Origin of the sequence: Streptomyces sp. NPDC059695 (assembly GCF_042733785.1) — a bacterium.
GTDB lineage: Bacteria > Actinomycetota > Actinomycetes > Streptomycetales > Streptomycetaceae > Streptomyces.
In genome coordinates, this window is record NZ_JBHWFF010000023.1 from 1 (window position 1) to 56,561 (window position 56,561).

Annotated in this window: 49 protein-coding genes, 1 tRNA gene and 1 pseudogene (1 of these 51 running past the window's edge); 28 read left to right on the top strand and 23 right to left on the bottom strand. The window is 72.5% G+C overall.

The genetic code is table 11. From position 1 onward, the window contains the following. Both ACFV2S_RS26230 and ACFV2S_RS26235 read left to right on the top strand, forming a co-directional pair. Positions 1–78 (top strand): annotated as a pseudogene (locus ACFV2S_RS26230) (class E sortase); the annotation flags it as partial. Between the two features lie 37 nt (positions 79–115). Beyond that, complete coding sequence (locus ACFV2S_RS26235; protein WP_385563795.1) at positions 116–793, top strand: class E sortase; 678 nt, start codon at positions 116–118, stop codon at positions 791–793. Between the two features lie 114 nt (positions 794–907). Here the strand turns inward: ACFV2S_RS26235 and pknB are convergent, their stop codons facing one another. The 6 genes from pknB to ACFV2S_RS26265 all read right to left on the bottom strand — a co-directional run bounded on the left by pknB (position 908) and on the right by ACFV2S_RS26265 (position 9,080). After that, the gene (pknB, locus tag ACFV2S_RS26240) at positions 908–2,926 is read right to left on the bottom strand and encodes a Stk1 family PASTA domain-containing Ser/Thr kinase (protein ID WP_385563798.1); all 2,019 of its coding nucleotides are present in this window, start codon (positions 2,924–2,926) and stop codon (positions 908–910) included. 156 nt (positions 2,927–3,082) lie between these two features. Further along, positions 3,083–4,549, bottom strand: a complete 1,467-nt coding sequence (locus ACFV2S_RS26245; protein WP_383785394.1) for a peptidoglycan D,D-transpeptidase FtsI family protein — start codon at positions 4,547–4,549, stop codon at positions 3,083–3,085. Then, entirely contained in the window at positions 4,546–5,985 is a 1,440-nt protein-coding gene (locus ACFV2S_RS26250) for an FtsW/RodA/SpoVE family cell cycle protein (RefSeq protein WP_383785396.1), read from the bottom strand. The genes ACFV2S_RS26245 and ACFV2S_RS26250 overlap by 4 nt, the downstream gene beginning before the upstream one ends. 26 nt (positions 5,986–6,011) lie before the next feature. After that, entirely contained in the window at positions 6,012–7,505 is a 1,494-nt protein-coding gene (locus ACFV2S_RS26255) for a Stp1/IreP family PP2C-type Ser/Thr phosphatase (protein ID WP_385563803.1), read from the bottom strand. A 179-nt stretch (positions 7,506–7,684) separates the two neighbouring features. Beyond that, positions 7,685–8,203: an FHA domain-containing protein gene (locus ACFV2S_RS26260; RefSeq protein ID WP_385563806.1), complete on the bottom strand. Its 519-nt coding sequence runs from the start codon at positions 8,201–8,203 to the stop codon at positions 7,685–7,687. 10 nt (positions 8,204–8,213) lie between these two features. Then, complete coding sequence (locus tag ACFV2S_RS26265) at positions 8,214–9,080, bottom strand: FhaA domain-containing protein (RefSeq protein ID WP_385563809.1); 867 nt, start codon at positions 9,078–9,080, stop codon at positions 8,214–8,216. A 498-nt stretch (positions 9,081–9,578) separates the two neighbouring features. Here ACFV2S_RS26265 and ACFV2S_RS26270 point away from each other — a divergent pair. The 3 genes from ACFV2S_RS26270 to ACFV2S_RS26280 all read left to right on the top strand — a co-directional run bounded on the left by ACFV2S_RS26270 (position 9,579) and on the right by ACFV2S_RS26280 (position 12,314). Further along, positions 9,579–9,665, top strand: a tRNA-Leu gene (locus tag ACFV2S_RS26270). A gap of 169 nt (positions 9,666–9,834) precedes the next feature. Further along, a complete protein-coding gene (locus tag ACFV2S_RS26275) occupies positions 9,835–11,616 on the top strand; it encodes a sensor histidine kinase (protein ID WP_385564070.1) in 1,782 nt (593 codons plus the stop codon). 38 nt (positions 11,617–11,654) lie between these two features. Continuing rightward, on the top strand, positions 11,655–12,314 hold the full coding sequence (locus ACFV2S_RS26280; RefSeq protein WP_383785408.1) for a response regulator: 660 nt from the start codon (positions 11,655–11,657) through the stop codon (positions 12,312–12,314). Positions 12,315–12,399: 85 nt separating this feature from the next. On the opposite strand, the gene ACFV2S_RS26285 is transcribed toward ACFV2S_RS26280, so the two are convergent. Continuing rightward, a complete protein-coding gene (locus ACFV2S_RS26285; protein ID WP_385563812.1) occupies positions 12,400–12,867 on the bottom strand; it encodes a MarR family winged helix-turn-helix transcriptional regulator in 468 nt (155 codons plus the stop codon). Positions 12,868–12,994: 127 nt separating this feature from the next. Between ACFV2S_RS26285 and ACFV2S_RS26290 the strand changes: the two genes are divergently transcribed. From ACFV2S_RS26290 to ACFV2S_RS26305, 4 genes are all read left to right on the top strand, one after another. After that, positions 12,995–14,173, top strand: coding sequence for a hypothetical protein (locus ACFV2S_RS26290; RefSeq protein WP_385563815.1), 1,179 nt, complete (start codon positions 12,995–12,997; stop codon positions 14,171–14,173). 140 nt (positions 14,174–14,313) lie between these two features. Beyond that, positions 14,314–15,774 (top strand): DUF2252 domain-containing protein, encoded by a 1,461-nt coding sequence (locus ACFV2S_RS26295; RefSeq protein ID WP_385563818.1) that lies wholly within the window; start codon positions 14,314–14,316, stop codon positions 15,772–15,774. A 419-nt stretch (positions 15,775–16,193) separates the two neighbouring features. Next, complete coding sequence (locus tag ACFV2S_RS26300; RefSeq protein WP_383785419.1) at positions 16,194–16,949, top strand: hypothetical protein; 756 nt, start codon at positions 16,194–16,196, stop codon at positions 16,947–16,949. A 54-nt stretch (positions 16,950–17,003) separates the two neighbouring features. Further along, the gene (locus ACFV2S_RS26305) at positions 17,004–17,348 is read left to right on the top strand and encodes a rhodanese-like domain-containing protein (RefSeq protein ID WP_385563823.1); all 345 of its coding nucleotides are present in this window, start codon (positions 17,004–17,006) and stop codon (positions 17,346–17,348) included. Positions 17,349–17,363: 15 nt separating this feature from the next. Here the strand turns inward: ACFV2S_RS26305 and ACFV2S_RS26310 are convergent, their stop codons facing one another. From ACFV2S_RS26310 to paaA, 6 genes are all read right to left on the bottom strand, one after another. Then, positions 17,364–18,497, bottom strand: a complete 1,134-nt coding sequence (locus ACFV2S_RS26310; protein ID WP_385563826.1) for an acyl-CoA dehydrogenase family protein — start codon at positions 18,495–18,497, stop codon at positions 17,364–17,366. Between the two features lie 160 nt (positions 18,498–18,657). Next, positions 18,658–19,746 carry a 2Fe-2S iron-sulfur cluster-binding protein gene (locus ACFV2S_RS26315; protein ID WP_385563828.1) on the bottom strand — a complete coding sequence of 363 codons (1,089 nt, stop codon included), beginning with the start codon at positions 19,744–19,746 and terminating at the stop codon, positions 18,658–18,660. Further along, positions 19,747–20,244 carry a 1,2-phenylacetyl-CoA epoxidase subunit PaaD gene (gene paaD, locus ACFV2S_RS26320; RefSeq protein ID WP_383785432.1) on the bottom strand — a complete coding sequence of 166 codons (498 nt, stop codon included), beginning with the start codon at positions 20,242–20,244 and terminating at the stop codon, positions 19,747–19,749. It lies immediately after the preceding gene. Continuing rightward, positions 20,238–20,966 carry a 1,2-phenylacetyl-CoA epoxidase subunit PaaC gene (paaC, locus tag ACFV2S_RS26325; RefSeq protein ID WP_385563833.1) on the bottom strand — a complete coding sequence of 243 codons (729 nt, stop codon included), beginning with the start codon at positions 20,964–20,966 and terminating at the stop codon, positions 20,238–20,240. The genes paaD and paaC overlap by 7 nt, the downstream gene beginning before the upstream one ends. After that, entirely contained in the window at positions 20,963–21,250 is a 288-nt protein-coding gene (paaB, locus tag ACFV2S_RS26330; protein WP_030692422.1) for a 1,2-phenylacetyl-CoA epoxidase subunit PaaB, read from the bottom strand. Before paaB ends, paaC begins: the two co-directional genes overlap by 4 nt. Continuing rightward, positions 21,247–22,263 carry a 1,2-phenylacetyl-CoA epoxidase subunit PaaA gene (gene paaA / locus ACFV2S_RS26335; protein ID WP_385563836.1) on the bottom strand — a complete coding sequence of 339 codons (1,017 nt, stop codon included), beginning with the start codon at positions 22,261–22,263 and terminating at the stop codon, positions 21,247–21,249. Before paaA ends, paaB begins: the two co-directional genes overlap by 4 nt. A 112-nt stretch (positions 22,264–22,375) precedes the next feature. Here paaA and ACFV2S_RS26340 point away from each other — a divergent pair, with 112 nt between their 5' ends. The 3 genes from ACFV2S_RS26340 to ACFV2S_RS26350 are packed head-to-tail and all read left to right on the top strand — an operon-like array spanning position 22,376 to position 25,139. Beyond that, entirely contained in the window at positions 22,376–23,242 is an 867-nt protein-coding gene (locus ACFV2S_RS26340) for a DUF5819 family protein (RefSeq protein ID WP_385563839.1), read from the top strand. After that, positions 23,239–24,480, top strand: coding sequence for an HTTM domain-containing protein (locus ACFV2S_RS26345; RefSeq protein WP_385563841.1), 1,242 nt, complete (start codon positions 23,239–23,241; stop codon positions 24,478–24,480). The genes ACFV2S_RS26340 and ACFV2S_RS26345 overlap by 4 nt, the downstream gene beginning before the upstream one ends. Continuing rightward, positions 24,477–25,139: a TrmH family RNA methyltransferase gene (locus tag ACFV2S_RS26350; protein WP_267259177.1), complete on the top strand. Its 663-nt coding sequence runs from the start codon at positions 24,477–24,479 to the stop codon at positions 25,137–25,139. The genes ACFV2S_RS26345 and ACFV2S_RS26350 overlap by 4 nt, the downstream gene beginning before the upstream one ends. 105 nt (positions 25,140–25,244) lie before the next feature. Here the strand turns inward: ACFV2S_RS26350 and paaN are convergent, their stop codons facing one another. Next, the gene (gene paaN, locus ACFV2S_RS26355) at positions 25,245–26,942 is read right to left on the bottom strand and encodes a phenylacetic acid degradation protein PaaN (protein WP_385563844.1); all 1,698 of its coding nucleotides are present in this window, start codon (positions 26,940–26,942) and stop codon (positions 25,245–25,247) included. A gap of 124 nt (positions 26,943–27,066) precedes the next feature. Between paaN and ACFV2S_RS26360 the strand changes: the two genes are divergently transcribed. Both ACFV2S_RS26360 and ACFV2S_RS26365 read left to right on the top strand, forming a co-directional pair. Next, entirely contained in the window at positions 27,067–28,650 is a 1,584-nt protein-coding gene (locus ACFV2S_RS26360; protein ID WP_385563847.1) for a 3-hydroxyacyl-CoA dehydrogenase, read from the top strand. Then, positions 28,650–29,243, top strand: coding sequence for a TetR/AcrR family transcriptional regulator (locus ACFV2S_RS26365; protein ID WP_385563850.1), 594 nt, complete (start codon positions 28,650–28,652; stop codon positions 29,241–29,243). Before ACFV2S_RS26360 ends, ACFV2S_RS26365 begins: the two co-directional genes overlap by 1 nt. A 198-nt stretch (positions 29,244–29,441) precedes the next feature. Here ACFV2S_RS26365 and ACFV2S_RS26370 read toward each other — a convergent pair whose 3' ends face one another. Next, positions 29,442–29,966 carry an Lrp/AsnC family transcriptional regulator gene (locus tag ACFV2S_RS26370; RefSeq protein WP_385564073.1) on the bottom strand — a complete coding sequence of 175 codons (525 nt, stop codon included), beginning with the start codon at positions 29,964–29,966 and terminating at the stop codon, positions 29,442–29,444. Between the two features lie 192 nt (positions 29,967–30,158). Here ACFV2S_RS26370 and pdhA (ACFV2S_RS26375) point away from each other — a divergent pair, with 192 nt between their 5' ends. The 7 genes from pdhA (ACFV2S_RS26375) to ACFV2S_RS26405 all read left to right on the top strand — a co-directional run bounded on the left by pdhA (ACFV2S_RS26375) (position 30,159) and on the right by ACFV2S_RS26405 (position 38,175). Beyond that, positions 30,159–31,319 (top strand): pyruvate dehydrogenase (acetyl-transferring) E1 component subunit alpha, encoded by a 1,161-nt coding sequence (gene pdhA / locus ACFV2S_RS26375; protein ID WP_385564075.1) that lies wholly within the window; start codon positions 30,159–30,161, stop codon positions 31,317–31,319. After that, entirely contained in the window at positions 31,319–32,365 is a 1,047-nt protein-coding gene (locus tag ACFV2S_RS26380; RefSeq protein WP_385563853.1) for an alpha-ketoacid dehydrogenase subunit beta, read from the top strand. Before pdhA (ACFV2S_RS26375) ends, ACFV2S_RS26380 begins: the two co-directional genes overlap by 1 nt. Further along, positions 32,365–33,750 (top strand): dihydrolipoamide acetyltransferase family protein, encoded by a 1,386-nt coding sequence (locus tag ACFV2S_RS26385; protein ID WP_385563856.1) that lies wholly within the window; start codon positions 32,365–32,367, stop codon positions 33,748–33,750. The genes ACFV2S_RS26380 and ACFV2S_RS26385 overlap by 1 nt, the downstream gene beginning before the upstream one ends. A 159-nt stretch (positions 33,751–33,909) precedes the next feature. Next, positions 33,910–34,761 (top strand): NTP transferase domain-containing protein, encoded by an 852-nt coding sequence (locus ACFV2S_RS26390; RefSeq protein WP_385564078.1) that lies wholly within the window; start codon positions 33,910–33,912, stop codon positions 34,759–34,761. Next, the gene (locus ACFV2S_RS26395; RefSeq protein ID WP_385563859.1) at positions 34,758–36,080 is read left to right on the top strand and encodes a molybdopterin molybdotransferase MoeA; all 1,323 of its coding nucleotides are present in this window, start codon (positions 34,758–34,760) and stop codon (positions 36,078–36,080) included. Before ACFV2S_RS26390 ends, ACFV2S_RS26395 begins: the two co-directional genes overlap by 4 nt. Then, positions 36,077–37,162 carry a potassium channel family protein gene (locus ACFV2S_RS26400; RefSeq protein WP_383791074.1) on the top strand — a complete coding sequence of 362 codons (1,086 nt, stop codon included), beginning with the start codon at positions 36,077–36,079 and terminating at the stop codon, positions 37,160–37,162. Before ACFV2S_RS26395 ends, ACFV2S_RS26400 begins: the two co-directional genes overlap by 4 nt. Positions 37,163–37,188: 26 nt before the next feature. Then, positions 37,189–38,175, top strand: a complete 987-nt coding sequence (locus ACFV2S_RS26405; RefSeq protein ID WP_385563863.1) for an NAD(P)H-quinone oxidoreductase — start codon at positions 37,189–37,191, stop codon at positions 38,173–38,175. A 185-nt stretch (positions 38,176–38,360) separates the two neighbouring features. Here ACFV2S_RS26405 and ACFV2S_RS26410 read toward each other — a convergent pair whose 3' ends face one another. The 5 genes from ACFV2S_RS26410 to ACFV2S_RS26430 all read right to left on the bottom strand — a co-directional run bounded on the left by ACFV2S_RS26410 (position 38,361) and on the right by ACFV2S_RS26430 (position 46,081). Further along, entirely contained in the window at positions 38,361–38,906 is a 546-nt protein-coding gene (locus ACFV2S_RS26410) for a bacterial proteasome activator family protein (RefSeq protein ID WP_383791080.1), read from the bottom strand. A 97-nt stretch (positions 38,907–39,003) separates the two neighbouring features. After that, positions 39,004–41,868 (bottom strand): FtsX-like permease family protein, encoded by a 2,865-nt coding sequence (locus tag ACFV2S_RS26415; protein ID WP_385563866.1) that lies wholly within the window; start codon positions 41,866–41,868, stop codon positions 39,004–39,006. Then, positions 41,865–42,599, bottom strand: a complete 735-nt coding sequence (locus ACFV2S_RS26420) for an ABC transporter ATP-binding protein (RefSeq protein ID WP_382861885.1) — start codon at positions 42,597–42,599, stop codon at positions 41,865–41,867. The genes ACFV2S_RS26415 and ACFV2S_RS26420 overlap by 4 nt, the downstream gene beginning before the upstream one ends. 139 nt (positions 42,600–42,738) lie before the next feature. Continuing rightward, a complete protein-coding gene (locus tag ACFV2S_RS26425) occupies positions 42,739–43,419 on the bottom strand; it encodes a PadR family transcriptional regulator (RefSeq protein ID WP_385563869.1) in 681 nt (226 codons plus the stop codon). Between the two features lie 1,015 nt (positions 43,420–44,434). Further along, complete coding sequence (locus ACFV2S_RS26430) at positions 44,435–46,081, bottom strand: protein kinase (RefSeq protein WP_385563872.1); 1,647 nt, start codon at positions 46,079–46,081, stop codon at positions 44,435–44,437. A gap of 287 nt (positions 46,082–46,368) precedes the next feature. Between ACFV2S_RS26430 and ACFV2S_RS26435 the strand changes: the two genes are divergently transcribed. After that, on the top strand, positions 46,369–47,970 hold the full coding sequence (locus ACFV2S_RS26435) for a protein kinase (protein ID WP_385563875.1): 1,602 nt from the start codon (positions 46,369–46,371) through the stop codon (positions 47,968–47,970). Between the two features lie 28 nt (positions 47,971–47,998). Here the strand turns inward: ACFV2S_RS26435 and ACFV2S_RS26440 are convergent, their stop codons facing one another. From ACFV2S_RS26440 to ACFV2S_RS26450, 3 genes are all read right to left on the bottom strand, one after another. Further along, positions 47,999–49,015, bottom strand: coding sequence for a phosphotransferase (locus ACFV2S_RS26440; RefSeq protein WP_385563878.1), 1,017 nt, complete (start codon positions 49,013–49,015; stop codon positions 47,999–48,001). A gap of 15 nt (positions 49,016–49,030) precedes the next feature. Further along, on the bottom strand, positions 49,031–49,531 hold the full coding sequence (locus ACFV2S_RS26445) for a pyridoxamine 5'-phosphate oxidase family protein (protein WP_385563880.1): 501 nt from the start codon (positions 49,529–49,531) through the stop codon (positions 49,031–49,033). 196 nt (positions 49,532–49,727) lie between these two features. Continuing rightward, positions 49,728–50,387 carry a response regulator gene (locus ACFV2S_RS26450; protein ID WP_383791100.1) on the bottom strand — a complete coding sequence of 220 codons (660 nt, stop codon included), beginning with the start codon at positions 50,385–50,387 and terminating at the stop codon, positions 49,728–49,730. 338 nt (positions 50,388–50,725) lie between these two features. Here ACFV2S_RS26450 and pdhA (ACFV2S_RS26455) point away from each other — a divergent pair, with 338 nt between their 5' ends. From pdhA (ACFV2S_RS26455) to ACFV2S_RS26480, 6 genes are all read left to right on the top strand, one after another. Next, positions 50,726–51,916: a pyruvate dehydrogenase (acetyl-transferring) E1 component subunit alpha gene (gene pdhA / locus ACFV2S_RS26455; protein WP_385563883.1), complete on the top strand. Its 1,191-nt coding sequence runs from the start codon at positions 50,726–50,728 to the stop codon at positions 51,914–51,916. 2 nt (positions 51,917–51,918) lie between these two features. Next, positions 51,919–52,899: an alpha-ketoacid dehydrogenase subunit beta gene (locus tag ACFV2S_RS26460; protein ID WP_383791105.1), complete on the top strand. Its 981-nt coding sequence runs from the start codon at positions 51,919–51,921 to the stop codon at positions 52,897–52,899. 31 nt (positions 52,900–52,930) lie between these two features. Next, entirely contained in the window at positions 52,931–54,310 is a 1,380-nt protein-coding gene (locus ACFV2S_RS26465; protein ID WP_385564081.1) for a dihydrolipoamide acetyltransferase family protein, read from the top strand. Positions 54,311–54,416: 106 nt separating this feature from the next. After that, a complete protein-coding gene (locus ACFV2S_RS26470) occupies positions 54,417–54,911 on the top strand; it encodes a hypothetical protein (protein WP_385563887.1) in 495 nt (164 codons plus the stop codon). A gap of 115 nt (positions 54,912–55,026) precedes the next feature. Further along, positions 55,027–55,701: a GntR family transcriptional regulator gene (locus ACFV2S_RS26475; RefSeq protein ID WP_385563890.1), complete on the top strand. Its 675-nt coding sequence runs from the start codon at positions 55,027–55,029 to the stop codon at positions 55,699–55,701. Further along, on the top strand, positions 55,698–56,561 hold the 5' portion of the coding sequence (locus ACFV2S_RS26480; RefSeq protein ID WP_385563893.1) for a nitrate/nitrite transporter. It continues 447 nt past the right edge of the window; only the first 864 of its 1,311 coding nucleotides appear in the window; the start codon lies at positions 55,698–55,700; its stop codon lies beyond the right edge, outside the window. Before ACFV2S_RS26475 ends, ACFV2S_RS26480 begins: the two co-directional genes overlap by 4 nt.

Here is a 56,561-nt window from a genome sequence, read left to right on the forward strand (position 1 = left end):
TACCGCATGATCGTGTGGGGCAAGCTCGTCGACGAACGCCCGCGCAGCAAGGGAAAGCCGCAAGCGCTCGTAGGCTGAGACCCGACACCTCCGGACGGGACGACGGGACGACCTAGTGGCACGCGCGCGCAACCGGATCGCCGGGATCATCAGCCTCTTCGGCGAACTCCTCATCACTGCGGGCCTGGTGCTCGGCCTCTTCGTCGTCTACTCCCTGTGGTGGACCAACGTCCTCGCCGACCGCGCCGCCGACAAGGACGGCGCCCAGGTCCGCGACCGGTGGGCCGACCAGAGCCCCGGCGCGCTCGACACCAAGGACGGCATCGGCTTCCTCCACGTACCCGCCATGAAGAACGGCGAGGTCCTCGTGAAGAAGGGCACCGGCACCGACGTCCTCAACCACGGCGTCGCCGGCTACTACACCGACCCGGTCAAGTCCGCGCTGCCGCAGGACAAGCAGGGCAACTTCACGCTCGCCGCGCACCGGGACGGGCACGGGGCCAAGTTCCACAACATCCACAAGCTGAGGACCGGGGACGCGATCGTCTTCGAGACCAAGGACACCTGGTACGTCTACAAGGTCTACAAGACGCTTCCCGAGACCACGAAGTACAACGTGGACGTCCTCCAGCCCGTCCCGAAGGAATCCGGGAAGACCAAGCCCGGCCGCTACATCACGCTGACCACCTGCACTCCCATGTACACCTCGGACTACCGCTACATCGTCTGGGGCGAACTGGCCCGCACGGAGAAGGTCGACCGCGACCGCACCCCTCCGGCGGAACTGCGCTGAGGACCGCACGCGGGAGAGCCCCGGACACGGGAAAGAACCCCGGACACGGGAGAGCCCCGGCATCCGCTCTGGATGCCGGGGCTCTCCCGTCGTACGTGCCGGGTGGGGCGGGCGTCAGTCGAAGAAGCCGCCGCCACCGCCGGGGTTGCCGTTGTTGTTGTCCCCGCCGCCTCCGCCCATCGTGAAGACGGTCACGGTCTCACCGGTGTTGATCATCGCGCCCGCTCCCGGGTTCGAGTTGATCACCGTGGCGTCCTCCTTGTCGGAGCCCGCCTGGACCACCGTGAGGCCGAGGGCCTCCAGCTGTCCCTTGACGTCCTTGAACTTCTTGCCCGCGATGTCGATCGGGATCTGGACCTGGGTCTGCTGCGGCCCCTTCGAGACCTTCAGCACGACCTGGACGTCCTTCGGCTGGTTCGACGGGCCCTGCGGGGTCTGGTCGACGACCGTGCCCGCGGGCTCGTTCGAGTCGACCTCCTCCTTGGACACGTTCATGAAGCCGATCGCGTTCAGCTGCTGGACCGCCTGGTCGTAGGTCCGGCCCTTGAAGCTCGGAAGCTCGGACAGCTGCTTCTTCGCGACCGTGATCGTGATCTCGGAGTTCTGCTCCGCCTTGGTGCCGCCGTCGGGGTTCTGGCGCAGGACCGTGCCGGGGTCCTCCTCGGACTCCTCCTGGTCGACCTTCACCTTGAAGCCCTTGGCCTTGAGGCTCTCCTCGGCCCGCTCCTGGGACTGCTCCACGACGTCCGGGACCTCGATGAGCGGGGCGCCCTCGGAGACGTACACCTGGACCGTGCCGTCGGAGTCCATCTTCGCGTTGCCGTCGGCGGCCGGCTCCTGGCGGCAGATGCTGTCCTTGGGCTGGTCACAGCGCTCGGTGCCGGCCTGCTGGATCTTCACCTGGGCGTTCGTCGCCAGATCCTGCGCCCTCTGCATGGTCTGGCCGACCAGCTGGGGAACGGTGACCTGCTGCGGGCCGTCCTTCTTGTCGAAGAGCGAGACGCCGATGAAGATCGCGCCGACGAGCACCAGGATGCCCGCGAGGACCAGGAGGATCGTCGACGTGTTCGACTTCTTCTGGCCGCCGCCACGACGGCGGTCCGGGCGGTCGTCGTAGCCGTAGCCGTCGGCGTCCGCGTTGACCGGCGGCATCATCGACGTCTGGCCGGCCGGGTCGGCCTGGCGCAGCGCCGTCGTCGGCTGGTCCTCCGGCGGATAGCCGTAGCCCCCGCCGTACGCGGGCGCGCCCGCCATGCCCATCCCCATGCCCATCGCGGCGGCGGCCGCGACCGGCTGACCGTCGAGGCAGGCCTCGATGTCCGCGCGCATCTCGTCGGCGGACTGGTACCGGTAGTCGGGGTCCTTGACCAGAGCCTTCAGGACGATGGCGTCCATCTCGGGCGTGATCTCGGGATCGAAGTTGCTCGGCGGCTGCGGCTCCTCGCGGACGTGCTGGTACGCGACCGCGACCGGGGAGTCGCCGATGAACGGGGGACGGACGGTGAGCAGCTCGTAGAGCAGGCAGCCCGTGGAGTACAGGTCGGAGCGGGCGTCGACCTGCTCGCCCTTGGCCTGCTCCGGGGAGAGGTACTGGGCCGTGCCGATCACCGCGGCGGTCTGCGTCATGGTCATGCCCGCGTCGCCCATGGCGCGCGCGATGCCGAAGTCCATGACCTTGACCTGGCCGGTGCGCGTCAGCATGACGTTCGCCGGCTTGATGTCACGGTGCACGATGCCGGCGCGGTGCGAGTACTCCAGCGCCTGGAGGATGCCGACCGTCATCTCGAGGGTGCGCTCGGGCAGCAGCTTGCGCCCGGAGTGCAGCAGCTCACGCAGGGTCGAACCGTCGACGTACTCCATCACGATGTACGGGATGGAGACCTGGTCGACGTAGTCCTCGCCGGTGTCGTAGACCGCGACGATCGCCGGATGGTTCAGCGAGGCGGCGGACTGTGCCTCACGGCGGAACCGGGCCTGGAAGGACGGATCACGGGCCAGGTCGGCCCGCAGCGTCTTCACGGCGACGGTGCGGCCGAGCCGGGTGTCCTGGGCGAGGTACACCTCGGCCATGCCACCACGGCCGAGCACCGGGCCCAGCTCGTACCGGCCGCCGAGGCGACGCGGCTCTTCCATAGCTAATCCAGCCCTCTCCGTCTGTCCCGACCGCACCCATGGGTGGTCCGGCGGTGTGTGCTGTTCGCGCATACGCTACCGGCCCCGGGAAGGCGATCCGCCCGGGGCCGGTAGCTGATACCTGACCGGTACCTGCCTCGTACGGGGTCCGGGGGGTCAGCCCCGGCCCTTGATGACCGCCTTCATCACGGCCTTCGCGATCGGGGCGGCGAGACCACCACCGGTGATGTCCTCACGGTCGGTGCCCTCCGAGTCCTCGACGACCACGGCGACCGCGACCGGGGAGCCCTCGGACGTCTTCGCGTACGAGATGAACCAGGCGTACGGGCGCTTCGCGTTCTTCTCGCCGTGCTGGGCCGTACCCGTCTTGCCGCCGACCTTCACGCCGTCCATGTTCAGGTCGGCGTTGCCGCCGGTGCCCTTGGTGACGACGTTCTCCATCATCTGCTGGAGCAGCTGGGCGTTCTCCGGGGAGACCGGGCGGCTCATCTCCTCCGGCTCGTTCTGCTTGATGATGTCGAGGTTCGGCGCCCGCAGCTGGTCGATCATGTACGGCTTCATCAGCTTGCCGTCGTTGGCGATCGCCGCCGTGACCATCGCCATCTGCAGCGGGGTGGTCGCGGTGTTGAACTGGCCGATCGAGGAGAGCGCGTTTCCACCGCGGTCGGAGTTCTTGTCGAACACGGAGGCGGAGGAGCGGACCGGGGTGAACTGCTCGGCGTTGAAGCCGAACTTCTCGGCCATCTCGACCATCTTGTCGCGGCCGACGTCGTCGCCGAGCTTCGCGAAGACCGAGTTGCAGGAGATCTCCAGCGCGTGGTTGAGGCTGGTGTTCGCGCAGCCCCGGGCGTGGTTGACCATCTCCCGGTTGGAGAGCGGGATCTTCCAGCCCTCGGGGGTGTCGGTCGCCGCGTTGATGTCGGTGACCTTGCCGTTCTCCAGCGCCGCGGCGGCCGTGACGACCTTGAAGACGGAGCCGGGCGGGTAGATCTCGCGGAGCGCGCGGTTCTGCTTGGGCTTGTTCTTGTCCTTCTCCAGCGCGACCCAGGCCTTCTCGTCGTCGCCCGAGTACCCGGCGAAGGAGGCGGGGTCGTACGACGGCGTGGACGCCATCGCGAGGATCTTGCCGGTCTTCGGCTCGATGGCGACGACGGCGCCGGTCTTGTCACCGAGGCCCTTGTAGGCCGCCTTCTGCGCGGCGCCGCTGAGGGTGGTGACGACGTCGCCGCCCTTCTTCTTCTCGCCGGTGAACATGGCGAGGGTGCGGTCGAAGAAGAGCCGGTCGTCGTTGCCGGTGAGGATGCCGTCCTCGATCTTCTCGATCTGGTTGGCGTCGTACGCCTGCGAGGCGTACCCGGTCACCGGGGCCCACATGGGGCCGTCGGTGTAGGTCCGCTTGAACTTGTAGAACTTGTCGCCCGAGTCGGCGGAGCCCGTTATGGGCTTGCCGTCCACGATGATGTTGCCGCGCTCGTTCGAGTACCGCTCGATCTGGACGCGGCGGTTCTTGGGGTGGGCGTTCAGCTCGTCGGCGCGAACGAACTGGAGCCAGTTGTCCCGCAGGAGCAGGGCGAAGACGAGCAGGCCGCAGAAGATCGCGACCCGGCGCAGTGGCTTGTTCACGGACGGACCACCTGGGTCATCTCGGCGTCGGGGTTCGGGGCGGGGGCGGGCGCCGGACGGCGCGCCGTGTCGCTGATCCGGATCAGGATGCCGATCAGAGCCCAGTTGGCGATCACGGACGAACCGCCGTACGCGAGGAACGGCATCGTCATACCGGTGAGCGGGATGAGACCCATCACACCGCCGGCGACGACGAAGACCTGCAGCGCGAACGCGCCGGAGAGGCCCATCGCGAGCAGCTTGCCGAAGGGGTCGCGGGCCGCGAGGGAGGTGCGGATACCGCGCTCGACGATCAGGCCGTACAGCAGCAGGAAGACCATCACGCCGGCCAGACCGAGCTCCTCGCCGACCGTGGCGAAGATGAAGTCGGAGTTGGCGGCGAACTGGATCAGGTCGGAATTGCCCTGGCCGAGTCCGGTGCCGAGGATGCCGCCCGAGCCGAAGGACATCAACACCTGTGTCATCTGGTCACAGGCGTTCAGCATGTTCTGGTCGGTCGCGGTCTCCAGGCAGCCGAAGGGGTCGAGCCACGCGGCCACACGCGACTGCACGTGGCTCGCCGTGGAGCCGACGACGACCGCGCCGGCGACGGCCATCAGCAGACCCATGACGATCCAGCTGGTCCGCTCGGTCGCCACGTACAGCATGATCACGAACATGCCGAAGAACAGCAGCGACGTACCGAGGTCGTTCTCGAAGACCAGGATCAGGAGGCTGACCGCCCAGATCGTGATGATCGGGCCCAGGTCACGGCCTCGCGGCAGGTAGAGCCCCATGAACCGGCGGCTGGCCAGCGCGAGCGCGTCCCGCTTCACCATCAGGTAGCCGGAGAAGAACACGGCGAGGACCAGCTTGGCGAACTCGCCGGGCTGGATCGAGAAGCCGCCGACCCGGATCCAGATCTTGGCGCCGAAGACGTCCGCGCCGAGGCCCGGGACGAGCGGCAGCAGCAGCAGGACGAGAGAGGCCGCCATGGAGATGTACGTGTAGCGCTGGAGAACCCGGTGGTCCTTGAGCAGCAGCAGCACGCCCACGAACATGGCGACGCCGATCGCCGAGTACATCATCTGGCTCGGGGCGTCCGGACTGAAGGAGCCGTAAGCGCGCTTGGCCGCCGCGATCAGCCGCGGCGACTGGTCGAGACGCCAGATCAGCACCAGGCCCATGCCGTTGAGCAGGGTCGCGAGGGGAAGCAGCAGCGGGTCCGCGTACGGGGCCCACTTCCGCACCACCAGGTGCGCTACGCCCGCGAGCAGGGCCAGGCCGAGGCCGTATCCCGCCATTCCGGCCGGGACCTTGCCGTCGATGGCCAGGCCCACGTTGAGATACGCGAACACCGGGATGACGACGGCGAACGCGAGCAGCGCCAGCTCGGTGTTGCGGCGGCTCGGCGCCTCGATCGCGCCGATGGTGGTCGTGTTGGTGACAACGCTCATGGTGGTGAAAGGCCCCCTACGGGTGCTTACTGCTTGCCGCAGTTCGAGGCCAGCTTCTGCTCCTCCGCGGTGAGGGTGGGACCCGGGGACGGAGCGGCTGTGGTGGGCTTGGATTCGGGAGTGGCGGTGCCGTCGGGCTTCTGCGTGGCCGGCGGCTTGCTCGCCTGGTCGGCGGCCTTCTCGGCGGCGGCGTGCCGCTGCTCTGCCTTCTTGCAGGCCGAAGCCTGCGCGGCCAGCTCGGTGATCTTCGTCTGGGCCTTGCCGAGGCTGCCGCCCGCGATCGTGTCCTCGACCTGCTTCCGCTGGTAGGCGGGGAGGTACTTGAGTTCGATCTCGGGGTGGTCCTTCTCGACCTTCGAGAGCGACACCCACGCCAGGTCCTGGCTGATGCCCTGGTACAGCGCCACGTGCTGGTCCTTGGAGCCCACGAAGTACTGCGTCTGCGTCCAGCGCCAGCCGCCGTAGAGGCCGCCGCCGACGAGACCGAGGACGAGAAGGAGGAAGAAGGAGCGCTTGAGCCACTTGCGGCCGGTGCGGGGCTTCACGAAGTCGTCGTCCGTGTACGACTCGAAGGAACCCTGCGGGGGCATCCCGCCGTACCCGTGGTCGTCACCGCTGCCGGGCGGACCGAAGCCGCCCGCGGGCGGCTGCTGGTGCGGTGCGGTGCGGCCGAGGCCGGAGGCGCGGCCGGCCGGGGTCTGCATCGCCCCGCCGTCGTTCAGCTGGGCCTGGTTCTCGGCGACGGCGCCCACGATGACCGGGGTGTCGCTGAGGTGACCGGCGAGGGTGTCGCCGCCGTCGACGTCGAGGACGTCGGCGACGATCACCGTGATGTTGTCGGGGCCGCCGCCGCGCAGCGCGAGCTGGATCAGCTCCTGCACGGTCTCCTGCGGGCCCTGGTAGCTGGCGAGGGTGTCCTCGAGGGTCTGGTGGGAGACCACGCCGGACAGGCCGTCGGAGCAGATCAGGTAGCGGTCGCCGGCCCGGACCTCACGGATCGAGAGGTCGGGTTCGACGTGGTCGCCGCTGCCGAGCGCGCGCATGAGGAGCGAGCGCTGCGGGTGGGTGGTGGCCTCTTCCTCGGTGATCCGGCCCTCGTCGACGAGGCGCTGGACCCAGGTGTGGTCCTGGGTGATCTGGGTGAGGACACCGTCGCGGAGCAGATAGGCGCGGGAGTCCCCGACGTGCACGAGACCGAGCCGCTGGCCGGTCCACAGGAGGGCCGTGAGCGTGGTGCCCATGCCCTCCAGCTGGGGGTCCTCCTCGACCATCATCCTCAGCTGGTCGTTGGCGCGCTGCACCGCCGTACCGAGCGAGGTGAGGATGTCGGAGCCGGGGACGTCGTCGTCGAGCGTGACGAGGGTGGAGATCACCTCGGAGGAGGCGACCTCGCCGGCGGCCTGGCCGCCCATGCCGTCGGCGATCGCGAGCAGCCGGGGCCCGGCGTAACCCGAGTCCTCGTTGCCCTCGCGGATCATGCCCTTGTGCGAGCCCGCGGCGAATCGCAGCGACAGAGTCATGCGCACCTGCCCTGTCGACGCTGCATCGGGGTACAGCCGGTCTCGACCCACACTGCCCACCCTCCGGTCGCTCCGGTCACGCCGGTCGCTTCAGTCTCTCCGGTCGGGAGCGCGGCACGGCCTGTGGCGGGGACCGTCCAGGCTCGCTCGCTCCACTCGCGCCTATTCATGATGTAGCACTACTTCCGCAGCTCGATGACGGTCTTGCCGATGCGGATCGGCGCGCCCAGCGGAATGGGTGTGGCGGTGGTGAGGCGGGTCCGGTCGAGATACGTGCCGTTGGTGGACCCGAGGTCCTCGACGATCCACTGGCCGTCCCGGTCCGGGTAGATCCTGGCGTGACGGCTCGACGCGTAGTCGTCGTCGAGGACGATCGTCGAGTCGTGCGCCCGGCCCAGCGTGATCGTCTGGCCCTGGAGGGCGACGGTCGTGCCGGTGAGGGTGCCTTCGGAGACGACCAGTTTGGTCGGGGCACCACGACGCTGGCGGCCGCCCGTGTTCTGCTGGCCGCGCTGCTGCGGAGGCGCGGCGGCCTGGCGCGTGTTCTGTTGAGGCCGCGCCTCCTGGCGACGCGAACCGCGCTGGGTGACCCGCGTACCGAAGAGGTCGCTGCGGATGACCTGGACGGCCACGATGACGAACAGCCACAGAACGGCCAGGAAACCCAACCGCATGACCGTCAGGGTCAGCTCTGACATTGCCCCCGCTTCACCCTTCGGCTTGCCGGTAAACGATGGTGGTGCTGCCCACGACGATCCGCGAGCCGTCGCGGAGCGTAGCGCGGGTGGTGTGCTGCCCGTCCACCACGATGCCGTTGGTGGATCCCAGATCCTGGATCGTCGAGGGCGTTCCGGTCCGGATCTCGCAGTGCCGGCGGGAGACGCCGGGATCGTCGATCCTCACGTCCGCGTCGGTGCTGCGGCCGAGGACCAGGGTCGGGCGCGAGATCTGGTGGCGGGTGCCGTTGATCTCGATCCAGCGGCGCACGGAGGCGCCCGATCCGGCGTGGGTGCCGGGGCCGGGCGTGGATCCGGGGCCGCCCGCGGGACGCCCCGAGGGCGCCGCCGGCCGGTGGCCGGGCGCGCCGGGAGGCGGGGAGGCGGGCATGGGCGGGGCGCCGGCCGGGGGGTACCCGTAGCCGCCGCGGCCCTGCTGCTGATGCTGCTGCTGCCCCGCGGACGGGGGCTGCGGCTGTGACGTACTCGACGCGAGCGTGCGGCTGCGGACGCGGTACAGGCCGGTGTCGAGATCCTCGGCCTTCTCCAGGTGGACCTTGATCGGGCCCATGAAGGTGTACCGCTGCTGCTTCGCGTAGTCCCTGACCAGGCCGGCGAGCTCGTCGCCGAGCTGGCCCGAGTAGGGGCTGAGACGCTCGTAGTCCGGCGTGCTCAGTTCCACGATGAAGTCGTTGGGCACGACGGTCCGCTCACGGTTCCAGATCGTCGCGTTGTTGTCGCACTCGCGCTGGAGCGCGCCGGCGATCTCGACGGGCTGGACCTCGGACTTGAAGACCTTGGCGAAGGTGCCGTTGACCAGGCCTTCGAGACGCTGCTCGAAACGCTTCATGACTCCCATGGGGCACCTCCTCCGTCGTTGTCGCCCTGGTACTGCTTACTGATCGTATCCACGCGTCGGGAAATCGGCTGGTTCCCCTTCTCTGCCCTGTGGACGAGTGTCACCTCTCACAGGCTTTCCCCACGGATCGTAGAGGCGGCCTGTGGACAGTGTCCCGCACCCGGCTGTGGGAGCGGAGGCGCGGGCAGGGGTTCCGGGAGGGTCCGTCCGCATCCGCCCTCCTTCTCCCTTCCTTCTTCCTTCCTCCACCGGTCCTTCTCCCCTCCTCTCCTTCTCCCGTCGTCTCCGTCTCACTCCTCTCCGGCCCGCCCGCCCCGCGGTCCCGCGGGGCCCTCCGCACGGCTCGTCCGCCGCGCCCCGGCGCGCCTCACTCCTCTCCTTGTTCTCCGGGGGCGGGGGCGAAACAACGGATGTGAATCCACGGTCTGCGACGTGCTAATCTTCAGATGTCGCCAGGCGCTCCCACTGAAAAGTGAGAGGGCAGGGAGACCACCCAATGCGCGGGTGGCGGAATAGGCAGACGCGCTGGATTCAGGTTCCAGTGCCCGAAAGGGCGTGGGGGTTCAACTCCCCCCTCGCGCACCAGACGGAAGCCCCGTAGGTCATCGACCTACGGGGCTTCCGCGTATGTCGACACCGATGTGAGCCTTCCCACGTCGGTGGCGGAGGACGCGCGACTTTTGTCTTCGGAGTCCGAGACGAAAGAGGGACGTCCGGGGTGCCGGGCGCTGCCTAGGGTTCGAGCGTGGACGAAATGTCGAAGTCGGGGAGCTGGAGCGCGCGGGAGGTCGGGGCCCGGGCCGCCGCCTGGTGGCACTGGTTCGCGCTGCCCGGGCAGTGGTCGCGACGCAGGATCACCGGTGAGGTGGCCCTCGCCGTGGTCGTCGCCGTGCTGGCCGCCGGTACCGAGGAGCTCATGGGCGGCGCGGGATGGCGGCTGGCCGCCGTCGCCGCCGGGGCTGCCGCCCTGTCGCTTCTGAGGCGCAGACTCCCCGCGAGCGTGCTCGTCCTCACCGCCGGGCTCGCGCCCTTCGTGCCCGGTCTCGGGCCGCTGCTCCTCGTGCTCGGCTGGTCGTCCGGCCGGTACGTCGCCAGCGCCGGGCGGGCCCTGGCCGCGTTCGTCGCCGCGTTCGTCCTGAACGTCGGCGGGACGCTCCTGGAGACCTGGGACCGCCAGCGGCTGCTGACCGTCGCCCTCATGGCGACCCTCTACTACCTGGGCACCACCCTCGCCCCCGGCCTCGCCCACCGCTACTGGACCCAGCGCCGGACCCTGCTGCACGCGCTCCAGGAGCGCAACGCGCAGCTGCTGTGGGAGCGGAACATGGTGGTCTGGCAGGCGCGGCTGCGCGAGCGGCAGCGGATCGCCCAGGACATGCACGACAGCCTCGGGCACCAGTTGGCGCTGATCGCCGTGCACACGGGGGCCCTGGAGGTGGACCGGGACCTGAGCGAGCGGCAGCGCGAGGCCGTCGGCGTCCTGCGGAACGCCTCGGTGACCGCCATGCACGAACTCCGGGAGGTCGTCGGGATACTCCGCGACGGTGTGGCGGCGGAGGACGGGACGGCGTCGCCGCCCGCGCGGGCCGGGGACGAGACGGGACGGGCCGCGCGCGGGATCGCCGGCATCGAGGGGCTCGTGGCGGCGGCCAGCGCCGCCGGCACCTCGGTCGGGCTGAGGCGGCTGGGGGAGGAGAGACCCCTCGCACCGGCCGCGGACCACGCCGCGTACAGGATCGTGCAGGAGGCCCTGACCAACGCCTACAAGCACGCGCCGGGGACGCCGATCGGCGTCGAGCTGCGGTACGAGCCGGACACCTTCGTCGTCGAGGTCGTCAACGGGAAGCCCGTCGACGGGCCGGTCCAGGACGTCGTGAGCGGCGGGCAGGGGCTGGCGGGCCTCGTCGAGAGGGCCCGGCTGGTGGGCGGCATGTGCCACGCGGGTCCGGCCGACGGCGGCGGGTTCCGGGTGGCCGGGATGCTCCCCTACGGCGCGGCGCCCGTCGCGGAGGCAGCGCCTTTGGTCGATGCCGCCGACGACTTCCGGCAGCAGACAACGAAGCCGCTGGTGGGCGATGGTCGTCCGGTCGCGGTCGGGCCTGCCGACTGGACGATCACGGAGCGGGAGCTGGCGATGGCGATGCGCGGGGGCAAGGGCAGGAGCACGGGCGGGGCGATCGCCATCGGCTGCGGGATCGCGTTCGCGGCGCTGGTCATGCTGGTCGTGGCAGCCGGCTTCGGTCTCTATTTCCTCATGGGTTCGCTGAAGGACGGGATGATCGACCCGGCGCAGTACGACGAGGTCAAGGTCGGGATGAGCGAGAAGGAGGTCCGCGACCGGCTGCCGTCGGGCGACACCATAGCCACGGCCGGCCTCGGGGGCTCGGGCCCCGCACGGCCGGAGGGGGCCAGCTGTCTGGTGCTGATGTCCTCGGAGATGGGTGACACCACCTACGAGGAGGAGCCCGTTTTCCGGTTCTGCTTCAAGGACGGCAAGCTGATCGAGAAGAAGTCGTACGTGGTCGAGCAGCGGTAGAGCTGAACCGCCCGTACCGGAGGCGTGGGGGAGAAGCTGTGACAGGGCAGCCCATCAGGGTCGTGATCGCCGACGACGAGCCTCTGATCAGAGCCGGGATCCGGATGATCCTCATCTCGGACCCGGGGATCGAGGTCGTCGGGGAGGCCGCCGACGGGCGGGCCGCGGTCGAGGCCGCTCGGGCGCACGCCGCCGACGTGGTCCTCCTCGACATCCAGATGCCGGTGCTCGACGGCCTGTCGGCACTGCCCGAGCTGCGCCGGGCCGCACCCGCGGCCCGGGTGATCATCCTGACGACCTTCGGGGAGCGGGAGAACGTCCTGCGGGCCCTGGAGCACGGGGGTGCCGGCTTCCTGCTCAAGGACACCGCGCCCGCCGAACTGATCGGTGCGGTGCGGGCGGCCGCAGCCGGAGACGCCTATCTGTCCCCGGCGGCGACTCGGCACGTGGTGGAGCGGCTGGCCACCGGCCGGGAGGCGGCGCGCGCCGAGGAGGCACGGGCACGGGTGGCGGCGCTCAGCGAGAAGGAGCGTGACGTCCTGGCGCTGCTCGGCGAAGGCCTCTCCAACGCGGACGCCGGCAAGCGGCTGCACATGAGCGAGGCCACGGTGAAGACGTACGTGAGCCGGATCCTGGCCAAGCTGCACTGCGAGAACCGGGTGCAGGCGGCGCTCCTCGCGCGGGACGCGGGGCTGTAGAGACGCGCCGTCGGCGGGGCTGGGGGCGGGGGCTGCGCGGGAGGGCCCGGGGGGCGGGCCCGGCGCCGTCGCGTCCGGGGCGCTCTCAGACCGAGGGGGTGCCGGGGGCGGGGCTCGTGGCCGTGGCGTTGTAGCGCAGGAGGTACGCGGCGAAGCGGGCGAGGTCCTCGGCCGGCCAGTCCTCCAGGCGCTCCTCGAAGGCGGCCAGACGGTTCGTCTGGGCCGAGGCGAGGACCTTCGTGCCGGCCTCGGTGGGATGCAGGACGTGCACCCGGTGGTCGTCGGGGGCCGGACGGCGCTCGACGAATCCGAGCTTCTCCAGGCCGGCGACCTGCCGGCTGACCGTCGACTTGTCCAGGAAGTAGTGGGCCGCGAGGTCGGTGGCGCGGCAGCCGCGCTGCTCCTCGATGTGGGCGAGGAGCGTGTACGAGACGAGCGGGAGCTCGGGGTGGACCTGGGCGGCCGCGGCGCGGGCCCGGCGGGCGAAGGCCGTCAGTTCGCGCTGGATGACGTCCACGGACGCCTCGCGGGGTGGCTGTGCGCCGGTGGTCATCGTGCGCTCCCTGCTGTGGTTCGGGGACGGAGTCGGAGTCGGGGGCCGGGCTCTGCTCGGGTGCGGGTGGCTCGCCACGACCTTTCGGTTGTATAGTACAACGAGTCTTTAGTTGTAAAAGCCAACCATGGAGGTCTCGGTGTCCGCAGGACCGAACACCAGCGTTGCGTTGCGGCATGTCCTCGGGCATCTGCTCACCCCCCTGTTGATGTGCGTCGGCATGGGACTCGCCTACCTCGGTGCCTTCCACGCGCCCGAACCCCACGGCCTGCGCGTCGACGTCGTCGGCTCCGGCCCCACCACACAGGTCCTCGCGCAGACGCTCCACGACAAGGGAGCCGGCGCCCTCGACGTCCGCACCGTCCCCGACCGGGAGACGGCCGTCTCCGCACTGCACGAGCAGCGCAGCTTCGGCGCCTACATTCCCGGGGAGAAGCCCGAACTGCTCGTCGCCTCCGGCTCCTCCGACACCAGCGCCATGGCCGTCGAGAAGGTGTTCACCAAGGTCGCCGCCGCCCAGGACGCACCGCTCAAGGTCACCGACACCGCCCCCACCGCCTCCGGCGACCCCACGGGTCAGGGCGTCTTCTTCCTGCTCGTCGCCCTCAGCATCGGCGCGTACGCCTCGGTCGCCGTCATCGGCGGAGCCGGAGCCGTCCTCCCCATGCGGATCAGGGCACTCCTCGCCGCCGGCATGTCCCTCGTCGTCAGCCTGATCGGAACCCTCTTCGCCGGGCCGGTCTTCCACCTGGTCGACCACGGGCTCGGCGGCGTGTGGGCGATGGCCTGGCTGTACGCGGCGGGCATCCTGGCCGTCGGCGTCGGCCTGCACACCTTCCTGCGCCGCTGGACCACGCTCGGCGTGATGGTGCTCTTCGTCATGCTCAACTTCACGAGCTCCGGCGGCATCTACCGCCCCGAGCTCCAGCCCGGGTTCTTCGGCGCGCTCCACGCCTTCTGGAACGGTGCGGGCTTCGTCGAGGGCGTACGCGGCCACGTCTACTTCGGCGGCCACGGACTCGGCGGGAACGTCCTCGTCCTCGCCCTCTGGCTCGTCGCCGGCGCCGCACTCGTCGTCCTCGCCGGACTCACGGAGGCCCGGCGCCGGAAGGCGAGCGCCCTCGCCGCGGCGCCCTCCGCACCCGGGGCCCGGCCCGCGTCGCGGGAACGGTCGGAATCCGGGACCCGGTCCGCGTCGGAGGAGGAGACGCCGGAGGAGAAGACGTCGGAGGAGAAGACCTTGGAGGAGAAGACCTTGGAGGAGAAGACCTCGGAGGAGGAGATGGAGGAGGCCGTCGCGGTCTGACGGCCGGTGCCACGCACGGGGATCCCGAGGTTGTCCACAGGCTGGTGGGTGCGTTGTCCACAGGGGGAGACGGTCGATCGGGAACGGCGGTACGGTCAGGGCCGGATGATGTTGGACATCGCATCGGGGGAGGGCGTCCCATGGACGAGATCCGGGCCGTCGTGCCAGGACAGCGGGGTACGGACGGCGAGCAGGACGGGGCACGCGTCCCGCACGTGCCGGGGTTCGCGCGCCGCGCCGCCCCCGGCACCGGGGTCTCCCCCAAGGACCGCGGCAAGCAGCTGCGCGAGCTGATCCCCCGCTCCTCGCACGACCGGCCGGCGCTCGCCGCCGACCGGCCGGACGCCGTCCGCGCCGTCGAGGAGTCGAGCCGCGGCCGGGTCCCCGAGCTCACACCGATACGGGTCGGCAGGATGGCGGCGAGCCCCTTCGCCTTCCTGCGCGGCTCCGCCGGACTGATGGCCCAGGACCTCGTCGGAACCCCAGTCACCGGAATCGCCGCCCAGCTGTGCGGCGACGCGCACGCCGCCAACTTCGGCCTCTACGGTGACGCACGCGGCCGGCTCGTCATGGACCTCAACGACTTCGACGAGACCGTCCTCGGCCCCTGGGAATGGGACCTCAAGCGCCTCGCCACCTCCCTCGTCCTCGCCGGGCGGGAGGTGGGAGCGAGCGAGGAGTTGTGCCGGGCCGCCGCCTTCGACACTGCCGGCGCGTACCGGCGGACCATGCGCCTGCTCGCCCGGCTCCCCGCACTCGACGCCTGGAACGCGATCGCCGACGAGGAACTCGTCTCGCACACCGACGCCCGTGACCTCCTCGGCACCCTGGAACGGGTCTCCGCCAAGGCCCGCAACAACACCAGCGCCCGGTTCGCCGCCCGGTCGACCGAGGCCGTGACCGACGACGAGGGCGGCGGCCGCAGATTCGTGGACGCTCCCCCGGTGCTGCGCAGGGTTCCGGACGCAGAGGCGGCCGCGGTCGCCGACTCCCTCGGCGCGTACCTGGAGACCGTGTCCGAGGACAGACGGCCGCTCCTCGCCCGGTACGCCGTCCACGACGTGGCCTTCCGGGTGGTCGGCACCGGCAGCGTCGGCACCCGCTCCTACGTGGTCCTGCTCCTGGACCACCGGGGTGAGCCGCTGGTGCTCCAGGTGAAGGAGGCCCGCCCGTCGGCCCTGCTCCCCTACCTGCCCGCCGCCGGCTTCACCGTGCCGGACGCCGGCCACGAGGGGCGGCGCGTGGTGCTCGGGCAGAAGCGGATGCAGGTCGTCAGCGACATACTGCTGGGCTGGACCACGGTCGAGGGGCGCCCCTTCCAGGTACGGCAGTTCCGCAACCGCAAGGGCAGCGTCGACCCCGCCGCCCTCACCGTGGACCAGCTCGACGACTACGGGCGCATGACCGGCGCCCTGCTCGCCCGCGCGCACGCCCACAGCGCCGACCCGCGCCTGATATCCGGCTACTGCGGCAAGAACGAGGAGCTCGACGAGGCCGTGGCGTCCTTCGCCGTCACGTACGCGGACCGCACCACGGCCGACCACGCCGATCTGCTCTCCGCCGTCCGCACGGGGCGCATCGCGGCGGAACTGGGCGTCTGAAGGCCGGCGGTCGGTGCTCGGCGGCCGGCGGGTCCGCGGTCGGCGGCTGACCTTGTCTTGAGGGCTGAGGGCTGAGGGCTGCGGGCTGAGCGCTGAGCGCTGAGGGCTGCGGGTCGCGTCCTGCGACGGTGGGCGGTGAGCTGCTGCGGGCCGGGCGTGGGCGTGGCATGGGCGTGGGCGTGGGAACGCCGAACGGGGGAGGGGAGGGAGGGGGAGGGAGGGGGGAGGCCCCCCGAGAGGACCGTAGGCTGGTGGGGACGAGGCGGAACGAGGACTTGGGCGGCGTGGACGTGAGCGTGGACCAGGGTGTGAACGAGGGGCCCGGGGACGAGCGGCCCGAGGCCGAGCAGTCCGGGACCGAGCAGTCCGGGACCCAGGCCGAGCGGGCTGGGACTGGGGACGAGCGGCCCGAGGCTCGGTTGGAGCGGGCTGTGCGGGTGGCCGAGCAGGCGCTGATCGAGTTCGAGATCGCCGTCGAGACCTTCCGGGTCGAGGTGGAGAACTTCTCGCGTCTGCACCACCAGAAGCTGGGCCCGATGTACGCGCGGCTCGACGAGCTCGACGCGCGGATCGCCGAGGCGCGGGCGGCGCGGACCGGGGACCCCGAGGATCTGCGGCGGGCCCAGGAGGCGCGGGCGGCCGTGCTGCCGATGCCCGGTGTGGACGAGCTGTTCCACGAGTGGATCGACGCCGACGGGCTCTCCCCCGAGGCCGCCGCGATGCTCACCGACCGGCCGGTGCAGCCGCCGAAGCGGGTCCGTCCCGCCGAGGAGGCCCGCAGGCTCTACCGCGAGCTGGTCCGCAAGGCGCACCCCGATCTGGCGCGCGAGGAGGACGAGCGGAAGCGGCGCGAGGAGTTCCTCACGCGGGTGAACGCCGCCTACGCCCGTGGCGACGAGGCGCTGCTGCGTGAGCTCTCCGCGGAGTGGGAGGCCGGTCCCGTGCCGGCCGAGGAGCGGCTCAGCGAGAGCGAGGAGCTGTACGCGCGTCTGGAGTGGCTGGCCGAGCGCAAGGACATGCTGTCGGCGCTGGCCCGGGAGCTGGAGGAGAGCGCGATCGGCGCGATGCTGCGGATGGCGCCCGACGACCCGGACCGGCTCCTGGAGGAGATCGCCGAGCAGCTGCTCGGTCAGGTCTCCGATCGGGAGACCGAGCTGGCGGAGCTGGTGCAGTAGGTTTTCCGTGCGCCCGAGTGCTTCGGGCGGTACTGACGAGAGAAGGCCTGTCCCATGAATTTCTCCCCGCTGCCCTCGGTGGACGCGGCTGCCGTGCCGGCCGATGCCCTGGTGCTGGACGTCAGGGAGGACGACGAGTGGCAGGCCGGTCATGTCGAGGGTGCGCTGCACGTGCCGATGAGCGGTTTCGTGGCGCGCTTCGGTGAGGTGACGGAGGCCGTGGCCGAGCGCGGTCGCGCCTATGTGATGTGCCGGGTGGGTGGCCGTTCGGCGCAGGTCACGCAGTATCTGGTGCAGCAGGGCTTCGACGCGGTGAACATCGACGGCGGGATGCTGGCCTGGGACGGTGCCGGGCGTCCGATGGTGGCGGAGGGCGGGAGCCCGGCCTTCGTCCTCTGACGTCGCCGCGGGGCGTCAGCCGAGGGGGTGGGCGGCCAGCAGGTCGCCGAGGGCCTCCTCGTGGGCCGCGGCGGGGCCGAGCGACAGTTCGAGGTGCTTGGCCCAGGCGTGGTAGCGGTGCAGCGGGTAGTCGGTGTCGGCGCCGAAGCCGCCGTGCAGGTGCTGGGCGGTCTGCACCACGCGGCGGACCCCTTCGGAGGCCCAGATCTTGGCGACGGCGATGTCTCCCGCCACGGGCAGTGCCGCGTCGGAGTCGGCGGTGAGGCGCCAGGCGGCCTGCCAGAGGGTGGCCTCCATGGCGCGCAGGTCGATGTAGCGGTCGGCGGCCTGGACGGCGACGGCCTGGAACGTGGCCACGGGGTGGCCGAACTGTTCGCGTTTCCCGGTGTACTGGCTCGTCATGGTGAGGACGGTCTCGCCGAGGCCGAGGGCGAGCGCGCAGGTTCCGGTGGTGAGGATGTCCCGCAGGTGGGCCCAGACGCCGTCGGCGTCGATGACGTCCGCTTCGTCGAGTCGTACGGCGTCGAGGTTCAGTTCGGCGAGGAGTTCGCCGCTGGTGGAGTACTGGGCGGTGAGGTCGAGGCCGTCCTGGGTGCGGGGCAGCAGCGCGAGGACGGCGCGGCCCTCGGCGGTGCGGGCGGGGACGGCGATGACGTCGGCGGAGTGGGCCCAGGGTACGGCGGTCTGGGTTCCGTCGAGGATCCAGTCGGTGCCGTCGCGGTGCGCGGTGACGGCCCGGTCGGCGGGTTCGTGGCCGGTGCGTCCGTGGGCGGCGGCGGTGAGGACGAGTTCGCCGCGGGCGACGCGGGGGAGGAGCGCCGCGGCGGTACGGGGGTGGGCGTGACGCTCGACGGTGAGGGCGACGGCGCTGGTCTCCAGGAGCGGGACGCGGGCGAGGACGCGGGCGGACTCGCGCAGGACGAGGCAGAGGGCGACGGGGTCGAGTCCTGCGCCGCCGTGCTCGGGGGACAGGGTGAGGCCGAGGAGGTCGGCGGCGGCGAGGCGGGCCCAGAGCGGGCGGTCGAGGTCCTCGGCTACGGCGCCCGGGGTGAGGGCGGGGCTGGGGACCGCGTCGGGCGTGACGTCCGAGAAGACTGCCTTGGCCGCTTCGACGGCCGCCTGCTGTTCTTCGGTGAAGGTGAAGTCCACGGTGCTGCCTTCCCGTTGCCGACCCTGTGTCTCTGACGGTTCGTCAAGATAGAACAGGTTCTAGGGGAAGGGAATGGCGGCGCCGCCCGTACTTGGGCGGCGCCGACGCCGGGCCGGGCCCGAACTCGTCGGTTCCCGGGGCCCGTCGGCGTTCGGACCGTCAGCGGTCGAAGTCCAGCTCCACGTCCGGGGTGGCGGGATGGGACTGGCAGGCCAGGACGTATCCGGCTTCCGTCTCCTCCGGCTCCAGGGCGAAGTTGCGGTCCATCCGCACCTCTCCGCCGACGAGGAACGCGCGGCAGGTGCCGCACACCCCGCCCTTGCAGGCGTACGGGGCGTCCGCCCGGGCGCGGAGCACGGTGTCGAGCAGCGTCTCGCCCCGCTCCACCGGCCAGGTCCCGGACCGGCCGTGGAGGGTGGCCGTCAGGGTGGCGTGCGCCGGGGCGTCGGCCGCGGGGGCCGGGGCGGGTGCGGAGCCGTCGTCGACGTGGAAGATCTCCTGGTGGATCCGGCCGCGGTCGACTCCCAGGCCGCGCAGGGCCTGCTCGGCACCCTGGACCAGGCCGAAGGGGCCGCAGAGGAGCCAGCCGTCGATCGTGTCGACCGGCAGCAGCGCGGGCAGCAGTCCGGCGAGCCGCTCGCGGTCGAGGCGGCCGGACGGCAGCCCGGCCTGCTGCTCCTCGCGGGACAGCACCGTGACCAGCTGGAAGCGGTCGGGGTAGCGGTCCTTGAGGTCGGCGACCTCGTCGAGGAACATCGTGGACGAGGCGGTGCGGTCGCTGCGGATGAGGCAGAACCTGGCCTCCGGCTCGCGGGCGAGCAGGGTGGCCGCCATCGAGAGGACCGGGGTGATCCCGCTGCCGCCGACGACGGCGGCGAAGTGGCCGGGGCGCGGGGCGAGCGTGAAGCGGCCCATGGGTTCCATGACCTCGACGAGGTCGCCGACGGCCAGCTCCTTGAGCGCGTACGTGGAGAACGAGCCGCCGTCGACGAGCCGGATGCCGACGCGCAGGACGGGGGGCTCGCCGGCCGGGGAGGCGGGGGCGCAGATCGAGTAGGTGCGCCGGATCTCCTCGCCCTGCTCGTCCGTGCGGCGCAGGGCGAGGTGCTGGCCGGGGAGGTGGCGGTACGCCTCGTGGAGCTCGGGCGGGACCGCGAAGGTGACGGCCACGGAGTCGTCCGTGAGGCGGTCGACCTCGCTCACCCGGAGCGGATGGAATCCGGCCCTTCCGGAGGCTGAGGACACCATCTACAACTCCTTGAAGTGGTCGAACGGTTCGCGGCAGGCGGTGCAGCGGCGCAGTGCCTTGCACGCGGTGGAGGAGAAGCGGCTCAGGAGCTCGGTGTCGGTGGATCCGCAGTGGGGGCAGCGGATCGCCAGGGTGAGTGCCACGGGTCCGCCGGCGGGTCCCTGGGGGCGGGGCGGGGCGATGCCGAACTCGGTGAGCTTGCGACGCCCTTCCTCGCTGATGTCGTCGGTGGACCAGGCCGGGGCGAGGACGGTGACGACGGTGACGTCCGGTACGCCGTGCTCGTGGAGGGCCTGCTCGATGTCGGAGGACATGGCCTCGATGGCGGGGCAGCCCGTGTAGGTGGGGGTGAGGGAGACCTCGACCCGGCCGGGGCCGAGGACCTGCACGCCCCGCATGACGCCGAGTTCCTCCAGGGTGAGGACGGGCAGCTCGGGATCGAGGACGGAGCCGGCGACGCGGCTCAGTTCCTCTTCGAGGGCCGTCATGGTCACCATGTCGCCCCCGGGTGGCTGCGGTGCAGGTGCTGCATCTCGGCGAGCATCCGTCCGAAGGGCTCGGTGTGCAGGCCCTGGCGGCCGGCGCCGGCGCTCCAGGCGCCGGTGCGGGGGCCGGAGGGCACGGTGAGCGTGGCCCGGCCGAGGACGCCGGTGACCGAGTCGAGCCAGGCGGTGTCCAGGGCGGGGAGGTCGAGGTCGAGGCCGTCGACGGGCTGGAACAGTTCGCCGGTGTACCGCCAGAGGGCGTCGCAGGCGCGCTGCATCCGCTGGTGGCTCTCGGGGGTGCCGTCGCCGAGGCGCAGGGTCCAGTGCTCGGCGTGGTCCTGGTGGTAGGCGACCTCCTTGACGGCCTTGGCCGCGAGGCCGGCGAAGGGGCCGTCGCCGGAGGCCAGCTGCCCGTACAGGAGGCGCTGGTAGGTGGAGAAGTAGAGCTGCCGGGCGATGGTGTGCGCGAAGTCGCCGTTGGGCTGCTCGACCAGCTGGCTGTTCCGGAAGGAGCGCTCCTCGCGGAGGTAGGCCAGTTCGTCCTCGTCGCCCACGAGGGAGAGCAGGACGCGGGCCTGGCCGAGGAGGTCGAGGGCGATGTTGGCCAGGGCGACCTCCTCCTCCAGGACGGGGGCGGAGCCGGCCCACTCCCCCAGGCGGTGGGAGAGGACGAGGGCGTCGTCGCCGAGGGCGAGCGCCGCGGCGGCGGTGCGGGTGTCGGTGGTGCCGGTCACAGGTGCTTCACCCCCTCCGGGATCTCGTAGAAGGTGGGGTGGCGGTAGGGCTTGTCCGCGGCCGGTTCGAAGAAGGGGTCCTTCTCGTCGGGCGAGGAGGCGGTGATGGCCGTCGAGGGGACGACCCAGATCGACACGCCTTCGGACCGGCGGGTGTACAGGTCGCGGGCGTTGCGCAGGGCCATCTCCGCGTCGGGTGCGTGGAGACTGCCCGCGTGGGTGTGGGACAGTCCGCGGCGGGAGCGCACGAACACCTCCCACAGCGGCCAACCGTCGGTCGTCATGCCTGTGCCTCCCCGTGCTTTCCGGTGTGCTTCTCGGCGTAGGCCGCCGCCGCTTCTCTGACCCAGGCGCCGTCTTCGTGGGCCTCGCGCCGCCTGCTCAGGCGCTGGTCGTTGCAGGGGCCGTTCCCCTTGAGGACGTCCCAGAACTCGGCCCAGTCGATGGGGCCGAAGTCGTAGTGCCCGCGCTCCTCGTTCCACCGGATGTCGGGGTCGGGGAGGGTGAGGCCGAGGGCCTCGGCCTGGGGCACGGCGATGTCGACGAAGCGCTGGCGCAGTTCGTCGTTGGAGTGGCGCTTGATCTTCCAGGCCATCGCCTGGGCGGTGTGCGTCGACTCGTCGTCCGGCGGGCCGAACATCATGAGCGAGGGCCACCACCAGCGGTCCACCGCGTCCTGTGCCATGGCGTGCTGGGCGTCGGTGCCGCGGGAGAGGGCGAGCAGGGCCTCGTACCCCTGGCGCTGGTGGAAGGACTCCTCCTTGCAGACCCGGACCATCGCGCGGGCGTACGGGCCGTAGGAGCAGCGGCAGAGGGGGACCTGGTTGGTGATGGCCGCGCCGTCGACCAGCCAGCCGATCGCGCCGACGTCGGCCCAGGTCAGCGTGGGGTAGTTGAAGATCGAGGAGTACTTCTGGCGGCCGGAGTGGAGCTTGTCGAGCAGCTCGTCGCGGCTGGTGCCGAGGGTCTCCGCCGCGCTGTACAGGTACAGGCCGTGGCCGGCCTCGTCCTGCACCTTGGCCATGAGGATGGCCTTGCGCCGCAGGGAGGGGGCCCGGGTGATCCAGTTCGCCTCCGGCTGCATGCCGATGATCTCGGAGTGGGCGTGCTGCGCGATCTGCCGGACGAGGGAGGCGCGGTAGGCCTCGGGCATCCAGTCGCGCGGCTCGATCCGCTCGTCGGCGGCGACGGCGGCGTCGAACACGGCCTCGAAGGCGGCCTGCTCGGCCGCCGCGGCCGTGTCCGACACGCCGGGCGTGCCCGTGGTCCCTGCCGTCTCTGCCGTCACTGCGGTCATCAGACCCCCTACCGACCGATCGTTCGGTTGAATGACTTCAATGGTGGGTCGGCGGCCCGTATGGTGTCAACCCTGTGGATAACCGAGGTGGGCCGATGGGGATCGGGGCGGGATGGACGCGTACGTCGAAAAGGACGCGGTCGAGGTGAGCGACAAGGGGCGGAGACCCCCCGAGGACCCGCAGGCGGCCCCGCCGGAAGACCCGCAGGCAGCCCCTCCCGAGGACCCGCCGACCGCTCCCCACGAGGGCCCGTCGACCGCTCCCCACGAGGCCCCGGGAGCACCCGCCCAGGGGGCAGGTGCCGGGATCATGGCCCTCTCGCTGCCGTACCAGGTCGTCGTCGCGGTGGCGCTCGCCGTCGCCGCGGTGTTCGCCTGCGTCCACCTGGCGATGGTGTTCCTGCACGTGGCCCCGTCCAACACGCTGACCAAGCGGCACGGCGAGGCGGTCGGCGACTGGATCTACCCCGAGTTCGAGCAGAACTGGAAGCTCTTCGCGCCCAATCCGCTCCAGACGAACATCTCCGTCGAGGTCCGCGCCGAGACCGTCACCGCCGACGGCTCCAGCCGCACCACCGGCTGGATCGACCTCACCGCCCAGGACATCGAGGCGATCCGGTACAACCCCCTGCCCAGCCACACGCAGCAGAACCAGCTCCGCAGGGCCGTGGACTACTACGTCAACACGCACCCCGAGGGCCAGCGGGCCACCGGGCTGCGCGCCACCCTCGCGGAGCAGTACATGCGCCGGCTCGCGGTGCTCAGGCTCGACGCCCTCGAAGGCCCCGACGGACGGGCCCTCGGCCCCGAGACGCGGCGCATCCAGCTCCGCACCGTCTCCCGGCCCGTCCCCGCCGCCCGCTGGAGCACCGAGAAGAACCGGACCACCCCCGGCTACCGCGCCTTCCCGTGGTGGAACGTCACCGAGGCCGACCGGTCCGCCGGCGCCGGCACGAGCCGCACGGAGGCGGGCCGATGAGCATCTCCCCCGCCACGCCCGCGCGTGCCCGCGAGCCCCTCGACCGCCGCCTCGCCCGGGGCGTGCAGACCGTCACGGGCCGCACCCTCGCCCCGTACCAGAGCGCGATCGTACGGATCGGCTTCTCGCTGACCTGGCTGGTCTTCCTGCTGCGCGAGCTGCCGTACCGGCACCAGCTGTACGGCCCCGACTCGCCCTGGTCCTGGGAGATGGCGCGCGCGCTGATCGCCGACAACCGGGCCTTCACGGTTCTCATGTGGTCGGACGGCCGGCTCTGGTTCGAGGTCGTCTACGCGCTCGCGGCGCTCTCCGCCGTACTGCTCCTGGTGGGCTGGCGGACCCGGGCCGTGTCCGTGGTCTTCATGGTCGGCGTGCTCTCGCTGCAGAACCGGTCCGTCTTCGTCGGCGACGGCGGCGACAACGTCCTCCACCTCGCGGCGATCTACCTCGTGTTCACCCGCTGCGGCCGGGTCTGGTCGCTCGACGCCCGGAGGGCGGCCCGCGAGGCCCGTGCGGCCGGCGCCGGGGAGCCGCCGCGCCGCGATGTCGTCGGACCGCTGCTGTGGGTCGTGCTCGGGGGCTTCCTGCTCGCCGCGACCTGGTTCAGCGACGTCTCCGGCGAGTGGTGGATGCCGGTGCTGCTGTGGGTGCTGTGGCTCGGGAACGGCCTGTGGTGGCTGGTGTGCCGCCTCGCGCCCGGGGAGCCCCGCACCCTGCTCGACGCGCTCGCCAACCTCGCCCACAACGGCGTCCTGCTCGTGCTCATGGTCGAGGTCTGCCTGATCTACTCCACGGCCGGCTGGTACAAGATCCAGGGCTCGCGCTGGCAGGACGGCACGGCGCTGTTCTACCCGCTCCACCTGGACTACTTCTCGCCCTGGCCGGGCCTCTCCGACCTGCTCGGCGCCAGCGGGATCATGGTGATGCTGCTGACGTACGGCACGGTGATCGTCCAGGTCGCCTTCCCCTTCACGCTCTTCAACCGCAAGGTCAAGAACGTCCTGCTGGTCGTGATGATGCTGGAGCACGCCGGGATCGCGGTGCTCCTCGGACTGCCGGTCTTCTCGATGGCGATGATCTCCGCCGACGCGGTGTTCCTGCCGACGGCGTTCCTGGTGGCGCTGGGAGCCCAGGTGGTCCGGGGCAGGGACCGGCTGCTCCGGCGGACTCCGGCGGGAGCGCTGCCCGAGCAGCGCCGTACGGGTGAGGAGCACGGTCCCCGTACCCTCGTCGGGTGAGCACCACGGAAGAACAGCCCGAGCCGGTCCAGTACGACGAGGGGTTCGGCCCCGAGATCGGCGTCGGGCCGCACCCGGAGCCGTGGCCGCGGGACGAGCGGTACGACCCCGAGCTGCTGGCCGGCGGCGACCGGCGCAACGTCGTGGACCGCTACCGGTACTGGACGCGCGAGGCGGTCGTCGCGGACCTGGACACCCGGCGCCACGACTTCCACGTGGCGGTGGAGAACTGGGGCCACGACTTCAACATCGGCTCCGTGGTGCGGACCGCCAACGCCTTCCTGGCGAAGGAGGTCCACATCGTGGGCCGGCGCCGCTGGAACCGGCGGGGCGCCATGGTCACCGACCGCTACCAGCACGTCCGGCACCACCCGGACACCGCGTCGCTGACCTCGTGGGCCGCGGCCGAGGGCATCCCCGTCATCGGGATCGACAACCTGCCGGGCGCGGTCCCGCTGGAGCGGACCGTGCTGCCCCGCCGCTGTGTGCTGCTCTTCGGGCAGGAGGGCCCGGGGCTCACCGAGGAGGCCCGCGCCCACGTGGAGATGGTCTGCTCGATCGCCCAGTTCGGCTCGACGCGGTCGATCAACGCGGGTGCGGCGGCCGCGATCGCCATGCACGCATGGGTGCAGCGGTACGCGGAGATCGAGGCGCCGTAACGCCGCCGGACGCCCGGGGCCCGCGTGGAGGCCCCCCGCCGTAACGCCGCCGGACGCCCGGAGCCCGCGTGGAGGCCCCGGAGGGCCCCCACGCGGCACGGTGGATCAGGCCTGGCGGCGGACCTCCACCACGCGGAAGCGGTTGGAGACGAAGGCGCCGTCGCACAGCGCGGCGTTCGCCGCCGGGTTTCCGCCGGAGCCGTGGAAGTCGGAGAACGCGGCCGTCTGGTTCACGTACACCCCGCCCGTGAGGTTCAGCGAGAGCTGGGCCGACTCCTCCAGGCAGACCTCCTCCACCGCGCGCTCGGTGTCCGGCGAGGTCGTGTAGGCGCCGACCGTCATGGCGCCCTTCTCGCGGACCGTGCGGCGCAGCAGCTCCAGGGCGTCGGCGGTGGAGTCCACCGAGACGGCGAAGGAGACCGGGCCGAAGCACTCCGAGAAGTACGCGGCCTGGGCGTCCGGCTTGGAGCCGTCGAGCTTCACGATGACCGGCGTGCGGACCACGGCATCCGGGTACTCCGGGTTGACCACCTCGCGGGAGGCGAGCGCGACCTCGCCGAGTCCGGCGGCGGCCTCGAGGCGCGCCTTCACGTCCGGGTTGACCAGGGCGCCGAGCAGGCCGTTCGCCCGGGCGTCGTCGCCGAGCAGGCCGCCGACCGCCGCCGCGAGGTCGGCGACGACCTCGTCGTACGACCGGGGGCCCTGGTCGGTGGTGATGCCGTCGCGGGGGATCAGCAGGTTCTGCGGGGTGGTGCACATCTGGCCGCTGTACAGGGAGAGCGAGAAGGCCAGGTTGGCCAGCATCCCCTTGTAGTCGTCGGTGGAGTCGACCACGACGGTGTTGACGCCGGCCTTCTCGGTGTAGACCTGGGCCTGCCGGGCGTTGGCCTCCAGCCAGTCGCCGAAGGCGGTGGAACCGGTGTAGTCGATGATCCGGATCTCCGGGCGGACGGCCAGCGTCTTGGCGATGCCCTCGCCGGGCCGCTCGACGGCGAGCGCGACCAGGTTCGGGTCGAAGCCGGACTCGGCGAGCACCTCGCGGGCGACCTTCACGGTCAGCGCGAGCGGCAGGACGGCGCGCGGGTGCGGCTTGACGAGGACCGGGTTTCCGGTGGCGAGGGAGGCGAACAGGCCCGGGTAGCCGTTCCACGTGGGGAAGGTGTTGCACCCGATGACCAGGGCGATGCCGCGGCCGACCGGGGTGAACTCCTTGCTGAGCTCCAGGGGGTCGCGCTTGCCCTGCGGCTTGGACCAGCCGGCCCGGCCGGCGGGCGTGCGGGTCTGCTCCGCATACGCGTAGGCCACGGCCTCCAGGCCGCGGTCCTGGGCGTGCGGGCCGCCGGCCTGGAACGCCATCATGAACGCCTGTCCGCTGGTGTGCATGACGGCGTGCGCGAACTCGTGGGTGCGGGCGGAGATCCGGGCGAGGATCTCCAGGCAGACCAGCGCGCGGGTCTCGGCGCCGGCGTCCCGCCAGGCGCCCATGCCCGCGCGCATCGCGGGGAGCAGCACGTCGAGGTCGGCGTGCGGGTACTCGATGCCGAGGGACGGGCCGTACGGCGAGGTCTCGCCGCCGGTCCAGCCGTCCGTGCCGGGCTGGTCGAGGTCGAAGCGGGTGTCGAGCTGGGACTGGTGGGCGGCGAGACCCGCCGCCGCGTCGAGCGAGCCGTCCGCGCCGTACGCCTTGGGGTGCTCGGGGTACGGCGACCAGTAGGCGCGGCTGCGGATGGTGTCGAGCGCCTGGTCGAGCGTGGACCGGTGCTTCTCGGCCAGACGGTCGGTGGTCAGCTGAGCGGTGGCCATGGATGGACCAACTCCTCGTCGAGCTGGGCAGGGAGACGCGTACGGAGTTAGAGTAACCGAACGATCGGTCGGGGCAAGGGGGTCCGTCGATCCTGTGGAAAACCCATCGGGGAGGATCACTCCTATGAGCGCCAACGTGACCGTCAGGGGGAGCGACGACGTGACCGCCAGTGAGACCGCCGCCGTGGAACAGGACAGCACCGCAGCCGTCGGACGGGACCGGACCGTCGCCGTCGTGGGCACCGGGACCATGGGCCAGGGCATCGCCCAGGTCGCGCTGGTCGCCGGCCACCCCGTGCGCCTCTACGACAGCGCTCCCGGACGGGCCGCCGAGGCCGTCGCGGCCCTCACCTCCCGCCTCGACCGGCTCGTGGAGAAGGGCCGGCTCGACGCCGCCGCACGGGAGGCCGCCGTCGGCCGGCTGCACGCGGCCGAGGACCCCGCCGAGCTCGCGGACGCCGCCCTGGTGATCGAGGCGATCGTCGAGGACCTCTCCGTGAAGCAGCGGCTCTTCGCCGACCTGGAGAAGATCGTCGGCGACGACACCGTCCTCGCCACCAACACCTCCTCGCTCTCCGTCACCGCCATCGCGGGAGGGCTGCGCCTGCCCGGCCGGTTCGTCGGACTGCACTTCTTCAACCCGGCGCCGCTGCTCCCCCTCGTCGAGGTCGTCAGCGGCTTCGCCACCGACCCGGACGTCGCCACGCGCGCGTACGGGACGGTCGAGGGCTGGGGCAAGACGCCGGTGCGCTGCGCGGACACCCCCGGCTTCATCGTGAACCGGGTCGCCCGCCCCTTCTACGCCGAGGCGCTCCGGGTCTTCGAGGAGGGCGCGGCCGATCCCGCCACCATCGACGCGGCCCTGCGCGAGTGCGGCGGCTTCCGCATGGGGCCCTTCGAGCTGACCGACCTCATCGGCCAGGACGTGAACGAGGCCGTCACCCGCTCGGTCTGGGAGTCCTTCCACCAGGACCCGAAGTTCACCCCCTCGCTCGCCCAGCGCCGGCTCGTCGAGTCGGGCCGCCTCGGCCGCAAGTCGGGGCACGGCTGGTTCTCGTACGCGGAGGGCGCCGAGCGTCCCGAGCCGCACACCGCGGAGCCGGCCGAGGCGCCGGAGCGGATCGTCGTACGGGGCGACCTGGGGCCCGCCGAGCCCCTGACCGGGCTCTTCGAGGAGGCCGGGATCAAGGTCCGGCGCAAGGGCGGCCAGGGGTACGTCCAGCTGCCCGGCGGCGCCCGGCTCGGTCTCGCCGACGGCGAGACCGCCTTCGAGTACTGCGGCGAGGAGATCATCTACTTCGACCTCGCCCTGGACTACGCGCGCGCGACGCGGATCGTCCTGTCGACCGGCGAGGACACCTCGGCCGAGTCCCTCGCCGAGGCCGTGGGCCTCTTCCAGGCGCTCGGCAAGACGGTGTCCGTGATCGGCGACGTGCCCGGCATGATCGTCGCCCGTACGGTCGCGATGCTCGCCGACCTCGCCGCCGACGCCGTCGCCCGGGGCGTCGCCACCGCCGAGGACGTGGACACCGCGATGCGGCTCGGGGTCAACTACCCCGTCGGCCCGCTGGAGTGGGCCGCGCAGGTGGGGCACGCGCGCGTGCGGGACCTGCTCGGCGAGCTGCACACGCGCTACCCGACGGGGCGGTACGCGCCCAGCCTGGCCACCGCGCGCCGGGGATACGCCGAGGAAGGGCGGGACTCCTGATGACCACGGCGAAGCGCGACACGTACACCCCCGAGACGCTGCTCTCGGTCGCGGTGCGGGTCTTCAACGAGCGCGGCTACGACGGCACCTCGATGGAGCACCTCTCCAAGGCCGCCGGCATCTCGAAGTCCTCGATCTACCACCACGTCTCCGGCAAGGAGGAGCTGCTGCGGCGGGCGGTCAGCCGCGCGCTCGACGGGCTCTTCGCGATCCTCGAGGAGCCGGGCGCCGGGCGCGGCCGGGCCGTCGAGCGGGTCGAGTACGTCACGCGCCGCACCGTCGAGGTGCTGATCGCGGAGCTGCCGTACGTGACGCTGCTGCTGCGCGTGCGCGGCAACACGGCCACCGAGCGGTGGGCGATGGAGCGGCGCCGCGAGTTCGACCACAAGGTGGCCGATCTGCTGAAGGCCGCCGCCGCCGAGGGCGACCTGCGGGCCGACGTGGACATCCGGCTCGCGACCCGGCTGCTCTTCGGAATGATCAACTCGCTGGTGGAGTGGTACCGCCCGCACCCGGACGCGACGGCGGAGCGGGAGCAGCTCGCCGAGACCGTCGTCCACCTGGCCTTCGACGGGCTGCGGACGGCCCGCTGAGCCGTCGTACGGGCCCGGGGGCCGGAAGTGTCCCCTCCTCGTACGGGCCGGGGACCGGGTTCCCCCTCGTACGGGCCGGGGGTGCCGTGCAAGCGGCCCGCCGCGCTCGTACGGGCCGGAGCGGCCCGCTGGTCCCCCGTACGGGCCCCGGGGCGGCTGCGGTGGGCCCGCTCGTCCCCCGTACGGCCCCCTCGGGGGTCAGCGGCCCTGGTCGCGGTGGTCCGGGTCCAGGTCGGTCTCCTCGAAGACCAGCAGGGTCCGGGTGGAGAGCACCTCTGGGATCGACTGGAGCTTGGTGAGCACCAGCTCCCGCAGGGTCCTGTTGTCGGGCGTGTGGACCAGCAGCAGGACGTCGAAGTCGCCGCTGACCAGGGCGATGTGCGCGGCTCCCGGCAGGGCCTGGAGCTGTTCGCGCACCGTCCGCCAGGAGTTCTGGACGATCTTGAGCGTGATGTAGGCGGAGGCTCCGTGGCCCGCCCTCTCGTGGTTCACGCGCGCGCTGAAGCCGCGGATCACCCCGTCGTCGATGAGCCGGTTGATGCGCGCGTACGCGTTCGCCCGGGAGACGTGCACCCGCTCGGCCACGGAGCGGATCGAGGCGCGGCCGTCCGTCTGCAGGATCCGCAGGATGTCGCGGTCGATGGCGTCCAGCGGGCGCGCCGGGGGTCCGGTGAGCCCCGCCCCCGGGGCCGGCGCGACGACCTGCTCCCAGTCGTCGGCCATTTGTTCATCCGCCATGTGCCCCCGCCTCTCTCCCGTGGACGACCTGCCCTTATCCCAGGCTGTGGAGAACCGTTTGTCCACAGGCTGGAGGTGCCTGTAGCCAAAATGCCTCCACGACCGAACAATCGGTAGGTGAGGCGCGCCACACTCGCGCCACCCGCCTTCGGGTCTTATGCCCGCTCCCACGAGGAGGTGGACTCGTTGCAACAGCGCAGTTCGACAGTCCAAGAGCCGCCCGGTGCCGTTCCCGCCCACCGGCACACCCCGCCGCCGGCGTGGCAGCCCCGCACCGACCCCGCCCCGCTGCTGCCCGAGACCGAGCCGCTGCGCGTGCTCGGCACGGACGCCGTGGCCGACGCCGACCCCGCGCTGCTGCTCCGGCTCTACGCGGAGCTGATCCGCGGCCGCCGGTACAACACGCAGGCCACCGCCCTCACCAAGCAGGGCAGGCTCGCCGTGTACCCGTCCACCACGGGCCAGGAGGCGTGCGAGATCGCCGCCGCCCTCGCCCTGGAGGAGCAGGACTGGCTCTTCCCCTCGTACCGCGACACCCTCGCGGCCGTCGCCCGGGGCCTCGACCCCGTCCAGGCGCTGACCCTCCTGCGCGGCGACTGGCACACCGGGTACGACCCGCGCGAGCACCGCATCGCGCCGCTCTGCACCCCGCTGGCCACCCAGCTCCCGCACGCGGTGGGCCTCGCCCACGCCGCCCGCCTCAAGGGCGACGACGTCGTCGCGCTCGCCATGGTCGGCGACGGCGGCACCAGCGAGGGCGACTTCCACGAGGCGCTGAACTTCGCCGCCGTCTGGCAGGCCCCCGTGGTCTTCCTCGTCCAGAACAACGGCTTCGCGATCTCCGTGCCGCTCGCCAAGCAGACCGCGGCCCCCTCCCTCGCCCACAAGGCCGTCGGATACGGGATGCCGGGCCGGCTCGTCGACGGCAACGACGCGGTCGCCGTCCACCAGGTCCTCACCGAGGCCGTGGCCCGCGCCCGGCGCGGCGGCGGACCCACCCTCGTCGAGGCCGTCACGTACCGGATCGACGCCCACACCAACGCCGACGACGCCACCCGCTACCGCGCGGCCGGCGAGGTCGAGACGTGGCGGGCGCACGACCCGATCCTCCTGCTCGAACGGGAACTGACGGAGCGCGGCCTGCTCGACGAGGACGGCAGGCGCGCGGCGGCCGAGGCCGCCGAGACGATGGCGGCGGAGCTGCGCGAACGGATGAACGCCGACCCGGTGCTCGACCCGATGGAACTCTTCTCCCACGTCTACGCGGAGCAGACCACACAGCTGCGCGAACAGGCGGCGCAGCTGCGCGCCGAGCTCGATGCCGAGGGTGAGGCGTGATGACGACCGCGACGACCGGCCCCGCGGCGGCCAGGACCGGCGGGAACGCCGGGAAGCCGAAGCCCGCCACGATGGCGCAGGCGCTCCAGCGCGCCATGCGCGACGCGATGGCCGAGGACCCGACCGTCCATGTGATGGGCGAGGACGTCGGCACCCTCGGCGGCGTCTTCCGGGTCACCGACGGGCTCGCCAAGGAGTTCGGCGAGGACCGCTGCACCGACACCCCGCTGGCCGAGGCGGGCATCCTCGGCGCGGCCGTCGGCATGGCCATGTACGGCCTGCGGCCGGTCGTGGAGATGCAGTTCGACGCGTTCGCGTACCCGGCGTTCGAGCAGCTGATCTCGCACGTGGCGAAGATGCGGAACCGGACGCGCGGCGCGATGCCGATGCCGATCGTCATCCGCGTCCCGTACGGCGGCGGGATCGGCGGCGTCGAGCACCACAGCGACTCCTCCGAGGCCTACTACACGGCCACTCCGGGCCTGCACGTCGTCACCCCGGCCACCGTCGAGGACGCCTACGGGCTGCTCCGCGCGGCCATCGCCTCCGACGACCCGGTGGTCTTCCTGGAGCCCAAGCGGCTCTACTGGTCCAAGTCCGACTGGTCCCCCGAGGCGCCCGCCGCCGTCGAGCCGATCGGCAAGGCCGTCGTGCGGCGCCGGGGCACCGGCGCCACCCTGATCACCTACGGTCCCTCCGTGCCGGTCTGCCTGGAGGCGGCGGAGGCCGCACAGGCCGAGGGCTGGGACCTGGAGGTCGTCGACCTGCGCTCCCTCGTGCCGTTCGACGACGAGACGGTCTGCGCCTCGGTGCGGCGCACGGGCCGCGCGGTCGTCGTCCACGAGTCGGCCGGCTTCGGCGGCCCCGGCGCGGAGATCGCCGCGCGCGTGACCGAGCGCTGCTTCCACCACCTGGAGGCGCCGGTGCTGCGGGTCGCGGGCTTCGACATCCCGTACCCGCCGCCGATGCTGGAGCGGCACCATCTGCCGGGCGTGGACCGGGTCCTGGACGCGGTCGCGCGACTGCAGTGGGAGGCGGGGAGCTGATGGCACAGGTGCTGGAGTTCAAGCTGCCCGACCTCGGTGAGGGACTCACCGAGGCCGAGATCGTGCGCTGGCTGGTCGCGGTCGGCGACGTCGTCGCCATCGACCAGCCGGTCGTCGAGGTCGAGACGGCCAAGGCGATGGTCGAGGTGCCCTGCCCGTACGGCGGTGTCGTCACCGCCCGATACGGCGAGGAGGGCACCGAACTGCCCGTCGGCGCCCCGCTCCTGACGGTCGCCGTCGGCGGCACGGGTGCGCCGGAGGAGCTCGCGGAGGCCGCTCCCGGAGCGGCGCCCACGGCGGGAGCGGCCGACGCCGCCTCCGCCGTCTCGTCGGAGTACTCGGGCAACGTGCTCGTCGGCTACGGCACGGCCGAGCCCGCCGCCCGGCGCCGCCGGGTGCGGCACGCGGATCCGGCGGCCGCCGCTGCGCCCGTATCCGCCACTCCTGTCTCCGCCGCTCCTGTCTCCGTCGCCGCCCCCGTCGCGGCGCCGGTTCCGGCGTCCGCCGGGCCCGTGCCCGTCATCTCGCCGCTCGTGCGGAAGCTGGCCCGGGACCGGGGCCTCGACCTGCGGGAAGTGCGGGGATCCGGACCCGAGGGGCTGATCCTGCGGGCCGACGTCGAGCTGGCCCTCGCGGCCCTGGAGCGGCCCGCCGCCACCCCGGCGGCCGCCCCCGCCGTGGCGGTCGCCGCACCGGCCGGTGAGCGGGTGCCGCTGCGCGGGGTCCGTGGCGTGGTGGCGGACAAGCTGTCCCGGAGCCGCACCGAGATCCCCGACGCGACCTGCTGGGTCGACGCCGACGCGACCGAGTTGATGGCGGCCCGCGCCGCGATGAACGCGGCCGGCGGACCGAAGATCTCGCTGCTCGCGCTCCTCGCGCGCATCTGCGCGCACGCCCTGGCCCGGTTCCCCGAGCTCAACTCGACGGTGGACACCGCCGCTCGCGAGATCGTCCGGCTGCCGTCCGTGCACCTAGGCTTCGCCGCCCAGACCCCGCGCGGGCTCGTCGTCCCCGTCGTCAAGGACGCCGGGGCCCGGACGGCCGAGTCGCTGACCGAGGAGTTCGCCCGGCTCACCGAGGCGGCCCGGCAGGGCGCGATCACCCCGGCCGATCTGACCGGTGGCACGTTCACCCTCAACAACTACGGGGTGTTCGGGGTCGACGGCTCCACGCCGATCATCAACCACCCCGAGGCGGCCATGCTCGGGGTCGGCCGGATCATCCCCAAGCCCTGGGTGCACCAGGGCGAACTGGCCGTCCGTCAGGTGGTGCAGCTCTCGCTCACCTTCGACCACCGCGTCTGCGACGGCGGCACGGCCGGCGGCTTCCTGCGGTACGTGGCGGACTGCGTCGAGCAGCCGGCGGTCCTGCTCCGCACGGTCTGACGCGTCCTGCTCCGCACGGTCGCACCCGATGGGCCGTGCCCGACGGGTGCGACCAGCGGTGCGCGGCCCCGCCGGAGAGGCCGGTCGCCGTGGCCGTCCGCACGTCGAAGGCGGGCGGCCCGGCGGTGGCGCGGGGCGGCCGACCATACTGCTGGGGTGATCACCGCATACGACGCCGTCGTGCTCGCCGGAGGTGCCGCCCGGCGCCTCGGGGGTTCCGACAAGCCCGGGGTACGGGTCGGGGGCAGGACCCTCCTCGACCGGGTGCTCGCGGCCTGCGCCGACGCGGGGCGGACCGTGGTCGTCGCCGGCCCCCGCCCCACCGTCCGTCCCGTCCGCTGGACCAGGGAGGACCCGCCCGGCGGCGGCCCCCTGGCCGCCCTCGGCGCCGGGGTGCGCGAGACCGGCGCCGACGTCCTCCTCGTCCTCTCCGCCGACCTGCCCTTCCTGGACGCGGCCACCGTCCGAGGCCTCCTCGACGCCCTCGACGCGTCCCCCGGCGCCGAGGCCGCCCTCCTCACCGACCCCGACGGACGCGACCAGCCGCTCGTCGCCGCGTACCGCCGCACCCCGCTCCTGCGGGAGCTCACCCTCATCGCCGAGCGGCGGGGCACCCTCGCGGACGGTCCGCTGCGTCTCCTCACCGGGGGACTGGTCCTCACCCGGGTCGCCGCGGCCCCCCTCGCCTCCTTCGACTGCGACACCTGGGAGGACATCGCCACGGCCAGGGCCCGCATCAGGGACCATGGGACCGTGCTGGATGAATGGATCACCGCGGTCAAGGACGAGCTGGGCATCGAACTGGACGTCGACACCGGCGTGCTGCTCGACCTCGCCCGTGACGCCGCCCACGGAGTGGCCCGCCCCGCCGCGCCCCTGACCACCTTCCTGGTCGGCTACGCGGCGGCCCGCGCGGGCGCCGACGGCGGACCCGAGGCGGTCGCCGAGGCCGCCCGCAAGGCCGCGGCGCTCGCCCAGCGCTGGGCCGCCGAGCAGGACGAGGCCGGATGACCCTGGAGGAGCCCGTTCCCGTAGCCCCGGAGACCGCCGCCGGCGCGAAGGCCGAGCCGCCGCACCGGGCCACCCCCTGGCCCGAGGCCCGGAAGGCCGCCGCCCGCGCCGGAGCCGACGCGGGGGGCGACCGCGAGCCCCGGCGCCTCCCGTTGGGGCTGGCGCTCGGCCGGGTCCTGGCCGAGCCGCTCCTCGCCCTCACCGACCTGCCCTCCTTCGACACCTCCGCCATGGACGGCTGGGCCGTCGCGGGGCCCGGCCCCTGGACGGTCGTCGAGGAGACCCCGGTCCTCGCCGGTCACGCGCGCGCCGCCGTACTGACCGCCGGTGAGGCCGTACGGATCGCCACCGGCGCCCCCGTCCCGCCCGGGACCACCGCCGTCGTCCGCACCGAGCACTCCCGCACCGAGCAATCCCGCACCGGACACGCCCCTGACGTGGGCCTTCGGGTGCACGCCCTGCGCGACGTGGTCCCCGGACAGGACATCCGGCCCCGGGGCCAGGAGTGCCGCTCCGGCGACGAACTGCTGCCCGCGGGCGCCGACGTCACCCCCGCCGTCCTGGGCCTCGCCGCGGCCGCGGGCTACGACGAGCTCCCCGTACCGGCGCGCCCCCGGGTGGAGGTCCTTGTCCTCGGCGACGAGCTGCTCACGGCCGGGCTCCCCCACGAGGGCCTCATCCGTGACGCCCTCGGCCCGATGCTCGGCCCCTGGCTGGAGGCGCTCGGCGCCGAGGTGCTCGCCACCCGGCGGATCGGCGACGACGCCGAGGAGCTGTACGCGGCCGTCACCGGCTCCCCCGCCGACCTGGTCGTCACCACCGGGGGCACCGCCGCCGGGCCCGTCGACCACCTCCACCGTGTGCTCGACAAGGCGGGCGCCACGCTCCTGGTCGACGGGGTGAAGGTCCGCCCCGGCCACCCGATGCTCCTCGCGGCCCTGGACGGCCGGCGCCACCTCGTCGGCCTGCCCGGCAATCCGCTCGCCGCCGTCTCCGGGCTCCTCACGCTCGCCGAGCCGCTCCTCGCGGCCCTGGGCGCCACCGTCCCCTCCGGGTGCTCCACGGGCCGTGCCCCCGTCCTGGAGACGGTCCACGGGCACCCGTACGACACCCGGCTCGTTCCCGTCGTACGCCGTGGGGAGCAGCTCGTTCCGCTGCGCTACAACGGGCCGGCCATGCTCCGGGGCATCGCCGTCGCGGACGGCATGGCCGTCGTCCCGCCCGGCGGCGCCCCGTCCGGCACGGAGCTGGACGTCCTCGACCTTCCCTGGCCGCCGACGTCGGGTGCCGTACCGGCGCAAGGAGTGTGTTTCACGTGAAACTTCCCAGTCGTGACGTGATGGCACGCCACGCGGACGAGCGCATCACGGGCCCCCAGGTCCGGCTGCCCCGCAGGGTCGTCGAGCGGCCGCTGCGACAGGTCGGCAAGCGGCTGCTCATGGCGCTCGGCGTGCTCCTCGTGACGGTCCTCATCGTCTACATCGACCGTGACGGCTACCACGACAACGCCGACGAGACGCTCGACTTCCTCGACTCCGCCTACTACGCGACCGTGACGCTCTCCACCACCGGATACGGCGACATCGTCCCGTACAGCGACTCGGCACGGCTCGCCAACATCCTGCTGGTCACGCCCCTGCGCGTGCTGTTCCTGATCATCCTGGTCGGCACCACTCTCGAGGTCCTCACCGAGCGGACCCGCGAGGAGTTCCGGCTGAATCGCTGGAGGTCCACCTTGCGCGACCACACCGTCATCGTCGGTTTCGGGACGAAGGGCCGGTCCGCGATCCAGACGCTCTGCGCGACCGGGCTCCGCAAGGACCAGATCGTCATCGTCGACCCCTCCACCAAGGTGATCGAGACGGCGAACGCCGACGGGTTCGTCGGTGTCATCGGCGACGCGACGCGCAGCGACGTGCTGCTCCGCGCCGAGGTGCAGCGGGCCCGGCAGATCGTGATCGCCACCCAGCGCGACGACACCGCGGTCCTGGTCACCCTCACGGCCCGCCAGCTCAACCGGGGCGCCAAGATCGTCGCCGCGGTCCGCGAGGAGGAGAACGCGCCGCTGCTCCGCCAGTCCGGCGCGGACGCGGTCATCACCAGCGCCAGCGCCGCCGGGCGCCTGCTCGGCCTCTCCGTGCTGAGCCCCAGCGCCGGCACGGTGATGGAGGACCTCATCCAGCAGGGCTCGGGTCTCGACCTGGTGGAACGGCCGGTGACCAAGAGCGAGGCCGGCAAGAGCGTCCGGGAGACCGGCGACCTGGTGGTGAGCGTGCTCCGCGGCCACCGCCTGCTCGGCTACGACGACCCCGCCGCCAGCCCGCTCCAGCTCACCGACCGGGTGATCACCATCGTGCGCGCCGCGCCGGTGACCCCGCTCTCCACACCGCCGGAGGACTGACGCGCCGGACGAGTAGCCTCGCCGCCATGTATGCGATCACGATTCCGGAACCCGGTGGTCCCGAGGCCCTCGTCTGGGCCGAGGTGCCCGATCCCGTACCCGGCGAGGGCGAGGTGCTCGTCGAGGTGGTGGCGAGCGCCGTCAACCGCGCCGATCTGCTCCAGCGGCAGGGCTTCTACGACCCGCCGCCCGGCAGCTCCCCCCACCCCGGCCTGGAGTGCGCGGGCCGGATCACCGCGCTCGGCCCCGGGGTGTCCGGCTGGGCCGTCGGCGACGAGGTGTGCGCGCTGCTCGCCGGCGGCGGTTACGCGGAGCAGGTCGTGGTCCCGGCGGGCCAGCTCCTGCCGGTCCCGGAGGGCGTCGACCTGGCCACGGCCGCCGCGCTCCCCGAGGTCGCGTGCACCGTCTGGTCCAACATCTTCATGATCGCCCACCTGCGCCCCGGCGAGACGCTGCTCGTGCACGGCGGTGCGAGCGGCATCGGCACGATGGCGATCCAGCTGGCGAAGGCGGTCGGCGCGCGGGTCGCGGTCACGGCCGGAGGCCCGGAGAAGCTGGCGCGCTGCGCCGAGCTCGGCGCGGACATCCTGATCGACTACCGCGAGCAGGACTTCGTCGAGGAGCTGGCGAAGGCGACGGACGGGGCCGGCGCGGACGTCATCCTGGACATCGTGGGCGCCAAGTACCTGGAGCGGAACGTGAAGGCGCTGGCGGTGAACGGCCGCCTCGTCGTCATCGGCCTCCAGGGCGGGGTCAAGGGCGAGCTGAACCTCGGGGCGCTGCTCGCGAAGCGCGCCGCCGTCATGGCGACCACGCTGCGGTCCCGTCCGGCGGGGGAGAAGGCGGCGATCGTCGCCGCCGTACGGGAGCACGTCTGGCCGCTGATCGGCGCGGGCACGGTCCGGCCGGTCGTGGACCGCACCGTGCCGATGCCGGAGGCCGCCGAGGGCCACCGGGCGCTGGAGGACGGCCGCCACGTCGGCAAGGTGCTGCTGCTGGTGCCGCGCGGCTGACACCACGAGCGCGTGTACGGCCGTGGCCGGTGAGCACGGGGAACCCGGGGCACCCGCACCCCGTGGACACGTCACGACCGCGCGTACGGCCCGTGACCGGTGAGTACGGGCCTCCGGCGCACCCGCACCCCGTGGACACGCGAAGGGCCCGGCACCGCAGGTGCCGGGCCCTTCGTGACCGCGCTCTACAGGTACGGCCCCGAGCGGACCGCGTGGCCGTGGCCCTGGTCGTCGTCATCGTCGTGGGACGAGCCCGGAGGCAGGGCGCGGCGCATCTGCTCCAGCTGGGCGCGGGCCGCCATCTGCTGGGCGAACAGCGCCGTCTGGATGCCGTGGAACAGGCCTTCCAGCCAGCCCACCAGCTGCGCCTGCGCGATGCGCAGCTCGGCCTCCGAGGGGATCGCCTCGTCCGTGAACGGCAGGGAGAGCCGCTCCAGTTCCTCGACGAGCTCGGGTGCGAGCCCGTCCTCCAGCTCCTTCACGGAGCTGGCGTGGATGTCCTTGAGCCTGACCCGGCTCGCCTCGTCCAGAGGGGCCGCCCGTACTTCCTCCAGGAGCTGCTTGATCATGCTGCCGATCCGCATGACCTTCGCAGGCTGCTCGACCATTTCCGTCACCGGGACCTCGCGGGGTTCGTCGTCGCCCTGAGCGCCGCCGAGGGCCATCCCGTCCTGTCCCACGATGAGGACCTGGGGGCTCTCCTGCGACCTGTCATTCCTCGGCATCTCCATGCCGCCATTCTCTCGTACACACGCGTCATCACAGGGTGTGCCCCTGTACGAGGGTGATCCACCCTCGTACAGGGGCACAGGACGGGAACGAAGACCGTCAGGTCGCCGCGCGGCGGGCCAGCGCACCGCGCGAGCGGGTCACCAGGGCCGCCAGGAGCGCGGCGCCGAGCGGTACGGCGACGAGCAGGCCGGCCAGCGTCTCCCAGGGGACGACGATCGGCACGTGGGGCGGGGTGAGCTCGCCGGTCCAGCCCGAGGCGACGTTCTGCTCGTAGAAGCGGATCTGGTCGCGTTCCTCGGTGAGCCGGAGTCCGACGGCGGGCAGCAGTCCGGCGGCCGAGCCGAGGACCACGCCCATCGCGGCGACGACTCCGCACTGGAAGCCGCTGAGCGTGCGGCGGACCCGGGGCGGGGCGCCCACGGCGGCGAGCGTCTTCAGGTCGGCCTCGGCGTCGGCCTGGGCGAGGCCCGTGGCGATGCCGGCGGCGCCGATCGTGACGAGGCCCGCGAAGATGGCCAGCGAGAGCAGGATGATGCCGTACTCGTTGACGAAGCCCTCTTCCAGGTGCATCTCGACGTTGCTGCCGAGCTTGGCGAGGTCGCCGTCGAGCTTCTGGCGCTGCTCGCCGTCCGGGAGCCGGTCGGTGCTGACGTACACGCCCATCGGCACCGTGGAGAGGCCGGCGGCCTTGGCGGTGGCCGGGGTCATGAGGGCCTGGACGCCGTAGGACTTCTTCTCGCCGGGCACCAGGTAGGCCGGCACGGAGCTGACCTTGCCGGGCGTGGGGCGGCCCGCCTCGGAGGCCTTGTCGGCGGCGGCGATGTCGGTGATCTGCTTGATCCCGACGGCGCCCGCCGCGTCGACCAGGGCGCGGTTGAAGGTGACGATCTTCCCGTCGGCGAGGGCCTTCACGGTCGCGGGGTCGTCGACGCCGAGGACCTGGAGCAGCTTGGCGTCTCCGACGACCAGACCGCCGTCGGAGAGGTACATGCCGCTGCTCGGGGAGGTCTTGCAGCGCCAGTCCTCGGTGAGCATCTTCCGTCGCTGCTCGGGCGTGTACTTCTCCGAGGGGTCGCTGCCGCCCGGGCCCGAGGCGTACATCGGGCACTCGTTCGCCGGCGGGACGAGGACCTCGTAGCGGCCGCAGCCCGGGTCGCCGCCCCAGGGCGGGCAGCCGGGCTTGCCGACGGAGACGCGCTCGACGTCGGCCCGGACGTCGACGGGGAAGTTGCGCTGGACGGCGTCGCGGACCGCGGGGACGTCCCGGCCGCCCTCTTCCTGGACGAAGGCGGCGGCGACGCCGTACGGCAGGGATGCCTCGTACTCGGCCCTGTTCTGGGCCTCGCGGCTGGCCATGTACGTGGTGACGGCGACCGTGCCCGCGACGGCGGCGAGGACGGCGGCGACGGCGGGTGCCGTGCGGCCCCGGTTGCGGACGGCGTCGCGCAGCGCGAGGCGCGGGGAGAGCGGCAGCCAGCGGCCGGCCCGCCCGAACAGGCCCACAAGGGCCGGGGTCATGGCGACGACACCCAGCTCGGCGAGGGCGGAGCCGGCGGCCACCAGGGTGACCTGCTCCGAGACCATCGAGCCGAAGAGGGCGACCGCGCCGCCGAGGAGGAGGGCGGCCAGGCCGATCAGGGGCAGGACCCGGCTGCTGCGGCGGATCCCGCGGCGCCCGGTGAGCGAGGCGAGGACGGTCTGCCGGGAGGCGGTGACGGCCGGGACGATGGCGGCGAGCAGACCGGTCAGGACCGCGAGCAGCGCGATGCCGAGCAGTTCGAGGGGCCGGATGTCGAAGGCCCCGAACCGCTGGTTCATGGTGTTCTCGAGGACCGGCTGCAGCAGCAGCGTCAGGACCAGGGCGAGGACGCTTCCGGTGACGGCGGCGGCGACGCCGATGACCAGACCGCCGCTCAGCACGATGGCCCGGATGTGGCTGCGGGCACCGCCGTTGGCCCCGACCAGGCCGAGCTGGCGCCGGGAGCGGCGGGCACCGACCGCGAAGGCGGGTCCGGCGAGCAGGCAGATCTCCAGCATCGCCAGACCGACGACGGTGGCGAGGGAGGCGAGCGCGGCGGCGTCGGCGGCCGGGCTGGACTCGTAGTTCCCCCAGCCGTCCTTCTGGTACAGCGGGACCTCGGATTCGGCCGGCGGGTCGAGCTTCACGGCACGCGAGACGACGGCGACGCCCTTGGCGTTGATCTCCTTCACGCTGTTCCACGTGAAACCGCCGGAGGAGCGCACCAGGTACGAGACGGCGGTGCCGGGCGCCGGCAGACCGGCCTTCTCGACCGCCTTCGTGTACGGGGCGAGGAAGGCCCCCGGCACGGTGTTGATCTGATCCGCGTTGAGCGCGTCGGGAAGTTCGTAGGAGCCGACGATCCGATACGGGCGGTCGAAGTTGCGGGCGGAAAGGGTCGAGCCGACCGACAGACCGCTGGCCTCCAGGAAGTGCGAGGTCGCCATGACCTCGTCGGTCTTCTCCGGGAAACGCCCCTCCAGGAGCGTCATGATGCCGCGCGCGACCGGATCGGACGCCTTGAGCTCCCGCACCTCGGTCATGAGCAGACCGTGCGTCGTCGTCAGCTTGGCCGAGCCGGTGGTGTCCGTGAGGACGGTGGAACCCGCGGGGATGGCCTTGGCGACGTCCGTGGGACCGGTCGGCCAGGGCTCGTCCTTGTAGTCCTTCACCGGCGTGTGCATGTCGCCGGACGGGTCCTGGTAGATCGGGACCCCGCCGACGTCGGCGTCCCGGAAGCGCGCGTCGGCCGCGCCGAGCTGCCGCTCCGCCTGCTCGGCGGAGGAGAGCTCGGAGCTGCGGTAGGTCAGGTCGAGGGCGCTGACGCCCAGGATGGGCAGCGCGATCATCGCGAGGACGAGCGCACTGCGGCCCTTGGAACGCCAGGCGTCACGGCGGGCTATGCGGATCGCGGCCCGCCAGGAGTGGAACCAGGTCTTCACGCCTCGGCCACCTGGCCCGAGAGGAGGGAGTCGGCCTCGCTGCGCACGGTCTGGTCGACGATGGCGCCGTCCCGCAGGAACACGACCCGGTCGGCCCAGGCCGCGAACCGCGGCTCGTGGGTGACGAGGACGCCGGCGGCGCCCGCGTCGCAGCGGGTGCGGAGCAGGGCGAGCACGGACTCGCCGGTCTCGGAGTCGAGGGCGCCGGTCGGCTCGTCGGCGAGGACGAGGCGGCGGTCGCCGACCAGGGCGCGGGCGATGGCCACGCGCTGCTGCTGGCCGCCGGACATCTCGTCGGGGAAGCGGTCGGCGAGGTGGCCGAGCCCCATCTCCTCCAGGGCGGCGAGGGCCTCGACACGGGCCTTGCGGGCCGAGGTGCCGTCCAGCTCGCGGGGCAGGGCGACGTTCTCGGCGGCGGTCAGCGCCGGGATGAGGTTGTAGTCCTGGAAGACGTAACCGATGCTGCGGCGGCGCAGGGCGGCGAGCTGCTTGACGCTCGCGGCGGTGATGTCGGTGTCCTCGACGATCACACGGCCCGAGCTGGGGGTGTCCAGGCCGCCCGCGATGGTGAGCAGGGTGGACTTGCCGGAGCCCGACGGGCCCATGACGGCGACGAGTTCGCCGGGGTACACGGCGAGGTCGATGCCGCGCAGGGCATGCACCTCGGTGGCGCCCGCGCCGTGGACGCGGGTCAGGTTCTGGAGTTGCAGCACGGGCTGCTGTGACGACATGGAGGGGTCCCCCCGTTGGCCGTACGCGGCCGGTCGGCCGGGTACGGGTGCGTGCGGTGGAAGGTGGTGCGTGAGGGGTACGGACGGGGCACGCGCGTGTGCGGTCGGCGCGCCCGGACGTACCGGTGGTCGAAGCGGCCTAGGAGGTCGGAGCCCCCGGCGCGGCAGCGGTGCTCGGTGCGTCAGAGGTCTTCGGGGCGTCCGGGGCCGTGCGGGCGGCGGCCGGGGCGCTGGGCGCGGGTGCCGGCGCGGCCCCCGGGGCGCCCGCGGCGGCCGTCGCCGACAGGCGGATCAGCCGGGACTCGCAGTGGTCCAGCCAGCGGGCCTCCGCCTCGGTCTGGAAGATCAGCTGCTCCAGGACGAGCAGCCAGGCCACGTCGTCCCGCTCCCGCGCCCCGCCGCCCTCGACGGCGAGCAGGGCCTGCGCCTTGAGCCGGGTGTAGTCCTGCATCGCCTTCACGGTGTGCCGGCGCTGGGACTGGATGACGTTCCGGATGTCGACGCCGGGGGCGCCCACGGCCATGGCGAGCTTGATGGCCAGCTCGTCGCGGGCGGGGCTGGTGCGGTCCACCGGCTTCTCGAACCAGGTCCTGAGCTCGGCGCGGCCGCTGTCGGTGATGGCGTAGAGCGTGTGCCCGGCCTCGTCCTCGCCGCCCTGCGCGACCATGCCGTCGCGTTCGAGCCGGTTGAGGGTCGTGTAGACCTGGCCGACGTTGAGCGGCCAGGTGGAGCCGGTGCGGGACTCGAACTCCGTCCGGAGCTGGGAGCCGTAGCGAGGGCCGCGTTCGAGGAGGGCGAGGAGCCCGTGGCGGATCGACATACTCAGTATGTATACCGGGTATGCCGGAGCGGGCAACCGTCCTGAGAGGGAAGCGGGAGGTCCGACTCAAGGGGGACCCGGCGGCTTCGGAGGGGGTCAGCGGCGCCGCATCCGGAGCCCGAGGAAGCCGATGCCGAGCCCCATCAGAGCCATCCCCACGCCCAGGGTGAGGACGGGAATCCGCTGGTCGCCGAGGGTGGGCGCGGCTTCGGCCGACAGATCGGGCGCCGCGGCGGGGACGCTGGCGGGCGCCGCCTCGGGCCGCGCCGCGTCCTCCTCGCGTACCGGTGCCTCCCCCTCGCCGGCGGGCTCGCGCTCACGCGGGGTTGTAGCGGTTTCGGTACGAGAGCGGCCGGGCGGGGGCGCCGAGACGGCGGCGGCGGGCTCGGTGCGCCCGGGGCGGGGACGTCCCTCACCGGCGGGCCGCCCCGCGAGCGAGGCGGAACGGGCGGGGGCGGGCGCGTCGGACGGCGCGGCGCTCGGCGCGGGAGGGGCGGGCGGCGTCCCGGTGCCGGTGGGCGCGGGCGCGGGAGAAGCAGGGGCGCGCGTGCCCCCGGGCGGGGAGGAAGGCGTGGGCGGCGCGGACGGCCGAGGGGGCGCCGGGGTGCCGGAGGGTGAGGCGGGTGCGGAGGGGGAGGCCCCCGGCCCGGTCGGCGAGGGCGCGTCGGGGGAGGGTCTCGGCTCCGGAGCCGGGTCCGAGGTGTCCCCGGACGTGCCGGACGCCTCCCCCGGGTGGGGGACGGGCACGAGGTGCGCGGGCCGGAGGGACTGCACGACGGGCGCGGGGCGCGCGACGGGCGCCGCGGACCCGAGGGGCGCGGCGGACAGGAGGCACGCGCAGGTGAACGTGCAGGTGAGCGCGGGGCGCAGAGCCCGTGCGCGTGCCGTGCGGAGTGCTGGAGTCACCGGGTGACCCCCTCCCGTACCGAGCCGCCGAGGTGTTCGACTCAGCGTCACATGCCGGTGCGTTTCCGGCATCCGGGACGGGGCAGGGGGCGTACGGCGGTCCTCGTGGCTACTGCTGCGGGTTGCCCGTCGAGATCTTGAGGGTGAACTCGGCGTCCTCGTCCGTGATGTCCTCGCCGGCCGGCGGGTACTGCTCCAGGACCGTGCCCTCGCCGTACGTGGACTCGTCCACCGGGGTCTGGGTCATGATCTTCCAGCCCGCCGCCTGGACACACGCCTTCACCGACTGGATGTTCTTGTAGGTGAAGTCGGGTACCTCGAACTTCGCGGGGTCGTCGCTCGACTCCGAAGGCTGCGTGCACTTCTTCATGTCGATCGTCTTGGTCAGGTCGGGGCCCTTGTGGCCGGGCGCCGCTGACTGGCTCTGCTGCGTCTCGGTGCCGCCCGTGCCGCCGGCCTGCGGGTCCTCGTCCTTGTTGTCCAGGTTGAGCGCGACGAGCAGGCCGCCGATCGCGAGCAGCGCCACGGCGACGGCGCCGACGATCACCCGCGTGTTCCGTCCGGAGCCCGAGCCGCCGCCGGTGCCGCCCGTCGCGACGGGCGCCGGGGTCGGCGCGTACGGCGCGGGGGTCGGCGCGTACGGCGCGGGGGCCGGGGTCTGGTAGGCCGGCGCCTGCTGCGGGTAGCCGTACGACGGGGCGGGCGCGGGAGTCGCGGGGCCGTACGGGCCGGGCTGCGGCGTCGGCGGCAGGTAGGGCTGCTGCACACCGTGCTGCTGCGGCGGCGGGGTCTGGCCGATCGGCGGGAAGACCGCCGAGCCGACGCCCGCGCCGCTGCTGACCGGACCGCCCTGGACGATCACCGGCGCCCCGGTCTGCCCGGCCGAGAGGACCCGCAGGCACTCGTCGCGCATGGCGGCGGCGCTCGGGAACCGCTCGTTCGGGTTCTTCCGCAGGGCGCGGGCGACGAGCGCGTCCATCGCCGGGGTCACCGAGCGGTTGACGGAGGACGGGGCGACCGGCTCCTCCTGCACGTGCGCGTAGGCGATCGCGAGCGGGGAGTCGGCGTCGAAGGGGAGACGGCCCGTCAGCAGCTGGAAGAGCATGATGCCGACCGAGTACAGGTCGGAGCGGGCGTCCACCGCGCGCCCGAGGGCCTGCTCGGGGGAGAGGTACTGGGGGGTGCCGACGACCATGCCGGTCTGCGTCATCGAGGTGACACCGGACTGCATGGCCCGCGCGATGCCGAAGTCCATGACCTTGACCACGCCGCGCTTGGTCGTCATCACGTTGCCCGGCTTGATGTCCCGGTGGACCAGGCCCATCTCGTGGCTGACCTCGAGCGCGGCGAGCACGTCGGCCGTGACCTTCAGCGCCTTGTCGGCGGGCATCGCGCCGTACTGCTGGACGTCGGCGGCGAGGACGGAGCCGAGCGGCTGCCCCTCCACGTACTCCATGACGATGTACGGCATGACGGCGCCGTCGAGGGTGTCCTCGCCGGTGTCGAAGACCGAGACGATGTTCGTGTGCGAAAGCTTCGCGACGGCCTGCGCCTCGCGCCGGAACCGCTCGCGGAAGGACTGCTCCCGGCCGAGCTCCGTGTGCAGCGTCTTGATGGCGACCTGCCGGTCGAGGGCGCTGTCGTACGCCAGGTACACCGACGCCATGCCGCCCTCGCCGAGAAGGTCACGCAGCTGGTACCGGCCGCCCGCGACCGAACCGCCCGCATAGCGGCCCTGTGCGCCGTCCTGGCTCATCTGTGCTTCCCCCTACGCGCGCGAGGCGGCGTCGATCCGGAATTTCCTGGCGCAAGTCTGCCGTAGGGCAGTGACACGTCAAGCCGGGCACCGGTTCGGTACCCGTTCCGTGACCCTCCGCACAGGCCCCTTCTCCGAACCGTTTCCGCACTCCGGGAGGAAACCCGTCGAATTTGCACAGGCGTACGTCGAGGGGGTTGGATGGCCGGTCCATCTCGGACCGTGGTGTCGTACGGAGCCTGTAGCGTGACGACTGGACACGGCACGACAGACGACGGCGAGGACTGATGGCACCCGAATCCGGAGCAGGTGGCGGTGTGCCGGACGCGTCGGCGGAATCCTGGGGCGAGGGCGGGGTCGTCGGCGACGGCCGTTACCGCTTGACGCACCGTCTGGGCCGCGGCGGCATGGCGGAGGTCTTCGCCGCCGAGGACGTGCGGCTCGGCCGCACCGTGGCCGTGAAGCTGCTGCGCGCCGACCTCGCAGAGGACCCGGTCTCCAAGGCCCGCTTCACCCGCGAGGCGCAGTCCGTCGCCGGCCTGAACCACCACGCCATCGTCGCCGTGTACGACTCCGGCGAGGACCTCGTGGCCGGCCGGCCCGTGCCGTACATCGTGATGGAGCTGGTCGAGGGCCGCACCATCCGCGACCTGCTGCTCAGCGCCGAGGCGCCCGGTCCCGAGCAGGCGCTCATCATCGTCTCCGGGGTCCTGGAGGCGCTGGCCTACTCGCACCAGCACGGCATCGTGCACCGCGACATCAAGCCGGCGAACGTGATCATCACGCACAGCGGTGCGGTGAAGGTCATGGACTTCGGCATCGCGCGCGCCCTGCACGGCGCGCAGTCGACGATGACCCAGACCGGCATGGTCATGGGCACCCCGCAGTACCTCTCCCCCGAGCAGGCGCTCGGCAAGGCGGTCGACCACCGCTCCGACCTGTACGCGACGGGCTGCCTGCTCTACGAGCTCCTCGCGCTGCGCCCCCCGTTCACCGGCGAGACGCCGCTGTCCGTCGTCTACCAGCACGTGCAGGACGCGCCGGTCCCGCCGTCCGACGTGACCGGGTCCGTGCCGCCGGAGCTCGACGGCCTGGTGATGCGCTCGCTCGCGAAGGACCCGGACGACCGGTTCCAGAGCGCCGAGGAGATGCGCGGGCTGATCCAGTACAGCCTGTCGATGCTCCAGCAGCAGGGCGGCTACACCGGCACGTGGAACACGGGGCCGGTCGCGATGCACGAGGGCGGGCACACCCCGGGCGGCGGCATGGCCGCGACGACCGCGATGGGCCACCCGATGCACGGCGAGACCGCGCAGGGCCCGATCCTTCCGCCGATGAACCCGGACGACGGCGGATACGTCGGTTACGACGGCGGCACGGGCGGCTACGGCCAGGACGGGTACGGCTCGTCGAACGGCGGCAACGGGCGGCGGGGCAAGGTGTGGCTGTTCGCCGCGCTCGCGGTGATCGCGGTCGTCGCCGGAGTCGTCTTCGCCCTCGACAAGGCCGGCAAGGGCGGCACCCCGAACGACACCAAGCCGACCGTCACGAATGCTCCGTCGACGGCGTCCGAGGAGCCCACTCCCTCCGAGGAGCCCTCCACGGAGTCCACCGAGGACCCCGGCACCTCGACCGGCGGCTCGACCGAGCAGCCGTGGACCCCGCCGGCGACCAACGACCCGACCTGGTCCACGGGCACGCCGACGACCGAGCCGCCGACCCAGCCGACGACCACGCCGCCGACGGATCCCACGGACCCGCCGACGGAGTCGGGCGAGCCGACGACCGAGCCCCCGACGCAGCCGACGGACCCGCCGACCGACGACTCCACCGGCGGCAACACGAACCCGGACACCCCGCCGCCGGGCACGGGCACCGAGACGGGCTGATCCCGCACCCGGGAGGACGGGCCGACGCTCAGCCCGCGAAGGCGTCGCGGACCGCCGCGTACTCGCGCGTCCACCACACCGCCAGGGCCGACACCGCGGGGAACTGCGGGTCGGCCCTCCGGTCGTGCAGCTGATAGCGCCAGCGCAGCGTCCAGAAGTCGTTCAGCCGCTCCCACCACACGCGGTGCGCCGCCGCGGCCATCTCGGCGCCGTCCGCGCCCGTCGCCCGCCGGTACGCGCGCGCGTACGCCCGCACCTTCTCCAGGGCCAGCTCCCCCTCCGGCCGTACGAAGAAGATGGCGGCGGCCCTGACCGTCTCCTCGGCCCTGGGGCGGACCCCGAGCCGGTCCCAGTCGACGATCGCGGCGGGCTCCGCGCCCCGGTACAGCAGGTTCAGCGGGTGGAAGTCGCCGTGCACCCAGCCGGCGGCGGACGCGGGCGGCGGCCGGTGGTGGGCGTGCTGCGCGAGCAGTCGGCGCCGCTCCCTGAGCCGGTGCTCGGCGAGGGCGTCGAAGCTGTCGCGGGGGCGGTGCGCGCGGGCGAGGCGGAGCAGCTCCTCGATGGCCCGGAAGGTGTCCTCGGGGCGGGCGCTCCCGTGGTCACCGCCCGGCGGCGGTGACTCCATGACCTGCTCCAGGCAGGTGTGGACGCGGCCGAGGAGGGTGCCGAGCCGCCGTGAGCAGCCGGTGGAGAGCTGGGCGCCGTCGCGGTGGCGGCCGTCGACCCAGGGGTGCAGGGCGTAGCAGTGGCCGCCGACCAGCGCGACCGTGCGGCCCCGGCTGTCGGGGAGCGGCGGCGCCACGGGCAGGCCGAGGGCGGCCAGGCGCTGGGTGGCCCGGTGCTGGCGGGTGATGGTGGCCCGGTCGGAGGTGGGGGCGTCCAGGTGCTGCTTGAGGAAGTAGGCGCCGCGGGTGGTGGAGAGCCGGTAGCCGCGGTTGAGCAGGCCCTCGGTCACGGGGACGCAGGAGAGCGGCTCGCCGACGTCCCGGTAGCGGCGCAGGAGCGGGCCGACGGGCGGAGCGAGCGGTACAGATGAGCGCGGCACTCCGCAGATGTTAGATCACGCTGCGTGGTGGAGGTGTCGCTCCGGGGAACGTCCCTCGGAGGGGTGTCCCTCGGGGGAGTGGCCCTCGGATCGGGGGCCCTCGGCGGGCGTGCCGCTCTCGGGCCGCCCGCTGTAGTCGAGCTCGTGGACCGTCACGAACTGCGGCTCGATCCGCATGAACACCGGCGTGAAGGGCTCGCCGTCCACCTGGACGGGCTCGGGGCCGAAGGCGGCCCGCTGCCGGTCCGTCGGCTCGACGATCTCGGCGGTACCCGTGAACTGCACGGACCAGACGTGCTCGGCGTCCGAGCCGAAGTTGTCCGCGCCGTACGCGACGACGCTGCCGTTGCAGGCGCGGTGGTAGCCGAGGCCGCGGTGCATCCGGAGCAGGACGCGGCCGTCGGCCACGATGTGGCGGGCGGGGGCGACGAACGGCATCGCCCGCATGCTCGTCGCCACCCGGCCGTACGACACGCGGCTGAGCAGCTCGATGGCGCGGATCTCGTCGGTGGACATGATTTCCACTCTCCGCCACCGGCGCGGTGCCGGAAAAGGGGCGCCTGCCCCGGTTCGACGGGGACGTTGGTCCCGAATCGGGGCCGTGGGCCCCGCCCGGCCCGTGCGGGTGAGGCGGGACCTCCCTTCGTGCGGGCCGTCCGCGGCGCTCGCTTGCGTGCGGGCGGTCTGTGGGGCCCGCTTGCGTGCGGGCCCGTCAGTGACGCTCGGCCTGGAGCCGCGCCACGTATGCCGCGGCCTGCGAGCGCCGTTCCATGCCCAGCTTCGACAGCAGGCTGGAGACGTAGTTCTTGATGGTCTTCTCCGCGAGGTGGAGCCGCTCGCCGATGACCCGGTTGGTCAGGCCCTCGCCGATCAGGTCCAGGATCCGGCGCTCCTGCTCGGTCAGGGCGGCGAGCTTGTCGTCGCGCTTCGGGTTGTTGCCGTCGCGCAGCCGCTCCAGGACCCGGGCGGTGGCCACCGGGTCGAGCAGGGACTTGCCGGCCGCCACGTCCCGCACGGCGTTGAGGAGCTCGTTGCCCCGGATGGCCTTGAGCACGTAACCCGAGGCCCCGGCCATGATCGCGTCGAAGAGCGCCTCGTCGTCCGCGTACGAGGTCAGCATCAGGCATTTGATCGACTCGTCCTGCGAGCGGATCTCCCGGCACACCTCCACTCCGCTGCCGTCGGGCAGCCGGACGTCGAGCACCGCGACGTCGGGGCGGGTCGCGGGGATCCTGACCAGCGCGTCCGCAGCCGTGCCGGCTTCGCCGACCACCTCGATGTCGTCCTCCACGGAGAGCAGCTCGTGGACGCCGCGCCGGACCACTTCATGGTCGTCCAGCAGAAATACCCGGATTTTTCCTTCTTCGCGCACGCAGTCAGTCTCACATATTGGGTCTTCCGGCGCCCGGGGTGCGCGGGATAACGTGCCGGGTGTTCCGACGACGGCGTCGGGTCGTTGTCCATGCGCTGACCAGCGGCGCTTCCCCCATTTCTCGATTTACTTGGAAATCCAAGCAAAATCGCAGGTCAAGTGGGGTTTCGCGGGAATGCCGCGTAATGGGTAACGTGCCTATGACGGCGTTCGCCGGGGCACCTGTCACGCCCGACTCCGGCCGCGTCGCACCCACCCCGTGCGAAGGTACGGACAAGGCGGAGCCGCACTGGCCTCACCGGCGAACCCGGGGGCCGGACCGACGGAGGAGCACGCACGTGACCGTGGAGAGCACTGCCGCGCGCAAGACGACGCGACGCAGCAGCGGCACCAAGCGCACCGCAAGCGCGAGCACGAGCACCACCAAGAAGGCGACGACGAAGCCCGCCACGGCCTCGGAGCCCGAGCTCGTTCAGCTGTTGACGCCCGAAGGGGAGCGCGTCCAGCACCCCGACTACGACATCGACCTGAGCGCCGAGGAGCTGCGCGGTCTCTACCGCGACATGGTCCTCAGCCGTCGCTTCGACGCCGAGGCCACCGCCCTGCAGCGTCAGGGCGAGCTGGGCCTGTGGGCCTCGCTGCTGGGCCAGGAGGCCGCCCAGATCGGCTCCGGCCGCGCGCTGCGGGACGACGACTACGTCTTCCCCACCTACCGCGAGCACGCCGTCGCCTGGTGCCGCGGGGTCGACCCCACCAACCTCCTCGGCATGTTCCGCGGCGTGAACAACGGTGGCTGGGACCCCAACAGCAACAACTTCCACCTGTACACGATCGTCCTCGGCTCGCAGACCCTGCACGCCACCGGCTACGCCATGGGCATCGCCAAGGACGGCGCGGACTCCGCCGTGATCGCGTACTTCGGCGACGGCGCCTCCAGCCAGGGCGACGTCAACGAGGCGTTCGTCTTCTCCGCGGTCTACAACGCCCCGGTCGTGTTCTTCTGCCAGAACAACCAGTGGGCCATCTCCGAGCCCATCGAGAAGCAGACCCGCGTCCCGCTCTACCAGCGCGCCGCCGGCTTCGGCTTCCCCGGCATCCGCGTCGACGGCAACGACGTCCTCGCCTGCCTGGCGGTGACCCGGTCGGCCCTGGAGCGCGCCCGCCGCGGTGAGGGCCCGACGCTCATCGAGGCGTACACCTACCGCATGGCCGCCCACACCACCTCCGACGACCCGACCCGCTACCGCCGCGACGCGGAGCGGGAGGAGTGGGAGGCCAAGGACCCGATCCTGCGCCTCAAGGCCTACATGGAGCGCGAGGGCCACGCCGACGCCGCCTTCTTCGAGGAGCTGGAGACGGAGAGCGAGGCGCTGGGCAAGCACGTCCGCGAGGTCGTCCGCGCCATGCCGGTGCCGGAGCACATGGCGATCTTCGACAACGTGTACGCGGACGGGCACGCGCTCGTCGACGAGGAGCGCGCGCAGTTCGCCGCCTACCAGGCGTCCTTCGAGGGCGGAGAGGCCGAGTAATCATGGCTGTTCAGAAGCTTCCCCTCGCCAAGGCGCTCAACGAGTCGCTGCGCAAGGCCCTGGAGACCGACCCCAAGGTCCTGATCATGGGCCTGGACGTCGGCAAGCTCGGCGGTGTCTTCCGGATCACCGACGGCCTGCAGAAGGACTTCGGCGAGGACCGGGTCATCGACACCCCGCTCGCCGAGTCCGGCATCGTCGGCACCGCGATCGGTCTCGCGCTGCGCGGCTACCGGCCGGTCGTGGAGATCCAGTTCGACGGCTTCGTCTTCCCGGCGTACGACCAGATCGTGTCCCAGCTGGCGAAGATGCGGGCCCGCTCGCTCGGCACCGTGAAGATGCCGATCGTCATCCGCATCCCGTACGGCGGCGGCATCGGCGCCGTCGAGCACCACTCGGAGTCCCCCGAGTCGCTCTTCGCGCACGTCGCCGGTCTCAAGGTCGTCACCCCGGCGAACCCCTCCGACGCCTACTGGATGCTCCAGCAGGCGATCCAGAGCGACGACCCGGTCATCTTCTTCGAGCCCAAGCGCCGGTACTGGGACAAGGGCGAGCTCGACACCGAGGCCATCCCGGGCGAGCTGCACAAGGCCCGCGTCGCCCGCGAGGGCACGGACCTCACCCTCGTCGCGTACGGCCCGATGGTGAAGACCTGTCTGGAGGCGGCCGCCGCCGCGGCCGAGGAGGGCAAGTCGGTCGAGGTCGTGGACCTGCGCTCGATCTCGCCGCTCGACTTCGACACCATCCAGGCCTCGGTCGAGAAGACCCGCCGCCTGGTGGTCGTCCACGAGGCGCCGGTGTTCTTCGGCTCCGGCGCGGAGATCGCCGCCCGGATCACCGAGCGCTGCTTCTACCACCTGGAGGCCCCCGTCCTGCGGGTCGGCGGCTACCACGCGCCGTACCCGCCGGCGCGCCTGGAGGAGGAGTACCTGCCGGGCCTGGACCGCGTGCTCGACGCCGTCGACCGCTCGCTGGCGTACTGAGGAGAGCACCGTGACGATCCGCGAATTCAAGATGCCCGACGTGGGCGAGGGCCTGACCGAGGCCGAGATCCTCAAGTGGTACGTCCAGCCCGGTGACACCGTCACCGACGGGCAGGTCGTCTGCGAGGTCGAGACGGCGAAGGCGGCCGTGGAGCTGCCGATCCCGTTCGACGGGACGGTCCACGAGCTGCTGTTCCCCGAGGGCACCACGGTCGACGTCGGCCAGGTCATCATCTCCGTGAACGTGGGCGGCGGAGCCGCTCCCGAGGCGCCGGCGGCCCCCGCCGCCGTCGCGGCCCCGGAGCCCGCTCCGGTGCCGGCCGCCGAGCCCGAGCCGGAGGGCCGCCAGCCGGTCCTCGTCGGCTACGGCGTGGCCGCCACCTCCACCAAGCGGCGCGCCCGCAAGGCGCCGGCGGCATCGACGGCGACGGCGCCCGCCGCCGCTCCGGTGGTCGTGCCCGAGCAGCTCAACGGCCACGCGCCGGCCGCCCCCCGCCCGCTGGCCAAGCCCCCGGTCCGCAAGCTCGCCAAGGACCTCGGCGTCGACCTGGCGTCGGTCACCCCGACCGGCCCGGACGGCATCATCACCCGCGAGGACGTCCACGCGGCGGCCGCTCCGGCGCCCGCTCCGGCCGTCGAGGCCCCGGCGCCCGTAGCCGCTCCGGCCCCGGTCGCGGCGCCCGCCGCGGTGCCGGCGGTGGCGTCGGACGCCCGGGAGACCCGTGTGCCCATCAAGGGCGTACGGAAGGCCACGGCCGCGGCGATGGTCGGCTCGGCCTTCACGGCCCCGCACGTCACCGAGTTCGTGACCTTCGACATCACGCGCACGATGAAGCTGGTCGAGGAGCTCAAGTCCGACAAGGACATGGCGGGCCTGCGGGTCAACCCGCTCCTCGTCATCGCCAAGGCCGTCCTGGTCGCGGCCAGGCGCAACCCGGACATCAACGCGGCCTGGGACGAGGCGGCGCAGGAGATCGTCCTCAAGCACTACGTGAACCTGGGCATCGCCGCGGCCACCCCGCGCGGTCTGATCGTGCCGAACATCAAGGACGCGCACGCCCAGACCCTGCCCGAGCTCTCGAAGTCCCTGAGCGAGCTCGTCGCCACCGCCCGCGAGGGGAAGACGACCCCGGCGGCGATGCAGGGCGGCACCTTCACCATCACCAACGTGGGCGTCTTCGGCGTCGACACCGGTACGCCGATCCTGAACCCGGGCGAGTCCGCGATCCTCGCGGTCGGTGCGATCAAGCTCCAGCCGTGGGTCCACAAGGGCAAGGTGAAGCCGCGCCAGGTCACCACGCTGGCCCTCTCCTTCGACCACCGCCTGGTCGACGGCGAGCTCGGCTCCAAGTTCCTGGCCGACGTCGCCGCGATCCTGGAGAACCCGAAGCGGCTCATCACCTGGGCGTAGTGCGCGGGTTCGTCCGTTTCACGTGAAACATCCGGCGGTGGCTCCTGCCGCCGCCGGATGTCGCGTGCCGACGGAGACACCCGAACGAGAAAGGCACGGGTGGCGCATGGACCTGCTGCTCGAACCCCCGCACGGTGCCGGGCCGGTGCGGCTCGGGATGACGCTCGACGAGGCCGTCGCCGCCGTGGCCCCCTGGGGCGAGCCCCGGGTCCGCACCCGTCCCGGCCGCGTCCTCGTGACCGTCTCGGCGACGTGCGACAAGGTCGGCGTGGAGGTGCTCCTGGAGGAGGAGGACACCGTCACCGCGGTCGAGCTGTGGTGGCCGGGCGAGGGGCGGGAGACCTCGACGCGGGTCCTGCTCGACGGTGCGGACGTGTTCCGGCTTCCGGCCGACGACATCCTGGCGCGGGCCGCGGCGCGCGGCTGGGCGGTCGACGCGGAGAATCCGGAGAATCCCGTGGTCCCGGGGGTATCGCTCGGCTTCACGCGGCAGACCTCCCAGAAGGTCCCGCGGAATGCCGAGGGAATTCCGGCGCATTTCACCTCCGCTCTCGTCGCGGGTGAGAAGTACTACGACCACCGCTACGGGAAAGCGGGCTGAGCCGCTTTCCCTACGGCCGGCCATGTCCGGGAGCACCTGGTCCCGGTCCTCTTCGCCCCGTCCGCGATGTGGACGGGGCTGCCTGTTGCACCTCTGTTGTATCTATGCTGTGCGCATGCCATCAGCGCCAGCCGGCCCCGCCCCGCAGCCCCTCAAGCAGGCCCCCGCCGCCGACCGTGTCTACATGCACGTCAAGCAGGCCGTACTCGACCGCCGGTACGAGGGAGGGACCCTCCTCACCGAGGGCGAACTCGCCCAGGCCGTAGGGGTGTCCAGGACCCCCGTCCGCGAGGCGCTGCTCAAGCTGGAGATGGAAGGGCTGCTCAAGCTCTACCCGAAGAAGGGCGCCCTCGTCCTCGCCGTCTCCGCCCAGGAGATCGCCGACGTCGTCGAGACCCGCCTGCTCGTCGAGGAGTTCGCCGTCCGCAGGGCCGTGCCCGCGCCCGCCGTGCTGATCGCCCGCCTCGAAGAGCTCCTGGAGGAGCAGAAGCGGCACGCGCAGTCCGGGGACCTCGCCGAGGTCGCCGTCACCGACCGCTGCTTCCACGCGGAGATCGTCAAGCACGCCGGCAACCAGATCCTCGCCCGCCTCTACGACCAGCTCCGCGACCGCCAGCTGCGCATGGGCGTCGCCGTGATGCAGTCCCAGCCCGACCGCATCGCCAAGAACATCACCGAGCACGCCGAGATCCTCGACCGCATCAAGTCCGGTGACGTCGAGGGCGCGGCGCACTGCGTCCGCCAGCACCTCAGCTGGGTCAAGGTCCTGGTCCGGGGTGAGGAGCGGTGAACAGCTCCTACGGATCCGCCGTCACCCTCCCCGGAGACCCGCCCGGCGGACGCCGCGCCGCCCTCGTCTGGGGCGTCGGCGTCGCCGTCTACTTCGTCGCCGTCATCTTCCGCACGTCGCTGGGCGTCGCCGGACTCGACGCCGCCGACCGCTTCGACGTCAACGCCTCCGCCCTCTCCACCTTCTCCATCCTCCAGCTCCTCGTCTACGCCGGCATGCAGATACCCGTCGGCCTCCTCGTCGACCGGCTCGGCACCAAGAGGGTCCTGACCCTCGGCGTCGTCCTCTTCACCGTCGGACAGCTGGGCTTCGCGCTCTCCCCCTCGTACGGCACGGCGCTCGCCTCTCGCGCCCTCCTCGGCTGCGGCGACGCCATGACCTTCATCAGCGTCCTGCGCCTCGGCGGCCGCTGGTTCCCGGCCCGTCGCGGCCCGCTCATCGCCCAGCTCGCCGGACTCATCGGCATGGCGGGCAACCTCGTCTCCACCGTCTTCATCGCCCGCGCCCTGCACGGCTTCGGCTGGACGGCCACCTTCGTCGGCAGCTCCTTGGCCGGCGTCCTCGTCCTGGTCCTGCTGCTGCTCTTCCTCAAGGACCACCCCGAGGGGTACGAGCCCGCGCCCTCCCCGCACGCGGGCGCCGCCTACGTCCGCCGCCAGATCGCCGAGTCCTGGCGGGAGCCCGGCACCCGGCTCGGCCTGTGGGTGCACTTCACCACCCAGTTCCCGGCCATGGTGTTCCTGCTGCTCTGGGGACTGCCGTACCTCGTCGAGGCGCAGGGCCTCTCGCGGTCCACCGCCGGGACGCTGCTCACCCTGGTCGTGCTCTCCAACATGGTCGTCGGCCTCGCGTACGGGCAG

Bases quoted from the DNA above. Each gene is read 5' to 3' on its own strand.
- ACFV2S_RS26250 (WP_383785396.1), bottom strand. From the start codon at position 5,985: ATGAGCGTTGTCACCAACACGACCACCATCGGCGCGATCGAGGCGCCG.
- ACFV2S_RS26365 (WP_385563850.1), top strand. From the start codon at position 28,650: ATGACCACGGCGAAGCGCGACACGTACACCCCCGAGACGCTGCTCTCG.
- ACFV2S_RS26475 (WP_385563890.1), top strand. From the start codon at position 55,027: ATGCCATCAGCGCCAGCCGGCCCCGCCCCGCAGCCCCTCAAGCAGGCC.
- ACFV2S_RS26425 (WP_385563869.1), bottom strand. From the start codon at position 43,419: ATGTCGATCCGCCACGGGCTCCTCGCCCTCCTCGAACGCGGCCCTCGC.
- paaA (WP_385563836.1), bottom strand. From the start codon at position 22,263: ATGACCGCAGTGACGGCAGAGACGGCAGGGACCACGGGCACGCCCGGC.
- ACFV2S_RS26430 (WP_385563872.1), bottom strand. From the start codon at position 46,081: ATGAGCCAGGACGGCGCACAGGGCCGCTATGCGGGCGGTTCGGTCGCG.
- ACFV2S_RS26340 (WP_385563839.1), top strand. From the start codon at position 22,376: ATGGACGCGTACGTCGAAAAGGACGCGGTCGAGGTGAGCGACAAGGGG.
- ACFV2S_RS26315 (WP_385563828.1), bottom strand. From the start codon at position 19,746: ATGGTGTCCTCAGCCTCCGGAAGGGCCGGATTCCATCCGCTCCGGGTG.
- ACFV2S_RS26445 (WP_385563880.1), bottom strand. From the start codon at position 49,531: ATGTCCACCGACGAGATCCGCGCCATCGAGCTGCTCAGCCGCGTGTCG.
- pknB (WP_385563798.1), bottom strand. From the start codon at position 2,926: ATGGAAGAGCCGCGTCGCCTCGGCGGCCGGTACGAGCTGGGCCCGGTG.
- ACFV2S_RS26410 (WP_383791080.1), bottom strand. From the start codon at position 38,906: ATGGAGATGCCGAGGAATGACAGGTCGCAGGAGAGCCCCCAGGTCCTC.
- ACFV2S_RS26395 (WP_385563859.1), top strand. From the start codon at position 34,758: ATGACCCTGGAGGAGCCCGTTCCCGTAGCCCCGGAGACCGCCGCCGGC.
- ACFV2S_RS26460 (WP_383791105.1), top strand. From the start codon at position 51,919: ATGGCTGTTCAGAAGCTTCCCCTCGCCAAGGCGCTCAACGAGTCGCTG.
- ACFV2S_RS26380 (WP_385563853.1), top strand. From the start codon at position 31,319: ATGACGACCGCGACGACCGGCCCCGCGGCGGCCAGGACCGGCGGGAAC.
- ACFV2S_RS26405 (WP_385563863.1), top strand. From the start codon at position 37,189: ATGTATGCGATCACGATTCCGGAACCCGGTGGTCCCGAGGCCCTCGTC.
- paaB (WP_030692422.1), bottom strand. From the start codon at position 21,250: ATGACGACCGACGGTTGGCCGCTGTGGGAGGTGTTCGTGCGCTCCCGC.
- ACFV2S_RS26345 (WP_385563841.1), top strand. From the start codon at position 23,239: ATGAGCATCTCCCCCGCCACGCCCGCGCGTGCCCGCGAGCCCCTCGAC.
- ACFV2S_RS26470 (WP_385563887.1), top strand. From the start codon at position 54,417: ATGGACCTGCTGCTCGAACCCCCGCACGGTGCCGGGCCGGTGCGGCTC.
- ACFV2S_RS26420 (WP_382861885.1), bottom strand. From the start codon at position 42,599: ATGTCGTCACAGCAGCCCGTGCTGCAACTCCAGAACCTGACCCGCGTC.
- paaD (WP_383785432.1), bottom strand. From the start codon at position 20,244: ATGGTGACCATGACGGCCCTCGAAGAGGAACTGAGCCGCGTCGCCGGC.
- ACFV2S_RS26360 (WP_385563847.1), top strand. From the start codon at position 27,067: ATGAGCGCCAACGTGACCGTCAGGGGGAGCGACGACGTGACCGCCAGT.
- ACFV2S_RS26275 (WP_385564070.1), top strand. From the start codon at position 9,835: ATGTCGAAGTCGGGGAGCTGGAGCGCGCGGGAGGTCGGGGCCCGGGCC.
- paaN (WP_385563844.1), bottom strand. From the start codon at position 26,942: ATGGCCACCGCTCAGCTGACCACCGACCGTCTGGCCGAGAAGCACCGG.
- ACFV2S_RS26260 (WP_385563806.1), bottom strand. From the start codon at position 8,203: ATGTCAGAGCTGACCCTGACGGTCATGCGGTTGGGTTTCCTGGCCGTT.
- ACFV2S_RS26305 (WP_385563823.1), top strand. From the start codon at position 17,004: ATGAATTTCTCCCCGCTGCCCTCGGTGGACGCGGCTGCCGTGCCGGCC.
- ACFV2S_RS26465 (WP_385564081.1), top strand. From the start codon at position 52,931: ATGCCCGACGTGGGCGAGGGCCTGACCGAGGCCGAGATCCTCAAGTGG.
- ACFV2S_RS26385 (WP_385563856.1), top strand. From the start codon at position 32,365: ATGGCACAGGTGCTGGAGTTCAAGCTGCCCGACCTCGGTGAGGGACTC.
- ACFV2S_RS26290 (WP_385563815.1), top strand. From the start codon at position 12,995: ATGGAGGTCTCGGTGTCCGCAGGACCGAACACCAGCGTTGCGTTGCGG.
- ACFV2S_RS26295 (WP_385563818.1), top strand. From the start codon at position 14,314: ATGGACGAGATCCGGGCCGTCGTGCCAGGACAGCGGGGTACGGACGGC.
- ACFV2S_RS26255 (WP_385563803.1), bottom strand. From the start codon at position 7,505: ATGACTCTGTCGCTGCGATTCGCCGCGGGCTCGCACAAGGGCATGATC.
- ACFV2S_RS26285 (WP_385563812.1), bottom strand. From the start codon at position 12,867: ATGACCACCGGCGCACAGCCACCCCGCGAGGCGTCCGTGGACGTCATC.
- ACFV2S_RS26265 (WP_385563809.1), bottom strand. From the start codon at position 9,080: ATGGGAGTCATGAAGCGTTTCGAGCAGCGTCTCGAAGGCCTGGTCAAC.
- ACFV2S_RS26370 (WP_385564073.1), bottom strand. From the start codon at position 29,966: ATGGCCGACGACTGGGAGCAGGTCGTCGCGCCGGCCCCGGGGGCGGGG.
- ACFV2S_RS26435 (WP_385563875.1), top strand. From the start codon at position 46,369: ATGGCACCCGAATCCGGAGCAGGTGGCGGTGTGCCGGACGCGTCGGCG.